This window comes from Actinomadura sp. NPDC049382, from assembly GCF_040677125.1.
In the GTDB taxonomy this organism is placed as follows: domain Bacteria; phylum Actinomycetota; class Actinomycetes; order Streptosporangiales; family Streptosporangiaceae; genus Spirillospora; species Spirillospora geliboluensis.
This window is the reverse complement of sequence record NZ_JBFARO010000042.1, coordinates 1-57,671: the sequence shown is the minus strand read 5'-3', so window position 1 is coordinate 57,671 and position 57,671 is coordinate 1. Positions and strand designations below refer to the sequence as shown.

Annotated in this window: 35 protein-coding genes; 19 read left to right on the top strand and 16 right to left on the bottom strand. The window is 74.4% G+C overall.

What is annotated here, in order from left to right; all coding sequences use genetic code 11:
- The first annotated feature begins 6 nt into the window (after nt 1-6).
- The 7 genes from AB0K34_RS24180 (at nt 7) to AB0K34_RS24150 (ending at nt 12,307) form a co-directional block, all read left to right on the top strand.
- On the top strand, nt 7-1,068 hold the full coding sequence (locus AB0K34_RS24180) for an NAD(P)-dependent oxidoreductase (protein WP_138635700.1): 1,062 nt from the start codon (nt 7-9) through the stop codon (nt 1,066-1,068).
- Nucleotides 1,069-1,120: 52 nt separating this feature from the next.
- Nucleotides 1,121-2,533, top strand: coding sequence for an FGGY-family carbohydrate kinase (locus AB0K34_RS24175; RefSeq protein WP_301175274.1), 1,413 nt, complete (start codon nt 1,121-1,123; stop codon nt 2,531-2,533).
- A gap of 229 nt (nt 2,534-2,762) precedes the next feature.
- The gene (locus tag AB0K34_RS24170) at nt 2,763-5,555 is read left to right on the top strand and encodes an alpha-L-rhamnosidase (protein ID WP_301175273.1); all 2,793 of its coding nucleotides are present in this window, start codon (nt 2,763-2,765) and stop codon (nt 5,553-5,555) included.
- The gene (locus tag AB0K34_RS24165; RefSeq protein WP_301175272.1) at nt 5,552-6,820 is read left to right on the top strand and encodes an extracellular solute-binding protein; all 1,269 of its coding nucleotides are present in this window, start codon (nt 5,552-5,554) and stop codon (nt 6,818-6,820) included. Before AB0K34_RS24170 ends, AB0K34_RS24165 begins: the two co-directional genes overlap by 4 nt.
- 3 nt (nt 6,821-6,823) lie before the next feature.
- Complete coding sequence (locus tag AB0K34_RS24160; RefSeq protein WP_240807379.1) at nt 6,824-7,774, top strand: sugar ABC transporter permease; 951 nt, start codon at nt 6,824-6,826, stop codon at nt 7,772-7,774.
- Nucleotides 7,771-8,598 (top strand): carbohydrate ABC transporter permease, encoded by an 828-nt coding sequence (locus AB0K34_RS24155; protein ID WP_240807377.1) that lies wholly within the window; start codon nt 7,771-7,773, stop codon nt 8,596-8,598. Before AB0K34_RS24160 ends, AB0K34_RS24155 begins: the two co-directional genes overlap by 4 nt.
- A gap of 4 nt (nt 8,599-8,602) precedes the next feature.
- Nucleotides 8,603-12,307 carry a glycosyl hydrolase gene (locus tag AB0K34_RS24150; protein WP_301175271.1) on the top strand — a complete coding sequence of 1,235 codons (3,705 nt, stop codon included), beginning with the start codon at nt 8,603-8,605 and terminating at the stop codon, nt 12,305-12,307.
- Here the strand turns inward: AB0K34_RS24150 and AB0K34_RS24145 are convergent.
- Entirely contained in the window at nt 12,304-13,293 is a 990-nt protein-coding gene (locus tag AB0K34_RS24145; protein WP_138635695.1) for an ABC transporter ATP-binding protein, read from the bottom strand. The genes AB0K34_RS24150 and AB0K34_RS24145 overlap by 4 nt on opposite strands.
- 323 nt (nt 13,294-13,616) lie before the next feature.
- Here AB0K34_RS24145 and AB0K34_RS24140 point away from each other — a divergent pair, with 323 nt between their 5' ends.
- Nucleotides 13,617-14,675, top strand: coding sequence for a S1 family peptidase (locus AB0K34_RS24140; RefSeq protein ID WP_171068920.1), 1,059 nt, complete (start codon nt 13,617-13,619; stop codon nt 14,673-14,675).
- Nucleotides 14,676-14,765: 90 nt separating this feature from the next.
- Here AB0K34_RS24140 and AB0K34_RS24135 read toward each other — a convergent pair whose 3' ends face one another.
- The 7 genes from AB0K34_RS24135 to AB0K34_RS24105 all read right to left on the bottom strand — a co-directional run bounded on the left by AB0K34_RS24135 (nt 14,766) and on the right by AB0K34_RS24105 (nt 40,862).
- Complete coding sequence (locus AB0K34_RS24135) at nt 14,766-15,503, bottom strand: alpha/beta fold hydrolase (protein ID WP_364550962.1); 738 nt, start codon at nt 15,501-15,503, stop codon at nt 14,766-14,768.
- Complete coding sequence (locus AB0K34_RS24130) at nt 15,500-16,159, bottom strand: GNAT family N-acetyltransferase (protein ID WP_364550960.1); 660 nt, start codon at nt 16,157-16,159, stop codon at nt 15,500-15,502. Before AB0K34_RS24130 ends, AB0K34_RS24135 begins: the two co-directional genes overlap by 4 nt.
- Nucleotides 16,152-16,361 carry an MbtH family protein gene (locus AB0K34_RS24125; RefSeq protein WP_138635693.1) on the bottom strand — a complete coding sequence of 70 codons (210 nt, stop codon included), beginning with the start codon at nt 16,359-16,361 and terminating at the stop codon, nt 16,152-16,154. The genes AB0K34_RS24130 and AB0K34_RS24125 overlap by 8 nt, the downstream gene beginning before the upstream one ends.
- Before the next feature lie 11 nt (nt 16,362-16,372).
- Nucleotides 16,373-20,272: an amino acid adenylation domain-containing protein gene (locus AB0K34_RS24120; protein ID WP_364550958.1), complete on the bottom strand. Its 3,900-nt coding sequence runs from the start codon at nt 20,270-20,272 to the stop codon at nt 16,373-16,375.
- Nucleotides 20,269-27,966, bottom strand: a complete 7,698-nt coding sequence (locus AB0K34_RS24115; RefSeq protein ID WP_364550956.1) for an amino acid adenylation domain-containing protein — start codon at nt 27,964-27,966, stop codon at nt 20,269-20,271. Before AB0K34_RS24115 ends, AB0K34_RS24120 begins: the two co-directional genes overlap by 4 nt.
- Nucleotides 27,963-38,906: an amino acid adenylation domain-containing protein gene (locus tag AB0K34_RS24110; protein ID WP_364550954.1), complete on the bottom strand. Its 10,944-nt coding sequence runs from the start codon at nt 38,904-38,906 to the stop codon at nt 27,963-27,965. Before AB0K34_RS24110 ends, AB0K34_RS24115 begins: the two co-directional genes overlap by 4 nt.
- Nucleotides 38,907-39,356: 450 nt before the next feature.
- Entirely contained in the window at nt 39,357-40,862 is a 1,506-nt protein-coding gene (locus tag AB0K34_RS24105; protein ID WP_301175267.1) for an amino acid adenylation domain-containing protein, read from the bottom strand.
- A gap of 236 nt (nt 40,863-41,098) precedes the next feature.
- Here AB0K34_RS24105 and sbnA point away from each other — a divergent pair, with 236 nt between their 5' ends.
- Complete coding sequence (gene sbnA, locus AB0K34_RS24100) at nt 41,099-42,076, top strand: 2,3-diaminopropionate biosynthesis protein SbnA (RefSeq protein WP_138638138.1); 978 nt, start codon at nt 41,099-41,101, stop codon at nt 42,074-42,076.
- A 28-nt stretch (nt 42,077-42,104) separates the two neighbouring features.
- Nucleotides 42,105-43,130: a 2,3-diaminopropionate biosynthesis protein SbnB gene (sbnB, locus tag AB0K34_RS24095; protein ID WP_301175266.1), complete on the top strand. Its 1,026-nt coding sequence runs from the start codon at nt 42,105-42,107 to the stop codon at nt 43,128-43,130.
- Nucleotides 43,131-43,201: 71 nt separating this feature from the next.
- Here sbnB and AB0K34_RS24090 read toward each other — a convergent pair whose 3' ends face one another.
- Nucleotides 43,202-43,636 carry an NUDIX hydrolase gene (locus tag AB0K34_RS24090; protein WP_301175265.1) on the bottom strand — a complete coding sequence of 145 codons (435 nt, stop codon included), beginning with the start codon at nt 43,634-43,636 and terminating at the stop codon, nt 43,202-43,204.
- Between the two features lie 140 nt (nt 43,637-43,776).
- Here AB0K34_RS24090 and AB0K34_RS24085 point away from each other — a divergent pair, with 140 nt between their 5' ends.
- Nucleotides 43,777-44,862 carry an epoxide hydrolase family protein gene (locus AB0K34_RS24085; protein ID WP_301175264.1) on the top strand — a complete coding sequence of 362 codons (1,086 nt, stop codon included), beginning with the start codon at nt 43,777-43,779 and terminating at the stop codon, nt 44,860-44,862.
- Nucleotides 44,863-44,907: 45 nt separating this feature from the next.
- On the opposite strand, the gene AB0K34_RS24080 is transcribed toward AB0K34_RS24085, so the two are convergent.
- The gene (locus AB0K34_RS24080) at nt 44,908-45,828 is read right to left on the bottom strand and encodes an NADP-dependent oxidoreductase (protein WP_138638142.1); all 921 of its coding nucleotides are present in this window, start codon (nt 45,826-45,828) and stop codon (nt 44,908-44,910) included.
- A gap of 110 nt (nt 45,829-45,938) precedes the next feature.
- On the opposite strand from AB0K34_RS24080, the gene AB0K34_RS24075 reads away from it, so the two are divergent.
- A complete protein-coding gene (locus AB0K34_RS24075) occupies nt 45,939-46,181 on the top strand; it encodes a hypothetical protein (RefSeq protein WP_138638143.1) in 243 nt (80 codons plus the stop codon).
- 12 nt (nt 46,182-46,193) lie between these two features.
- Nucleotides 46,194-47,372: an acyl-CoA dehydrogenase family protein gene (locus AB0K34_RS24070; protein ID WP_301175263.1), complete on the top strand. Its 1,179-nt coding sequence runs from the start codon at nt 46,194-46,196 to the stop codon at nt 47,370-47,372.
- Here AB0K34_RS24070 and AB0K34_RS24065 read toward each other — a convergent pair.
- Nucleotides 47,347-47,757: a DUF2000 domain-containing protein gene (locus AB0K34_RS24065; protein WP_138638144.1), complete on the bottom strand. Its 411-nt coding sequence runs from the start codon at nt 47,755-47,757 to the stop codon at nt 47,347-47,349. The two genes, AB0K34_RS24070 and AB0K34_RS24065, sit on opposite strands and share 26 nt — an antisense overlap.
- A 64-nt stretch (nt 47,758-47,821) precedes the next feature.
- Between AB0K34_RS24065 and AB0K34_RS24060 the strand changes: the two genes are divergently transcribed.
- Nucleotides 47,822-48,622, top strand: coding sequence for an AraC family transcriptional regulator (locus AB0K34_RS24060; RefSeq protein WP_301175262.1), 801 nt, complete (start codon nt 47,822-47,824; stop codon nt 48,620-48,622).
- Between the two features lie 25 nt (nt 48,623-48,647).
- Nucleotides 48,648-49,646, top strand: a complete 999-nt coding sequence (locus AB0K34_RS24055; RefSeq protein ID WP_301175261.1) for an ADP-ribosylglycohydrolase family protein — start codon at nt 48,648-48,650, stop codon at nt 49,644-49,646.
- A gap of 15 nt (nt 49,647-49,661) precedes the next feature.
- Here the strand turns inward: AB0K34_RS24055 and AB0K34_RS24050 are convergent, their stop codons facing one another.
- Genes AB0K34_RS24050 through AB0K34_RS24040 form a run of 3 tightly spaced genes read right to left on the bottom strand, consistent with a single transcriptional unit; the run spans nt 49,662 to nt 51,601 of the window.
- The gene (locus tag AB0K34_RS24050; protein ID WP_301175260.1) at nt 49,662-50,081 is read right to left on the bottom strand and encodes a TIGR03668 family PPOX class F420-dependent oxidoreductase; all 420 of its coding nucleotides are present in this window, start codon (nt 50,079-50,081) and stop codon (nt 49,662-49,664) included.
- Nucleotides 50,082-50,118: 37 nt separating this feature from the next.
- On the bottom strand, nt 50,119-50,922 hold the full coding sequence (locus AB0K34_RS24045) for an enoyl-CoA hydratase (protein WP_301175259.1): 804 nt from the start codon (nt 50,920-50,922) through the stop codon (nt 50,119-50,121).
- Between the two features lie 31 nt (nt 50,923-50,953).
- Nucleotides 50,954-51,601, bottom strand: a complete 648-nt coding sequence (locus tag AB0K34_RS24040; protein ID WP_301175258.1) for a class II aldolase/adducin family protein — start codon at nt 51,599-51,601, stop codon at nt 50,954-50,956.
- Nucleotides 51,602-51,671: 70 nt separating this feature from the next.
- Here AB0K34_RS24040 and AB0K34_RS24035 point away from each other — a divergent pair, with 70 nt between their 5' ends.
- Nucleotides 51,672-52,589, top strand: a complete 918-nt coding sequence (locus AB0K34_RS24035; protein ID WP_138638148.1) for a PfkB family carbohydrate kinase — start codon at nt 51,672-51,674, stop codon at nt 52,587-52,589.
- Between the two features lie 4 nt (nt 52,590-52,593).
- Here the strand turns inward: AB0K34_RS24035 and AB0K34_RS24030 are convergent, their stop codons facing one another.
- A complete protein-coding gene (locus tag AB0K34_RS24030) occupies nt 52,594-54,144 on the bottom strand; it encodes an AMP-binding protein (RefSeq protein WP_301175257.1) in 1,551 nt (516 codons plus the stop codon).
- 69 nt (nt 54,145-54,213) lie between these two features.
- On the bottom strand, nt 54,214-54,858 hold the full coding sequence (locus AB0K34_RS24025; protein WP_301175280.1) for an ACT domain-containing protein: 645 nt from the start codon (nt 54,856-54,858) through the stop codon (nt 54,214-54,216).
- 240 nt (nt 54,859-55,098) lie between these two features.
- On the opposite strand from AB0K34_RS24025, the gene grpE reads away from it, so the two are divergent.
- The 3 genes from grpE to AB0K34_RS24010 are packed head-to-tail and all read left to right on the top strand — an operon-like array spanning nt 55,099 to nt 57,587.
- Nucleotides 55,099-55,830 carry a nucleotide exchange factor GrpE gene (grpE, locus tag AB0K34_RS24020; RefSeq protein ID WP_301175256.1) on the top strand — a complete coding sequence of 244 codons (732 nt, stop codon included), beginning with the start codon at nt 55,099-55,101 and terminating at the stop codon, nt 55,828-55,830.
- Between the two features lie 7 nt (nt 55,831-55,837).
- On the top strand, nt 55,838-57,421 hold the full coding sequence (locus AB0K34_RS24015; RefSeq protein ID WP_138638150.1) for an Hsp70 family protein: 1,584 nt from the start codon (nt 55,838-55,840) through the stop codon (nt 57,419-57,421).
- Between the two features lie 28 nt (nt 57,422-57,449).
- Nucleotides 57,450-57,587, top strand: coding sequence for a hypothetical protein (locus tag AB0K34_RS24010; RefSeq protein WP_364550949.1), 138 nt, complete (start codon nt 57,450-57,452; stop codon nt 57,585-57,587).
- The last annotated feature ends 84 nt before the right edge of the window (nt 57,588-57,671 follow it).

Genomic DNA, 57,671 nt, shown 5'->3' with positions numbered 1-57,671 from the left:
GACGCGATGAGAGTCCTTGCCGCGGGAGACCGCTTCGTCCTGCCGGACCTGCTGGCCGGCGCGCTGGACGCCGAGCTCGGCGGGGCCGCCGAGGTCCGCCGGCTGGAACTGCCGTGGCCGGAGGTGCCGTTCGGCCCGGTGGCCGAGGTGGACGAGGCGTCCGGCGACGAGGACACCATGATCGGCGCGCTGGCCGGCATGGAGGCGTGCGTCACCCAGATGGCCCCCGTCACCGCCAAGGTCCTCGGCAACGCCCCCGGCCTGCGCCTCGTGGCCGTCGCGCGGGGCGGGCCCGTCAACGTCGACCTGGAGGCGGCGACCGCGCACGGCGTGCGGGTCTGCTACGCGCCGGGCCGCAACGCGACCGCGACCGCCGAGTACACCGTCGGGCTGATGCTCTCCGTGCTGCGCCGCATCCCCGAGACCCACGCCGCGCTGGCGGGACGCCGCGAGTGGGGCGGGCGCTACTACACCTACGAGGCGACCGGCCTGGAGCTGGAGGGGACGCCCGTCGGGCTGGTCGGCGGCGGCGCCGTCGGCGGCCGGGTGGCCCGCATCCTGGAGGGCTTCGGCGCCGACGTCCAGATCTACGACCCGTACCTGCCGGGCGGCGCCGACATGAGCGGCGTTCCCCGAGGGGGGCCGACACCCCACACCCCCCGGAGCGGCTTCGCCGCGAGTCTGGACGACCTGCTGCGCCGCTCCCGCGTCGTCTCCCTGCACGCGCGTCTCACGCCGGAGAACCGCGGCATGATCGGCGCCCGCGAGCTGGCGCTGATGCCGCCCGGCTCGGTGCTGGTGAACTGCGCCCGGGGCCCGCTGGTGGACGAGGACGCGCTGTGCGACGCGCTGGAGTCGGGCCACCTGATGGGCGCCGGCCTGGACACCTTCGCCGTCGAGCCCCCGCCCGCCGGCTCGCGCCTGTTCGGGCTGCCGGGCGTCGTGATGACCCCGCACCTGGGCGGCGCGTCCCGCGCGGTGGCCGAGCGGGCGGCCCGCATCGTCGCCGCCGAGGTCGGCCGCCTGCACCGGGGCGAACCGCTGGCGCACTGCCTCAACCCGGGCTGACCCGGCCCCGCCGGGGAGCGGTCCCCGCTCCGAGCAGACGAGGAGGTCGACGATGTACGTCGGGATCGACGTCGGCACGTCCGTGGTGAAGGCCGCGGCGTTCGACGAGGACGGCCGCGCCCTGGCCGTCGAGTCGCGCCCGGCCCGCACGCTGCGCGGCGACGCCCGGGTCGAGCAGGACACCGAGGAGGTCGTCGCGGCCGCCCTGGAGGTGCTCGGCGCGCTCACCGCGCGCCGGCGGCCGCGGACCGCCGGCGTGACCGGCCAGGGCGACGGCGTGTGGCTGGTCGACGGGCGGGCCCGGCCCGTCCGCCCCGCGATCTCCTGGATGGACGGCCGCGCCGCCGCGATCGTCACCGAGTGGACGGCGAGCGGCGTCGCGGCGGAGGTCTTCGCGCGCACCGGCAACGCGCTGTTCCCCGGCTGCCCGGCGCCGCTGCTCGCCTGGCTGGACCGGCACGAGCCCGCCGCGCTCGACGCCGCCGCGACCGCGGCCTACTGCAAGGACGTCGTGTTCCAGCGGCTCACCGGGGTGCGCGCCACCGACGCGAGCGACGCCTCGGTGCCGTTCCTCGATCCCCGCAGGCGCGACTACGATCCCGGCGCCCTCGCGGCCTGCGGGCTGTCGCACCGGGCGGACCTGCTCGCGCCGGTCGCCGCGCCGCTGCCGCGGGGCGTCCCCCTCGACGGGGTCCCGCTGCCGGCCGGCACGCCGGTCACGTCCGGCCCCTTCGACGTGCCCGCCTGCGCCCTCGGGGCGGGGGTGACCGAGCCCGGCGACGGGCTGCTGATCATCGGGACGACGCTGGCCTGCCTGGCCGTCGTGGACGAGCCCGCGCTGGACGGGCCGCCGACCGGGTTCCACTTCGCCACCGGGCACCCGGACCGGTGGCTGCGCGGCATGCCCGCGATGGTCGGCACGGCGGCGCTGGAATGGGTGCTGGCGCGGGTGGGCGCGTCCCACCGCGACCTGGACGCGCTGCTGGCCGCCTCGCCCCCGGGGGCGCGCGGCGTGCGGGTGCTGCCGTTCTTCTCCCCCTCGGGGGAGCGCGCGCCGTTCGTCGAGCCGGCGGCGCGGGCGGAGATCACCGGCGTGAGCCTGGAGACCACCACCGCCGACCTGGTGCGGGCGACCTGCGAGGGCATCGCCTACGCGGCGCGGCACTGCCTGGACGCCGCCGGGCTGCGCGGCGCCCTCTCGGTGGCGGGCGGCGGCACCCGCAGCGCGCGCTGGCTGGAGCTGTTCGCCGACGTCCTCGGCCGCCCGCTGCGGGTCGCCGCCGAGGAGGCCGGGGCCCGGGGCGCGGTGCTCGCGGGCGGCCACGGGCTGGACGCGGCGGCGTGGACGCGCCCCGCGTCGGTGCGCGACCCGGACGCGGCGCGGGCCGCCTTCCACGACGCGGAGTACCGGGACTACCTGGCGCGCGTGGAGACCGCCCGCGAGCGCTGGCGCGCCGGTTTATAACACTCGTTCACGTTGTTATCGCACCCTGATCTACCGCGCTCACGCGCGGGCGCACCTGCCTGAACATCCCCTGTCGCAGGCGGTGTGACCGTGGCAGATGCCGGAAACACCGGGATGCGCCAATGTGATCTACCTGACATCTTGACACCCAATCTCGGTATCTCTACGCTCCATCTCACATCGATAAGTGTTAAAACCGCATGACAACGAAACGAACGGAGGCGGAGGCATGAGCGGCGACCGCACCGCGGCACTGGCGCCCTACGGCCTTCGCTGCGCGCACCTGACCGAGCCGCTGGGCATCGACGAGCCCGCCCCGCTGCTGGCGTGGCGGCTCTCCTCCCCCCGGCGCGGCGACGCGCAGGCCCGGTACCGGGTGCGCGTCTGGGCCGTCCCCACCGGCGCCCCCGAGGCCGAGGCCGGGACGCAGGTCTGGGACACCGGCGAGGTCGCCGACCCGGACGCGGTGTCCGTCCGCTACGCGGGCGCGCCGCTGCGCCCCCGCACCCGCTACCGCTGGGAGGTCGCCGTCACCGCCGGGGACGGCGCGACCGCCGCCGCGGCCTCCTGGTTCGAGACCGGGCTGCTCGGCCCCGCGGCGTGGCGGGCGTCCTGGATCACCCACGACACCGGCGACCTCGACGTGGTGGACGCGCCCGAAGAGGGCGAGCTGGCCCTCGCCGACCACGGCCTGCAGCCCGCGATCCGGCTGCGGCGCGCGTTCCACGCCGACGCCGCGCCCGTCCGCGCGCGCCTGTACGTCACCGCCCGCGGCCTGTACGAGATGCGGCTGAACGGCCGCCGCGCCGGCGACGCCGAACTCGCGCCCGGCTGGACCGACTACCGCGACCGCGTCGACTACCAGGTCCACGACGTGACCGCGCTCGTCGCCGCCGGCGAGAACGTGCTCGCCTGCACGCTCGCCGACGGCTGGTGGAGCGGCTTCGTCGGCTTCGACCCGCGCCGCCTCGGCGCCCACTATGGAGCGTTCCCGGAGCTGCTGGCGGAGCTGCACCTCGACCACGCCGACGGCCGCCACGAGGTCATCGCCACCGGCGGGGACTGGCTCACCCGCCGCTCCCCCGTCCGGTACGCCGACCTGCTGAAGGGCGAGTGCCACGACCTGCGCCGCGAGACCCCCGGCTGGGACCGGCCCGCGTTCGGCGGCGCCGGCGGCTGGCGGCCCGCGCAGGTCACCGGCGCCGACCACGGCCTGCTCACCGCGTCGGTGGCGCCGCCGGTCCGCGCCGTGGAGGAACTGCCCGCCCGCACCGTCACCCGCACCGGCGGCGACCGGCACCTGGTGGACTTCGGCCAGAACTTCGCCGGCCGCGTCCGCCTGCGCGCCCGTGGCCTGACACCGGGCGCGCGCGTGGTGGTCCGGCACGCCGAGGCCCTGGACGGCGACGGCGCCCTCTACACCGACAACCTGCGCACCGCCGACGCGACGGACGTGCTCATCGCGGGCGACGACGCCGAGGCGGTGTTCGAGCCGCGCTTCACCTACCACGGGTTCCGCTACGCGGAGGTCACGGGCCTCGCCGAGCTGGACGCCGCCGACATCACCGGCGTCGTCCTGCACAACGACACCCCGTGGACGGGCGAGTTCGCCTGCTCCGACCCGGACGTCGAGCGCCTCTACCGGGCCATCCGCTGGGGGCAGCGCTCCAACTTCGTCAGCGTCCCCACCGACTGCCCGCAGCGCGACGAGCGGCTCGGCTGGCTCGCCGACGCGCAGGTGTTCCTGCCGACCGCCTGCCTCAACGCCGACGTCGCCGCCTTCTTCGACGGCTGGCTGCGGGAGGTCCGCGGCGCCCAGTCGCCCGGCGGCGCGTTCACGAACGTGGCGCCGCGCCTCGCCGGCGTCGCCGACGAGGGCGCGCCCGGCTGGGGCGACGCCGGGGTGATCGTCCCCTGGCACCTGTACCGCGTGTACGGGGACGAGCGCTTCCTGGAGAGCAACCTCGACGCCATGTGCGCCTGGGTCGACCACGTCCACCGGCACAACCCCGACCTGGTGTGGCGGTACCGCGTCGGGCCGCACTTCGCCGACTGGCTCGCCCCCGAGCCGACGCCGCGCGAGGTCGTCGCCACCGCCTACTTCGCCCGCAGCGCCGACCTCACCGCCCGCGCCGCCGAGGTCCTCGGCCGGCGCGACGCCGCGGAGCGGTACGGCGCGCTCGCGGCACGCGTCCGCACGGCGTTCGCCGAGCACTTCGTCGCGCCGGACGGCCGGGTCTCCGGCGACACCCAGACCGGCTACCTGCTCGCCCTGGCGTTCGGGCTGCTGCCGGACGGCCTCGTCCGGCCCGCCGCCGACCGGCTCGCCGAACTGGTCGAGGCGGCGGGGCCCGGCACCACCACCGGCTTCCTCGGCGTGGGGCTGCTCGCCCCGGTGCTGGACGAGTGCGGGCGGCCCGACCTCGCGCACGCGCTGCTGCGCAGGACCGACCCGCCGTCCTGGCTGCACCCGCTGCGGCACGGCGCGACCACGATCTGGGAGCGCTGGGACGGCTACACCGAGGAGCGCGGCTTCCAGGCCGCGGCGATGAACTCCTTCAACCACTACGCGCTCGGCTCGATCGGCGAATGGCTCTACCAGGGCGTCGCCGGGCTGGGCCAGGCGGCCGGCTCCGCCGGCTACCGCGAGCTGCTGGTCCGCCCCCGGCCCGGCGGGCTGGACTGGGCGCGCGCCGCCTACGAGTCGGTGCGCGGCACCGTCCGGACCGCGTGGTCGCGGGCGGACGGCGAACTGCGGCTGGAGGTCGGCGTGCCGCCGGGGGCCACCGCGATCGTGCACGTGCCCGCCGGCGATCCCGGCGGCGTGCGCGAGAGCGGGGTCCCGGTGGCCGACGCCGCCGGGATCGACGTCCTCGGCGCCGAGCACGGAACGCTCCGCTGCCGGGTGTCCTCGGGGGACTACCGCTTCACCGCGCCGGATCCGGGGGCCGCGCTCACACCGGCGGCCCCGGCCGCGCACAGCCATCGCGGCGCAGGGCCGCGATTCGAGGAGGACTCATGACATCGTCTACGGGGCTCAGCCGCCGCGGCTTCCTGGGGCTGACCGGCGGCGTCGCCGCCATGGGAGCGCTGGCGGCCTGCGGCGGGACGTCCGGTTCGGGCGGCGGCGGCGGTTCGCTGCGGCTGGTCGGGGTCGCCGACCAGCAGAAGCCGCTCGACCTGCTGATCAAGGAGTACACCAAGAGCAAGTTCAACGCGTCCTACGCGCCCACCGACCAGGTGCAGACCTCGGTGCGCACGCAGCTCGGCGCGGGCAACGCCCCCGACGTGCACGTGGTGTACCCGGGCAACGGCTCGGCGATGAGCATGGCGCAGATCTCCCAGGCGGGCCTGCTCGCCGACCTGAGCGACCAGGCGTGGGCGAAGCGGATCCCGGCCGGGCTGAAGCCGGCGTTCCAGAACGGCGGCAAGACCTACATCTACTCCGCCGGGTCCAGCGTCATCGGCGCCGTCTACAACAAGAAGGTCTTCCAGGAGGCCGGGGTCGAGCCGCCCACCACGTGGTCGGGGTTCCTGGAGGTCTGCGAGAAGATCAAGAAGAAGGGCAAGGTGCCGATCGCGCTGGGCGCGCAGACCCAGTGGGTCACCCAGCTGATCACCTACGCGCTCGTCCCGTCCACGGTCTACGCCAAGAACCCGAAGTTCGACGAGCAGATGCAGGCGGGGTCGGCGAGCTTCGCCGGCTCGGGCTGGGCGGACGCCTTCGAGATGTACCTGGAGCTGCAGAAGCGCGGGTACTTCAACGACAACCCGAACGGCACGACGTTCGAGCAGCAGACCGCGATGGTCGCCACCGGCAAGGCCGCGATGGCGATCCAGGTGTCGGCCGTGCTGCCCGACTTCCGCAAGTCCGCCGCCGACCCCGCCGACCTCGGCATGTTCCCGGTGCCCGGGGCCGACGACGCGGGCCAGGTGTGGATCCCGGCGGGCGTCGTCGTCGGCCTCGGGGTCAGCGCGCGCGGCAAGAACGTGGACGACGCCAAGGCGTTCATCGAGTTCCTCGGCGAGCAGCGGAACATGAACCGGTGGGCGGAGACCGTCGCCTGCGTGCCGCTCAGCCGTGACTCCACGTCCAAGATCGACCCGGTGCTGGAGCCGTTCCTGCCGTTCATCGACGGCAACAAGGCCGTGCCGTTCATGGACCAGGCGTGGCCGAACGCCGAGGTCCAGCCCGCCCACTTCGCGGTGGTCCAGGAGCTGCTGGGCGGCAAGACGTCGGTGAACGCGGCGCTGAAGAAGCTGGACGAGACCTACCGGAAGAACTGACCCGTGACCTCGACCACTCGCCCCGCCCCGGTGAAGTCCGCCGCGCCGCCGGGCGCGCCGGGCCGCCGCCGGCGGCGGGGCGCCCGCTTCCTGTCCCCGCCGTGGTGGTTCGCGGCGCCCGCCCTCGCCGTCTACGCGCTGGTGGTGCTCTACCCGAGCATCAGCGGCGTCGTGTACGCCTTCACCGACTGGAACGGCCTCGGCGAGCGCGGCTTCAACGGGCTGGACAACTTCACCCGGCTGTTCCGCGACGAGGCCGCGCGCGGCTCCCTGGTCAACACGCTGCTGCTGACCGTGGCGATCGTGTTCGTCCAGAACGGGATCGGGCTGCTGCTGGCGCTCGGCGTGCACGCCAAGATCAAGTCGCGGACCGTGCTGCGCGTGGTGTTCTTCGCCCCGGCCGTGGTCAGCCCGGTGATGGTCGCGTTCCTGTGGAAGTACATCTACAACCCGGCGCCCGGCGCGGGGCTGAACGGCGTCCTCGGCGCGGTCGGCCTCGGCGCGCTGCGGCAGGACTGGCTGGGCGACCCGTCGCTGGCGCTGTGGTCGGTCGCGGGCATGGTGATCTGGCAGTTCGCCGGGTACTCCATGGTGATCTTCCTGGCCGGGCTGGAGGGCGTGCCCGCCGAGCTGCACGAGGCCGCGATGATCGACGGCGCCGGCCGCTTCCAGCGGTTCCGGAACGTGACGTGGCCGATGCTGGCGCCCGCCGTCACGATCAACCTGATGCTGTCGACGATCGGCGGCCTCAAGCTGTTCGACCAGGTCTACGCCGCCACCAGCGGAGGGCCGGGGCACGCCAGCGAGACGCTGTCGACCGTCCTGTACAAGCAGGCGTTCGTCTTCGGCAACTACGGCTACAGCACCTCGATCGCGCTGGTGCTGGCGCTGTTCGTCGCGGCGGTGTCGATGGTGCAGATCCACTACCTGAGGGGCCGGGAGGTGAGCGCGTGAACGTGCGGTACGGGCTGCGGACGTTCGGGCTGGAACTGGTGATGATCGCGGTCGCCGTCGCCTTCCTGTTCCCCGTGTACGCCCTCGTCACGCTGTCGCTCAAGGACCAGCGGGCGGTCGCCGAGTCGCCGCTGGCCCTGCCGTCGGACCCGGCGCTGGACAACTACTCCGCGGCCTGGACGCGCGCGGAGCTCGGCCCGGCGCTGTTCAACAGCACGGTGATCACGGTGGTGAGCCTGCTTGCGCTGATCGCGATCGGCTCGTTCGCCGCGTACTTCCTGTCGCGGCAGGCGTCCCGGCTGGGCTACGGCCTGTACGTGCTGTTCCTGCTCGGCATCGTGCTGCCGTTCCAGCTCGGCATGATCCCGCTGTTCAAGCTGGTGGACGGGGCCGGGCTGCTCGGCTCCTACCCGGCGATGATCATCTTCTACACCGGGATCCAGCTGCCCTTCACGATCTTCCTCTACACGGGGTTCATCCGGGCGCTGCCGGCCGACTACGCGCACGCCGCGCTGATCGACGGCGCGGGCCACGTCAAGGCGTTCACCCGGGTGGTGTTCCCGCTGCTGCGGCCGATCACCGGCACCGTGCTGATCCTCAACGCGGTGTTCATCTGGAACGACTTCTTCACGCCGCTGCTGTACCTCGGCGGCTCGACCCGCGAGACGGTCCCGGTGAAGATCTTCTCCTTCGTCGGCCAGTACGTCTCGGACAACGGGCTCGTGTTCGCCGGGCTGGTGCTGGCCTCGCTGCCGATCCTGGCGGTGTTCCTGGTGCTGCAGCGCTACGTCATCAAGGGCTTCGCAAGCGGGCTGAAGGGATGAGTCGGTGATTCCGGAGCGGCTCCGGGCGGTGCTGGACGCGCCGCCCCGCGCGTACTCCCCCGCGCCCATCTGGTGGTGGAGCGGCGAGCGGCTCGACCGGCGGCGGCTGCGCGACCAGCTGGAGCGCTTCGCCGCGGGCGGCGTGCACAACCTGGTGATCCTCAACCTGGCGCCGTCCGGCCCGATGTTCGGCTCCGACGCCGACGACCCGGCGTTCTTCACCGACGCCTGGTGGGAGCTGCTCGACGGGGTGTGCGAGGACGCCGCCCGGCTCGGGACGTCGCTGTGGTTCTACGACCAGCTCGGCTTCTCCGGCGCCGACCTCCAGGCGCGGCTGGTGCGCGACGTCCCCGGGTTCGCCGGGCAGTGGCTGGAGCCGGACGGGAGCACGTCGGCGCGCGGCTTCGACTACCTGTCGGCGGCGGCGTGCGCGGAGCTGCTCGACCGCGTCCACGGCGAGTTCGAGCGGCGGCTCGGGCACCGCTTCGGCAGCGTGATCGCCGGGTCCTTCCAGGACGAGCTGCCCGCGCTGCCGACCTGGACGGAGGGGTTCGCGGCGGAGTTCGCCGCCCGCCGCGGCTACGACCCGACCCCGCACCTGCCGGCCCTGTGGAAGGACGGGGGCGGCGCGGAGGCGGGCGAGGTGCGCCGCGACTACCACCTCACCCGCGCGGAACTGGCCGAGGAGGCGTTCTTCCGGCCGCTGGCCGAATGGCACGAGCGGCACGGGCTGCTGCACGGCTGCGACCAGCAGGACCCGGCCCGCGCCGGTCACCCGGTGGACGGCGTGCGCCTGTACGCCGACTACGCCCGCACCCACCGCTGGTTCGGCGCGCCCGGCTCCGACCACCACGGCGACGCCCGGATCCACGCGTCCTTGGCCCACCTGTACGGCCGGGACCGGGTGTGGATCGAGGCGTTCCACTCCAGCGGGTGGGGCGGGACGCTGGAGGAGACCTTCGACTGGCTGCTGCCGTGGCTGCGCGCCGGCGCGACCCTCTACAACCCGCACGCGGTCTACTACTCGACCAAGGCGGGCTGGTGGGAGTGGGCGCCGCCCTCGACCGACTGGCGGCAGCCCTACTGGCCGCACCACCGGGTCTTCGCCGACGCGGTCGCGCGGCTGTGCGCGGCCCTGTCGCTCGGTCGGCATGTCTGCGACACGGCCGTGCTGTTCCCGACCGCGACCGCCCAGGCGGGCACGCGGCTGGACGGCGTGGACGCCTCCGCCGCCCTCGCCCAGGAGACGTACCGGGCGCTGACCGGCGACATGGCGTGGTTCCAGATGGTGCCCGGCGCCCTCGACCGGCTCCGCGTGGACGCCGACGTCATCGACGACGGCTCCGTCCAGCGCGCCGCGGTCGCGGACGGCCGGCTGAACGTCGCGGACGAGTCCTACGGGACGGTCCTGCTTCCCGCCTGCACTGTCCTGGAAGGGGAGACGGCCCGGCGGCTGGTCGCGCTGATCGAGGCGGGCGGCCGGGTGGTGGCCGTCGGCCCGCCGCCCCGGCACGGCGTCGGCGACCCGGGCGCCGGCGAGGCCGTCGCCCGGCTGGCCGGACTCCTGGAGACGGTGCCGGACGCCGCCGCGCTCGGCCCGGTGCTGGAGTCGGCGCGGCGGGTCGAGGCGCCGGTTCCGGCCCTGGTCCGCGAGGTGGACGGCGCGACGGTGGTGTTCGTGACGGCGGCCGAGTCGATGGCGTCGCGCGTGTCGGTCGGCCGCCCCGACGAGCGCGGCATCGACCTCGGCTGGCTGGACGTGACCTACGACTTCGACCCCGGCCGCTACCACCGCGACATGCCGGTCCGGGTCCGCGGTGTGACGGGCCCGGCGTACCTGGTGAGCCCGTTCGGCGGCCCGCCCCGGGAACTGCCCGCGACCACGGCGGGCCCGGACACGGAGGTCGTCGTGCCGTTCGACGACGGCCCCGCCGCGCTGCTGGTGTTCCCCGGCACGGGCTCCGGCATGGACACGGCCCGTCCGGAGGAGGCGGCGGCGCCCGTCCCGCGCCGCCCCGCGACCGAACTCGACCTCGGCTCCACCTGGGACCTGGAACTGGTGCCGACGCTCGACAACACCTGGGGCGACTTCGCCCGCCCCGCCGGTGAGATGGCGCCGGTGGAGCGCTGGCAGCTCTGGCACCGGGCGGACGACGACCTTGAGTGGACCCCGGTCTACGCGACGTTCGGCCCGCACGGGCGCTGGTCCGCCGGGGGCGAGTGGCAGCCCGTCGTCTACTCCGACACCTGCGGCATCCGCAAGGACCCCGTCCACCGGCAGGTGCTCGGCCCGAAGGGGCACGTGCCCGAGGAGTTCCTCGACTTCGGCGACGTCGCGGCCGGTCAGGCGGTGGTTCTGCGCACCCGCGTGACCGTGCCCGCTCCCGGCGGCTTCCCCGTTCTCGGCTTCGCCGCCGCCAAGACGCTCCTGGTGGACGGAACCGAGGTCGCGCTCGACGACCGCGGCTACCTCGCGGTGGCCGGGGAGCCGCTCTCACCGGGCGGGCACCTGCTGGAGATCCGCCTGGTCCCCGACGAGGACGTGCGGCTGCGCGGGCACGTGTCCGTCGCGACCGACCCGGCGCGCTGCGTCCGGCCCGAGTGGATCACCGCGGGCGGGGCCCCGCGCCCCGGCGCGCACGTCGCCTTCACCGCCGGGCTGCCGGACGGCACCGGCCCGTCCGTCCTGCAGGTGGCGTCCGCGTCCCCGTGCCGCGTGCTGCTCGACGGGGCGGAGATCGGCCGGCAGGGCGGTTTCGACCCCTACGCCGAACAGGCGGCGCCCCGCGTCGGCCGCTACGACCTGCCGGACGCGCCCGGCGCCCGCCTCACCCTCGTCCTCACCGAGGGCGCGAGCGCGGCGGCGGTGCTGGTGGACGGCCCGGTCGTGTCCGGCGCGGGCTGGACCGCGACCCGCGACGACGCCGCGGCGCCCGTCGTGCCCCGGCGGGCGCAGACCGGCGACCCTGCCGCCCTCCACCTGCGGCGCCGCCCGCACCCGCTGCCCGGCGCGCACTGGCTGGAGGACGCCCCGGGCGACGGCGCCGTCCTGCCCGCGGCCTTCGCCGACCCCGGCGCCCCGCCCGGGGCCGAGCGGCTGCGCTTCGCGGTGCCGCCGGGTGCGGCGCGGATGCGCTTCACCGCGCGGGCCGAGGTCACCGCCGTCCTCCTCGACGGCGTCCCGCTCCCCGCCGCGCACGACGGCGCCGGGCGCTTCGACCTCGAACTCCCCGGCGGCGCGCGGCCGGCCGCGACCGCCGAACTGCGGCTGCGGACCCGTCCGGAGCACCGCGGGGGCGCGGCGCTCGCGGGGCCGGTCGCGTTCACCGCCGGCGCGGGCACGATCGAGCTCGGCGACTGGGAGGACGCGGGGCTCGCCGGATACAGCGGCGGCGTCCGCTACCGGCGCGTCCTGGACCTGCCGGCGGCTCCCGGCGCGGCCGAACTCGACCTCGGCCGCGTCCGCGGCACCGCCGAGGTGGCGGTGAACGGGCGCCCGGCGGGCGTGCGGATCTGCTCCCCGTACGCCTTCGACCTCGGCCCCGCCCTGCGCGCCGGCCGCAACGAGATCGAGGTCACCGTCTACGGCACCCTCGCCCCCCACCTCGACGACACGAGCCCCACCCACTTCGTCTTCGCGGGCCAGCGGACCTCCGGCCTGCTCGGCCCGGTCGTCCTCAGGACCTTCCCGGAGCGGCCCGCCCGCTAGGGGCGCCACTGGCGCTGCGCCGCCAGGGCGTCCCAGTCGTTGAGCCAGTCGCGGCCCTGCTCGTCGACGAACGAGCCGGGCGGCGGGGTGATGCCGTGCTCGCGCAGCCACGCGCCGGGGCGCCGCATCGCGGGGCGCATCCGGCCGTCGCTCGGCATGAGCTGCGGCTGGATCGGCGCGGGCATCGGCGGGGTGCGCGGCTCGGCGGCGGTGTCGGCGGCGTCCCGCTCCTCGGCCATCCCGATGGGGCCCTCGCGGCGCGCGTTGAAGAACTGGTGCACCGCCGGGTGCGTGCTCGACAGCACCATCTCACGCGGCCCGAACATGACCAGGCCGCGGCGGAACAGCAGGCCGAGGTTGTCCGGCAGGACGCGGGCGGTGCCGATGTCGTGGGTGACGATGAGGAAGGTGGCGCCGAGCTCGGTGTTGAGGTCGACGAACAGCTGGTTGAGGTAGGCGGTGCGGACGGGGTCGAGGCCGGAGTCCGGCTCGTCGGCCAGGATGATCTGCGGGTCCAGGACGAGGGCGCGGGCGAGCCCGGCCCGCTTCTTCATCCCGCCGGAGATCTCGCCGGGCAGCTTGTCCTCCGACCCGCTGAGGCCCACCATGTCCATCTTCTCCAGCACGATGCGCCGGATCTCCGACTCGCCCTTCTTGGTGTGCTCGCGCAGCGGAAAGGCGATGTTGTCGTAGATGTTCATGGAGCCGAACAGGGCGCCGTCCTGGAACAGCACGCCGAACTGGCGGCGCATCTCGTAGAGCTCGTGCTCGCGCAGCCGCGGGACGTCGCCGCCGCCGACGTAGACGTGGCCGCGGTCGGGGCGCAGCAGCCCGACGAGGTTCTTCAGGAACACCGACTTGCCGGTGCCGGACGGCCCGAGCAGCGCGGAGATCTCGCCCGCCGGGATCGTGAGCGACACGTCCTCCCAGATGACCTGCCGCCCGAACGACTTCCGCAGCCCTTCCACCCGGATCTCGACACCCATGGGGCACTCCCGTGCCGGGGAACCGGGGGGCGGGGGGATCCGCGTCGTCGGCCCGATCCCCCGTCCTCCCGACTGTACGTGCGGAACGCCGCGCCGGGGAGGCCCAGTGGCCGCCCGGCCCATCCCGAAACATAATCGCGTTCGGTTTCCCGGGGTGCGGGCGGACGCGGCCCGACTGACCACGCGCACGCCCCCAGGGTGACAACGCGCGCGGTCGTAATTAGTCACCTTCTGCGTCTTTCGTCCGCCTTGCCGGTCTTACACCATGTCCAAGACCTCCGGCGCACCACAAGGGTGCGCCAATCCCCCCGCTGGAGGCACAAGTGAACAACCGTCACAGGCGCGTCGCCGCCGCCGCCGTCACCACGGCCGCGGCCGGTCTCGTGGCCGCCACCCTCGCGGCCGCTCCCGCCGCGTCCGCCAGCCCCGCCGCGCCCGCAGCTCCCGCGGCGCCCGGCACGCTGGCCACCTCGCTCGCGCACCAGCTCGGCTCCCAGTCCGCCGGCTCCTACCTCAAGGGCGGACAGCTGGTCGTCACGGTCACCGGCGCGCAGGCCGCGCAGGCGGTCCGCGCCGCCGGCGCGGTGCCGCAGACCGTGTCGCGCAGCGGCGCCGACCTCGACAAGGTCATGGCGGCGCTGAAGCGCGAGGCGACCGTCCCGGGCACCGCCTGGGCCGTCGACCCGGCGTCCAACCAGGTCGTGCTCAGCATGGACAGCACGGTCACGGGCGCCAAGCTCACCAAGGTGAAGGCCGCCGCCGCCAAGCAGGGCGCGGCCGTCCGCACCGAGCGGGTCGCCGGGAAGTTCCAGAAGTTCACCCGCGGCGGCGAGGCCATCTACACCGGCGGCGCGCGCTGCTCGCTGGGCTTCAACGTCCGGTCCGGCAGCACGTACTACTTCGTGACCGCCGGGCACTGCACCAACATCGGCACGACCTGGACCGACAGCTCGGGCCGGACGCTGGGCCGCACCGTGGCCAGCAGCTTCCCCGGCAACGACTACGGGGTCGTGCAGTACAGCTCGACGCCCACCGACACGCAGGGCAGCGTCAGCCTGTACGGGTCCGGCACTCGCGACATCACGAGCGCCGGGAACGCCGCGGTCGGGCAGACCGTGTACCGCAGCGGCAGCACCACCGGCCTGCACAACGGCCGGGTCACCGCGCTCAACCAGACGGTGAACTACCAGGAGGGCAGCGTCAGCGGCCTCATCCGGACCACCGTGTGCGCCGAGCCCGGCGACAGCGGCGGCTCCCTGTTCGCCGGGTCCACCGCGCTCGGCCTGACCTCCGGCGGCAGCGGCAACTGCTCCTCCGGCGGGACGACCTTCTTCCAGCCGGTCACCGAGCCGCTCAGCCGCTACGGCCTGAGCGTCTACTGATGCCGCCGCTCCCCGAGCGGACGGCACCGTGAAAGGGCGGGCCGTCCCCACCCGGACTCCGTGGGGGCGGCCCGTCCGCCGTGCCGGGGGTCAGCCGGCGGGCACCTCCAGGGTGCGCAGCACCTCGGCGATGACCTCCGACTGCTGATCGGCGAGGTAGAAGTGGCCGCCGGGCAGCACCTTCAGCGCGAACCGCCCGTCGGTGGCCCGCGCCCAGCCCCGCGCCTGCTCCGGCGACACGTGCGCGTCGGAGTCCCCGACGATCGCCGTGATCGGGACCGTGAGCCGCGTCCCCGCCCGGTGCGCGTAGTCCTCGATCAGCGCGAAGTCGTTGCGCACGTACGGCAGGACGAGCTCGCGCAGCTCCGGCTCCCGCAACGCCTCCGCGTCGGTGCCGCCCAGCTCGACCATCTCGGCGACCACGCCGTCGTCGTCGAGGTCGGAGACGCGGCGGTCGCCGCCGCGGTCGTCCGGCGGCCGCGTCCCGGACGCGAACAGGTGCACCGGGGCGCTGCCGCGCTCCTGCAGCAGCCGCGCCACCTCGTAGGCGAGGACGGCGCCCATGCTGTGCCCGAACAGCGCGGCGGGACGGTCCATCAGCGGCGCCATCGCGCCGGCGATCAGCCGGGCGAGCTGGTGCGCGTCGGTGACGAGCGCGTCCCCCATCCGGTCGGCGCGGCCCGGGTACTGGACGGCGTGCACCTCCACGGCCGGGCTGATCTCCTTGGCCCACGGCCGGTAGAACACCGCCGACCCGCCCGCGTGCGGCAGGCAGAACAGCCGCATCGAGGCCCACGGCCGCGTCTCGGCGCAGCGGAACCAGGTCACGTGATCAACTCCTCCTCCTCGTGCCGCCGGGACGCCGTCCGGGGGTCGTGGGGCAGCGGCCACGGCGCGACCCGCGGATCCGGCACGAGCTTGGGCGCGGTCGTCTCCGCCGCCACCTTAAAGCCCCGGCGCCGGTAGTTCGCGATCGCGTTCGGGTGGTCGAGGCTGCTGGTGCGCAGCCACACCCGCGACGCGGGGCCCGCGTCCGGCGCCCACAGCTCGCCGCGCTGCCAGGCGCGGCGGGTGCACTGCTCCACGAGGTAGCCGCCGTAGCCGCGGCCGACGAACGCGGGCGTGAGGCCGAGCAGGTGGATCTCGGTGTCCCCGTCCGGCTGCGCCTCGATCTCGAAGAAGCCCGCGACGGTGCCCTCGGCCATCGCGATCCAGGTGGACAGCTCGGGGCGCTCGACCCAGGACAGCCACCGCTCGTAGGACCACGGGAAGCGGTCCGTCCAGCACACGCGGGCGCCGACCGCCGCGTACAGGGCGCGGTTGACGTCGGCGGACGGCAGCGCGGCGAGGGTGAACGTCATCTCGACGCCGGGCAGCGGCGCGGGGCGCAGGTCGGCCGCGTCCCGCATCTCCATCGTCCACTCGGTGACCGCGGCGATCTCCAGCTCGGCGCCCGGGGGCGGTCCCCAGCCCCCCTCACTCACCCATGGCCTCGATCAGGCTCTTCGGCCGCATGTCCGTCCAGTTCTCGGTGATGTGGTCGAGGCACGCCTGCCGGGTGTCCGCGTCCTTGGCCACGGTCCAGCCGGCGGGGACGTCGGCGAAGGACGGCCACAGCGAGTGCTGGCCCTCGCCGTTGACGAGCACGAGGTAGGTGCCGTCCGGGTCCTCGAAGGGGTTCGACATGGGGGTTCCTTTCAGTGGTCCCGCGTTCCGCTGTGCAGTTTGTCGAGCTTGGCGGCCAGGACGGCGCCCATCTCGGCGGCCGGCTCCGGCTCCAGGAGCAGGTGGTGCTCGATGTCGACCGGGTAGTCCTCGATCTCGCCCTCGACGAGCGGGCCCCAGTTGGCGCGCCCGGTCGGCGACTGCGCGGTGCGGCCCTGGAGCGCGGTGAAGAACACGACGTCGCCGCGGAACCGGCCCGGCCGGTACTCCTCGGCCTGCCGGAGCCCGTTCTCGTAGTTGCGGTAGACGTTGACGAGGTCGTCCTCGGCGAGGGTGGCGAGGGCGTCGTCGCGGTCGGCGAGGATCGCCATGATCTGCTTCATGTCGGGGTTGCCGTCCGGCGCGAGGGCCGTCGCGTCCACGCCGATGCCCTGCAGCAGCTCGTGCAGGATCTCCCGCTCGTCGCCGACGAGGTCCTGGCCGTGGTAGGAGTCGATCAGCGCGAGCAGCCCGACGTCCTCGCCGGCGGCCTGGAGCCGGACGGCCATCTCGTAGGCGACGAGCCCGCCGAGCGACCAGCCCACCAGGTGATAGGGGCCGGTCGGGCGCACGGACCGGATCTGCTCCAGGTAGTCCGCGGCCATCTCCGCGACGGAGCCGGGCAGGTCCGACCGCGTGAACGCGCGGGCCTGCAGGCCGTAGGCGGGCTGGTCGGGGCCGAGGTGCCGCTGGAACTGCAGGTAGGGCCAGGCGAGGCCGCCGGCGGGGTGGACGAAGAAGACCGGCGGGCGGGACCCGGACGTCCGGATCGGGAGGAGCACCTCGAAGCCGATCCGGTCGTCGGGGTCGCCCGCCTTCACGAGCGCCTCGACGGTCTGGTGGGTGAACACGTCGCGGGGCGTCAGCTCGACGCCGGCCTGCCGGGCGCGGGTGACGAGCTTCAGCGCGGCGATGCTGTCGCCGCCGAGGTCGAAGAAGCTGGCGTCGGCGGCGACCCGGTCGAGGCCGAGCACCTCGGCGACGACCGCGCACAGCCGCTCCTCGTCCGGGGTGCGCGGATCGCGGCCGGCGGCGGCACCGGAGTAGTCGGGGGCGGGCAGCGCCCGCCGGTCGAGCTTGCCGGTCGGGCCGACCGGGAAGGTGTCCATCCGGACGAACGCGGCGGGCACCATGTACTCCGGCAGGCGTTCCTTGACGAACTCGCGGAGGCCGTCGGTGGTGGGCGCGATGACGTAGGCGACCAGGGCCTTGTGGCCGGGGGCCTCCTCGCGGGCGATGACGGCGACGTTGGCGACGCCGGGGTGCGCGGCGATCGCCGCCTCCACCTCGCCCAGCTCGATCCGGAACCCGCGGACCTTGACCTGGAAGTCGGCGCGGTCGACGTACTCCAGGTCCCCGCCGGGCCGCCACCGGACGAGGTCGCCGGTGCGGTACATGCGGTCGCCGGGCGCGCCGAACGGGTCGGGCACGAACCGCTCGGCGGTGAGCGCGGGCCGCCGCAGGTAGCCGCGGGCGACGCCGGACCCGGCGATGTACGCCTCCCCGACGACGCCGGGCGGGACGGGACGCAGCCCCTGGTCCAGCACGTACACGCGCATGTCGTCGTAGGGGCGGCCGAGCACGGGCGTCCGCTCGGCCGGGTCGGCGAGGGGCGCGCGCTGCGGCGCGGCGGTCGCGTACGTGGTGGCCTCGGTGGGCCCGTACATGTGGACGACCTCGGTGTCCGGGCAGGCGGCGAGGACCTTGCGCATCGCGGCGGGCGACCCGGCCTCCCCGCCGGTCAGCACCTCGCGGAGCCGGGCGAAGGCGTGCGGGCGCTCCTCGGCGACGAGGTTGAACAGGGTGGTGGTGAGGAAGGCGGCGGTGAGGTCCTCGGTGCGGATGATCTCTTCGAGGGCGGCGCCGTCCAGCGGGCCGGGGGGCGCGAAGACGGCGGTGCCGCCGCGCAGCAGCGGCGTCCACAGCTCGTAGGTGGACGCGTCGAAGGCGTGCGAGGAGTGGACGAGGACGCGGTCGTGGGCGCCGCCGCGGAGCCGGCCGTCGGTGGCGAGGCCGACGGCGTCGCGGTGCGTGATCATCACGCCCTTCGGCAGGCCGGTGGAGCCGGAGGTGAAGAACACGCAGGCGAGCTGGTCCGGGTGGCACGGCACGGCCGGGTCGGTGTCCGGGGCGGCGGCGGTCTCCGGGTCGTCCACGGCGACGACGCGGGCGGCGGTGCCGAGGGCGGCGGCGCGGTCGCGCATCGCGCCGTCGACGATCAGCACGGGCGCGCCGACCTCTCCGACCGCCCACGCGATCCGGTCGGCGGGCTGGCCGGGGTGGAGGGGCGCGTAGGCGCCGCCGGCCTTGAGGATCGCCAGGGACGCGACGGCGACGTCCGCGGACCGTTCGAGCAGGACCGCGACGCGCGACTCCCGGCGGACGCCCAGCTCGATCAGCCGGTGCGCGAGCCGGTTCGCTCGGGCGTCCAGTTCCGCGTAGCTGAGGGACGCGCCGGCGGCGCGGACGGCGGTCGCGTCCGGGGTCTTCGCGCGCTGCTCGGCGAAGCGGCCGGTAAGGGTGCCGGGCACGCGGCCGGTCCGGCGGCCCTGCCAGTTCTCCAGGACGTCGGCGCGCTCCCCGTCGTCGAGGACGGAGACGCGGCCGAGGGGCAGGTCCGGCTTGTGCGCGATCGCGTCGAGGACGCGCAGGAGGCGCCGCATCAGCCGCTCGGCGTCCTCGCCGGTGAACAGGTCGGGGCGGTGGTCGATGCGCAGCGACAGGCCGCGGCCGGGGACGGCGGCGAACGTCAGCGGGTAGTGGGTGGCGTCGTAGCCGTCCACGTCGCGGAGGGTGAGACCGCCGAGGTCGGCGCCGGCGGCGTCCGCGTCGAACGGGTAGTTCTCCAGGACGGTCATCGTGTCGAACAGCGTCCCGGCGCCGGTGAGCCGCTGGATGTCGGCGAGGCCGAGGTGGTGGTGCGGCATCAGCGCGGCCTGCTCGTCCTGGAGGCGGGCGAGGGCCTCGGCGACGGTGTCGGCGGGCCGGACGCGGACGCGGATCGGCAGCGTGTTGATGAACAGGCCGATCATCTGCTCGACGCCGGGCAGTTCGGGCGGGCGGCCGGACACCGCGGCGCCGAACACGACGTCGCTGGATCCGGTGAGGGTGCTGAGCAGCGTGCCCCAGGCGAGCTGCAAGACCGTGTTGAGGGTGACGCCCTGGGCGCGGGCGCGCGCGCTGAGCGCGGTGGTGAGTTCCTCGGTGAGCTGAGTCCGGACACGGCCGGGCGCGCCGGTGCCGGGCTCGGGTGCACCGGGCGCGACCAGGGTGGGTTCGTGGACGCCCTGGAGGGAGGTGCGCCAGGCGTCCTCGGCGGCGGCCCGGTCCTGGGCGGCGAGCCACGCCAGGTAGTTCTTGTAGGGGGCGACGCGCGGCATGCCGGTGTCGTCGCCCTTGGCGAGGTACAGCGCGAACAGCTCGGTCTGCAGGACGGGCGTGGACCAGCCGTCCAGCAGGATGTGGTGGTTGGTGAACACCATGCGGTGCAGGTCGTCCGCCATCTTGATGAGCATGAACCGCAGCAGCGGCGGCTTCGCCATGTCGAACGGCCGGGCGCGTTCGGCGTCGGCCAGCTCGCGGGCCCTGGCCTCCCGGCCGGGCTCGGGCAGCGCGGACAGGTCCTCGTCCCGCCAGGGCAGCCGCACCGCGCGGTGGACGACCTGGACCGGCGACCCCTCCTTGCGCTGCCGGAACCCGGCCCGCAGGTTCGCGTGCCGGCGCAGCAGCGTCTGCGCGGCGGCCTTCAGCGCGGCGGCGTCGAGCGGGCCGCGCAGGTCGAGCACGATCTGCGCGGTGTAGACGTCGTGGCCGGAGTCGTAGAGGGCGTGGAAGAACAGGCCCTGCTGCAACGGGGACAGCGGGAGGATGTCCTCTAGCTGCGACTTGCTCAATCCAGCTCCCATTCACCGTCGAGCTCGGCGGCGAGCTCGTCGATCTCGTCCTGGCTGACGTCCACCAGGGACAGGTCGGACGGGGTGAACCCGCCGACGGGCCCGCCGGCGGTGCCGCCGACGACGTGCGCGACGAGGCCGCGCAGCGCCGCGTACCAGCGGCCGGCGAGGTCCTCGACCGCGGCGGCGTCGAACAGGTCCCCGGCCCACGTCCACGTCGCGGACAGCTCGGGCCCGCCCGGCAGGTCGCGGGTGTGCGCGTTGACCTCGATCGCGTGGACGAGGCCGAGCGCGGCGTCCTGCCCGGTGCCGAGGGCGTCGCTCTCGGCCGGTCCGGCCGGTGCCCAGTCGGTGGCCTCGGGCGCGGCGGTCCGGCCGAGGTAGTTGAACGCGAGTTGCGGGTGCGCGCAGCGCAGCCGCTCGCCGGTCGCGGGGTTGAGGTGGCGCAGCAGCCCGTACCCGATGCCGTTGTCGGGGATCTCGCGGAGCTGCTCCTTGACCCGCTTGAGGGCGGTGCCGACGGCCTGGCCGCCCTCGCGGACGTCGGCGGGCTCGACCCACCCGGCGTCCAGGCGCACCGGGTAGAGGGAGGTGAACCAGCCGGCGGTGCGGGACAGGTCGACGCCGGGGACGACCTCCTCGCGGCCGTGCCCTTCGAGGTCGATGAGGACGGCCGTCTCGTCGCAGGTGCCGCGCTCGCGCCGCCACTCGGCGACGGCGAGGGCGAGGCCGGTGAGCAGCACGTCGTTGACGCGCCCGTGGAACGCGGCGGGGACCTCGGTGAGGAGGGGGCCGGTCACGTCGGCGGGCAGGCCGAGGGTGAGGTGCCGCGCCGTCCCGAACGTGTCGGCGGCCGGGTCGAGCGGCCGGGCGCCGAGGACCGGGTCGGGGGTGGCGAGGACGTCCTCCCAGAGCGGAAGCTCCGCGGTGCGGGCGGGGTCGGACGCCTCGGCGGCGAGGCGCTGCGCCCAGCGGCGGAACGAGGTCGGGACGGGGTCGAGGTCTCCCCCGGCCCACGCGGTGACGAGGTCGGGCAGCAGGATCCGCCACGACACCCCGTCCACGACGAGGTGGTGGAGGGTGAGCAGGAGGCGCCCGGAGGCGCCGGGGCCGGCGTCGAACCAGACGAGCTGCGCCATCGTCCCGGCGGCGGGGTCGAGGCGGCGGCGCGCCCCCTCCGCCTCGTCGGCGAGGACCGCGCGGAGCGCCTCGGCGTCCAGGCCCGCGACGTCCACGCGGCGGACGAGCGGCGCGGCGTCGACCGTGCCGGGCTCGGCGACCTCGAACTCGCCGCCGTCCACGCGGAGGCGGAGCATGTCGTGGTGGTCGAGGAGCGTCTGGAGCGCCCGGGCCAGCTCGTCCAGGCCGAGGCCCGGCGGGACCTGGAGGAGCATCCGCTGGCTGTAGCCGTCGACGGGGCCGTTCAGCTCCTGGAACCAGCGCATGATCGGGGTCGCGGGGACGCGTCCGATGCCCGCGCCGGGCGCCTCGGCCTCGACCTCCTCGCCCTCGCCGGTGGGTCGGGCGACGGCGGCGAGTTCCTCGACGGTCTGGTGCTGGAACACGTCGCGGGGCGTGATGACCAGGCCGGACTGGCGGGCGCGGGAGACGAGCTGGATCGCGATGATCGAGTCGCCGCCCAGGTCGAAGAAGCCGTCATCTATCCCGACCCGCTCCAGGCCCAGCACCTCGGCGAACAGCCGAGAGAGCGTCTCCTCCTCCGGAGTGCGCGGAGTGCGGGACGACACCTTCGCGGCGAAGTCGGGCGCGGGCAGCGCCCTGCGGTCGAGCTTCCCGTTGGACGTCAGCGGGAGGGCGTCCAGCTCGACGACGGCCGCCGGGACCATGTAGTCGGGCAGGTCCCGGCCCGCGAAGCGGCGCAGGTCGGCGGCGTCGATCCCGTCGGCGACGACGTAGGCGACCAGGCGGTCGTCGCGGACGACCACGGCCGCATCCTTGACCGCGTCATGCCTGGTCAGGACGGCCTGCACCTCGCCCAGCTCGATCCGGAAGCCGCGCAGCTGCACCTGCTGGTCGGCGCGGCCGAGGTATTCGAGGGCGCCGTCGCGACGCCAGCGGCCGAGGTCGCCCGTCCGGTACATGCGGGTGCCGGGCGCACCGTGCGGGTCGGCGACGAACCGCTCCGCCGACAGGCCGGGCCGGTTCAGGTAGCCGCGGGCGAGGCCCGCGCCCGCGACGTACAGCTCCCCGACGACGCCCGCCGGGACGGGCTGGAGGCGGTGGTCGAGGACGTAGACGCGCAGGTCCGGGATGCCGACGCCGATGATGCTGCCGGGCGCGGTCGCGGCGTGGACGCGGTCGAGCGCGATGTACGAGACGTGCACCGTGGTCTCGGTGATGCCGTACATGTTGACCAGCGTGGGCGCGTTCTCGGGATGCCGGGAGTACCAGTCCTCCAGGCGGCCGAGGTCGAGGGCTTCACCGCCGAACACGATGTAGCGGAGCGCCAGGTCGGTGCCTGGGTTGTCCCGGTCGGCGGCCATGAGCTGGTAGAACGCCGACGGGGTCTGGTTGAGGACGGTCACTCGCTCCGCCGCCAGCAGGGCGAGGAAGTCTTCGGGCGACCGGGAGGTCAGGTAGGGGACGACGACGAGCCGTCCGCCGTACAGCAGCGGGCCCCACAGCTCCCAGACCGAGAAGTCGAAGGCGTAGGAGTGGAACAGCGTCCAGACGTCGTCCGGGCCGAAGTCGAACCACTCCTCCGTCGAACGCAGCAACCGCACCACATTCTGGTGCGGGATCACCACGCCCTTCGGACGGCCCGTCGAACCCGACGTGTAGATGACGTACGCCGGGTGGTCGGGGTCGATGGCGACGCCGGGGTCGCTGTCGGGCCGTCCGGTGGCGTCGAGGTCATCAGGGCCGAGGGTGAGGAGGGGGCGCGCGTCCTCGACCATGTACGCGATCCGGTCTTCCGGGTAATCGGGGTCGATCGGCACATACGCCGCGCCCGCCTTCAACACCGCCAGGATCGCCACGACAAGGTCGGCCGAGCGCGGGAGCGCCAACGCCACGAACTGCTCAGGCCCGACACCCCGCTCGATGAGCCGGTGCGCCAGACGGTTCGCCCTCGCGTTCACCTCGGCATACGTCCACGACACACCCTCGAACGTCACCGCCGCAGCGTCCGGACGGGCCGCCGCCTGCGCCTCGAACAGCGCCGGGATCGTCGCCCATTCGACGTCGCCGCCCTTCCCGCCGGCCCAGCGGCGCAGCAGGGTGCGGCGCTCGCTCCGGTCGAGGATCTCGGCGGTGGTGACGGGCGCGCCGGGGTCGGCGACCAGCTCGCGGAGCAGGCGCTCGAAGCGGTCCGCGATGGACACGGCCGTGGCGGGGTCGAAGAGGTCGAGGGCGTATTCGAGCCCGGCGTCGATGCCGCCGGGCGCGCCGCCGTCGCCGTGCCGCTCCTCCAGGTAGAGGGACAGGTCGTACTTGGCGGCGCCCGAGCCGAGGGGTTCGGGGCCGCCGGTGAGCCCGTCCATCTCCAGCCGCGCCTCCGGGTTGTTCTGGAACGACAGGGCGACCTGGAACAGCGGGTGCCGGGCCATCGACCGCGCCGGGTTGAGCACCTCGACGAGCCGCTCGAACGGCAGGTCCTGGTGCGCGTAGGCGGCGAGGTCGGTCTCCTTGACCCGCCCGATGAGCTCCCGGAACGAGGGATCCCCGGAAGTGTCGGTGCGCAGGACGAGCATGTTCACGAACATGCCGACCAGGTCGTCCAGCGCCTCGTCCGTACGGCCCGCGATCGGCGAACCGATCGGCACGTCCGTCCCCGCGCCGAGCCGGGTCAGCAGCGCGGCGTAGGCGGCCTGCATGACCATGAACAGCGTCGCGCCGTTCTCGCGGGCGAGGGCCAGGAGCGCGGCGTGCAGGTCGGCGTCCAGCTCGAAGGCGTGCGTCCCGCCCCGGTAGGACGCCTCCGCCGGGCGCGGCCGGTCGGTCGGGAGCGACAGCTCCTCCGGCAGCCCGGCCAGGGCGTCCCGCCAGTAGGCGATCTGCCGCGAGATCAGGCTGCCGGGGTCGTCCTCGGACCCGAACAGCTCGCGCTGCCAGAGCGTGTAGTCGGCGTACTGGACGGGCAGCGGCGCCCACTGCGGCGCCCGCCCCTCCGCGCGGGCGGCGTAGGCGAGGATCACGTCGCGGGCGAGCGGCGCCATCGACCATCCGTCCGACGCGATGTGGTGCAGGACGAGCATCAGGACGTGCACATCGCCGCCGAGGGCGAACAGGCGGGCGCGCAGCGGCGGCTCCACCGACAGGTCGAAGCCGCGCCCGACCTCGGCGGCCAGCGCCGCCGGCAGCGCCGCCTCGACGGTCTCGGTGACGTCGAGCCGGGGGCGCGCGGCGGCCGGTTCGAGGATGAGCTGCCGGGCGGTCCCGGACCCGTCCGGGAAGATCGTGCGGAGCGGTTCGTGCCGCTCCGCCACGTCGGCGAGCGCGGCGCGCAGCGCGTCGAGGTCGAGGTCGCCGTCGAGGCGCAGCGCGACCGGCATGTTGAACGTCGCGGACGGCCCCTCGAACCGGTTGAGGAACCAGAGCCGCTGCTGCGCGTACGACAGCGGCACGACGTCGGGCCGCTCGGCCCGCGCCAGCGGCGGCCGCACCCCGCCGGCGTCGGCGTCCGCGAGGCGCTCGGCGAGGCCGGCGGGTGTCGGCGCCTCGAACAGCGCCCGGACGGGCAGCTCGGCGCCGAGCGCGGACCGGATCCTGCTGGCCAGCCGGGTCGCGGTGAGCGAGTCGCCGCCGAGGTCGAAGAACCCGTCGTCCACCCCGACCCGCGGCACGCCGAGGACCTCGGCGAACAGCCCGCAGAGGATCTCCTCGCGCGGGGTGCGCGGGGCGCGGCTCGCGGCGGCGGCGGCGTCCGGTGCGGGCAGCGCGGCGCGGTCGAGCTTGCCGTTCACGGTCAGCGGCAGCGCGTCCAGGACGGTGAACGACGGGACCATGTAGTCGGGCAGCCGCTCGGCCGCGTACCGGCGGACGGCGGCGACGTCGACGTCCGGGCCGACGAGGTAGGCGGCGAGGCGCCGGTCGCCGGGCCGGTCCTCGCGGACGACCACGGCGGCGTGCGCGACGCCCCCGCACCCGGCGAGGACGTTCTCGATCTCGCCGGGCTCCACCCGGAACCCGCGGATCTTCACCTGGTCGTCGGCGCGGCCGAGGTATTCGATGGTGCCGTCCGGGCGCCACCGGGCGAGGTCGCCGGTCCGGTACATGCGGTCGCCGGGCGCGCCGAACGGGTCGGCGACGAACCGCTCCGCCGACAGGCCGGGCCGGTCGAGGTAGCCGCGCGCGAGCTGGACCCCCGCCAGGTACAGCTCGCCGGGGACGCCGGCCGGGGCGGGCTGGAGCGCGGCGTCCAGCACGTAGGCGCGGGTGTTGCGGTAGGGGCCGCCGATCGACGGGTGCTCGCTGCGCGCGACCACCTGGTTCATGGTGTCGATGGTCGACTCGGTGGGCCCGTAGAAGTTGCGGGCGGTGACGCCGGGGATCGCGCGGAGTTCTGCCCACAGGTTCTCGCCGACGGCCTCGCCGCCGAGGAGGAGGTGCGAGGGCAGGTGGCGCCCGTCGGCGTCCAGCAGCCCGGCCTCGCGGAGCGAGGTGAAGTGCGACGGGGTGGTGTTTACCAGGTCGATCTGCGCGCGCGCCACGTAGTCGGTGTACGCCTCGACGTCGCGGCGGGTGTCGTCGTCGATGAGGTGCAGCTCGTGGCCGTACATCATCCAGAGCAGGCCCATCCAGGACGTGTCGAACGAGAACGACGCCAGGTGCGCGAACCGCATCCGGCGCCCGCCCGCGGCCCGGATCGCCGGGTCGATGAACGCGTCCCGGTGCGCCTCGAAGTAGTTGAGCACGCCCACGTGCGGGACGACCACGCCCTTGGGCCGCCCGGTGGACCCCGACGTGTAGATGACGTAGGCGGCGTTGTCCGGGCGCAGCGCCCGCACCCGCTCGCCGTCGGACGGGTCGTGCGCGGGCCGCCCGCTCGTGTCCGGGAAGTCCCCGGCGGTGATCGTCAGGGCGGGGCGGGCGTCGGACAGCATGTAGGCGATGCGGTCGGACGGGTACTCGGGGTCGATCGGGACGTAGGCGGCGCCCGCCTTCAGCACGCCGAGGATCGCCACGACGATCTCGGGCGTGCGCGGCAGGACGAGCGCGACGCGGTCCTCGGGGCCGATCCCCCGCGCGATCAGCTCGTGGGCGAGCCGGTTGGCGCGCTCGTTCAGCTCCGCGTAGGTCACCCGCGCGTCGCCGCAGACGAGCGCCACGTCGGCCGGGGTACGCGCGGCCTGCGGCTCGAAGAGGGCCGGGAGGGTGCCGGACGGGATGGCGCCCGCCGTGTCGTTCCAGCGCGCCAGCCGGGACCGCTCGTCCTCCCCCGCGAGGTCCACGGCGCCGATCAGGCGGCCGGAGTCCTCGGCGAACGCCTCCAGGACGCGGCGGATCCGGGCGAGGATCGCCTCCACGGCCTCCTGCTCGAACACGTCCGGCCGGTAGTGCAGGCGCAGCGACAACGCCTCGCCGGGCAGGGCGACGAACGACAAGGGGAAGTGGGTCGCGTCGTAGGAGTCGACGGCGGCGACGCGGACGCCGTTGAGGGAGCCGTCCATCGAGGACGGGTCGAAGGGGTAGTTCTCCAGCACCGTCATCGTGTCGAACAGGGCGCCGCCGCCGTGGCCCGCCGCGCGCTGGATGTCGGTGAGGCCGAGGTGGTGGTGGGCGAGGAGTTCGGTCTGCTCCTCCTGGAGGCGCTCCATGAGGGCGCCGAGCGGCTCGTCCATCCGGTACCGGACGCGGACGGGCAGCGTGTTGATGAACAGGCCGATCATCTGCTCGACGCCGGGCAGCTCCGGCGGGCGGCCGGACACGGTCGAGCCGAACACCACGTCGTCGCGGCCGAGCAGGCGGCCGAGGACCAGGCCCCAGGCGCCCTGCAGGACGGTGCTCAGCGTGACGCCGTGGCGGCGGGCCGCGCGGGTGAGGCGCCGGGTCGTCCGCTCGTCGAGGCCGGTGACGGTCGGCCGCGGCGGCTCCGGCGCGCGGCCGGCGGCCTCCGGCGCGACGAGGCTGGGCTCGTCCACCCCGGCGAGGGCGCGGCGCCACGCCTCCTCGGCGGCGGCGCGGTCCTGCTTCGCGAGCCACGCCAGGTAGTTCTTGTACGGGGTGACGCGCGGCATCCCCGTGTCGTGGCCGCCCTGCACGTAGAGCAGGAACAGCTCGGTCGCGAGGACCGGCGTGGACCACCCGTCCAACAGGATGTGGTGGTTCGTCAGGATCAGCCGGGACCGCTCGGGCCCCATCCGGACGAGCACGAACCGCAGCAGCGGCGGCGCGGTCATGTCGAAGCCCCGCGCCCGCTCCCGCGCCACGACGGCGTCGGCGTCCGCACCGGACGCGGTGACCTCCTCCCACGGCAGCTCGACCGTGCGCGGGATCACCTGGACGGGCCGCGACAGGTCCTCGTGCCAGAACGCGGCGCGCAGGTTCGCGTGCCGGCGCAGCAGCGTCCCGGCGGCGGTGCGCAGCGCCCCCGCGTCCAGCGGCCCCTCCAGGTCGAGGACGAGCTGCGCCGTGTAGACGTCCGCGTCACCCGCGTCGAAGAGCGCGTGGAAGAAGAAACCCTGCTGCAGGGGCGACAGGGGCAGGATGTCCTCAAGGTCACCCCGGTTCACGATTTCTGCCTCCATGCGGTCTGCAGCTTGTCGATCTCGCTCTGGTCCAGGTCGACGAGCAGGTCGGACGGGGTGAAGCCGGCCGCGTCGCCGGCGGCGGCGTCCGCGGCGAGGGCGCGCAGCGCGGTGAACCAGCCCTCGGCCAGTTCCCGGACGTCGGGCGCCTCCAGCAGGCCGCCCGGCCACGTCCACCTCGCCGACAGCACCGGACCGCCGGGCAGGTCGCGGGTGACGGCGTTGATCTCCAGGACGTGCGCCATCGGCATCGCCGGGTCCTCGCCGGCGGGGAGTTCCTCGGCGGCGAGCGTCCAGTCGCCGCCCGCGTCCCCGGCGTCGACCCGGCCGAGGTAGTTGAAGGCGATCTGCGGGGGCGGGACGGCCGCCAGCTCCTCGGCGGCCTCGCCGCCGCCGTAGCGGAGCAGGCCGTAGCCGATGCCGCCGTCCGGGACGGCCCGGAGCTGCTCCTTCACCGTCTTGAGCGCGGCGGCGCCGGTCGCGCCGCCCGCGTCCAGCCGGACCGGGTGGATGGAGGTGAACCAGCCGGCGGTGCGGGAGACGTCGGCGCCGGGGACGACGTCCTCGCGGCCGTGCCCTTCGAGGTCGACGAGGACGCCGGTGCCGCGCCCGCCCCGGTGCCGCCGCCACCGCGCGACGGCGAGCGCGAGGCCGGTGAGCAGCACGTCGTTGACCCGGCCGTGGACCGCCGCCGGGACGTCGGTGAGCAGCGGCCCGGTGACGTCGGCGGGCAGGTCGAGGGTGACCGAGCGGGCGCGGGCCGCGATGTCCACGCGGGGGTCGAGCGTCCGCTTCGCGAGGTTCTGCGGGGGGCCGTCGACGATGTCGAGCCAGTCCTCCAGCTCGTCCTCGTCCCGCTCGGCGGCGGTGAGCTTCTGCGCCCAGCGGCGGAACGAGGTCGGGACGGGGTCGAGGGTCCCGCCGGCCCACGCGGCGACGAGGTCGGGCAGCAGGATCCGCCACGACACCCCGTCCACGACCAGGTGGTGCAGGACGAGGAGGAGCCGGCCCTGCTCGCGGCCCGCGTCGAACCAGACGAGCTGCGCCACCGTCCCGGCGGCCGGGTCGAGCCGGTCGCGGGCGGCGGTGGCCTGCTCGGTGATGACGGACTGGAGCTTGTCGGCGTCCATGCCCGCGACGTCCACCCGGGTGACCAGGGCGGCCGCGTCGCACGAGCCGGGCGGCCGGACGATCGGCTGCCAGTCGTCCAGGCGGAGGCGGAGCATGTCGTGGTGGTCGAGAAGCGTCTGGAGCGCGGCGGTCAGCCGTTCGGCGCCGAGGTCCGGCGGGGTGCGCAGCAGCGTCGACTGGTGGAAGCCGCTGATCAGCGCGGTGTCGCCGCCGACCCGTTCGCGCAGCCACGCCACGATCGGGGTGACCGGGACGGGGCCGATGCCGGTGCCGGGGGCTTCGGCCTCGATCTCCTCGCCCTCGCCCGTGGGTCGGGCGACGGCGGCGAGTTCCTCGACGGTCTGGTGCTGGAACACGTCGCGCGGGGTGATGACCAGGCCGGACTGGCGGGCGCGGGAGACGAGCTGGATCGCGATGATCGAGTCGCCGCCCAGGTCGAAGAACCCGTCATCGATCCCGACCCGTTCCAAGCCGAGCACCTCGGCGAACAGCCGGGAGAGCGTCTCCTCCTCCGGAGTGCGCGCGGTGCGCGACGACACCTTCGCGGCGAAGTCGGGCGCGGGCAGCGCCTTGCGGTCGAGCTTGCCGTTGACGGTGAGCGGGAGGGCGTCCAGCTCGACGATCACGGCCGGGACCATGTAGTCGGGCAGGTCCTTGCCCACGAAGCGGCGCAGGTCGGACGAGTCGACGTCCGTGCCCGCGACGTAGGCGACGAGGCGCTCGTCCCGGACGACCACGGCGACGTCGGAGACGGCGTCGTGGCGGGCGAGGGCCGACTCGATCTCGCCCAGCTCGATCCGGAAGCCGCGCAGCTGCACCTGCTGGTCGCTGCGGCCGAGGTATTCGAGGCGGCCGCCGTCCAGCCACCGCCCGACGTCGCCCGTCCGGTACATGCGGGTGCCGGGCGCACCGTAGGGGTCGGCGACGAACCGCTCCGCCGACAGCCCCGGACGGTTCAGGTAGCCGCGCGCCAGGCCCGCACCCGCGACGTACAGTTCGCCGACCACACCCGGCGCGACGGGCTGGAGGCGGTCATCGAGGACGTAGACGCGCAGGTCGGGGATGCCGACGCCGATCACGCTGCCGGGCGCGGTCGCCGCATAGGCGCGATCGAGGGCGATGTACGAGACGTGCACCGTCGTTTCGGTGATGCCGTACATGTTGACCAGCGTCGGGGCGTTCTCGGGGTGCCGGGAGTACCAGTCCTCCAGACGTCCCAGTTCCAGTGCCTCGCCGCCGAACACGATGTAGCGCAGCGCCAGGTCGGTGCCGGGGTTGTCCCGGTCGGCGGCCATGAGCTGGTAGAACGCCGACGGAGTCTGGTTGAGGACGGTCACCTTCTCGGCGGCCAGGAGAGACAGGAACTCTTCCGGCGACCGGGAGGTCAGGTACGGGACGACGACGAGCCGGCCGCCATAGAGCAGCGGGCCCCACAACTCCCAGACGGAGAAGTCGAAGGCGTAGGAGTGGAACAGCGTCCAGACGTCGTCCGGGCCGAAGTCGAACCACTCCTCCGTCGAACGCAGCAACCGCACCACATTCTGGTGCGGGATCACCACACCCTTCGGGCGGCCCGTCGAACCCGACGTGTAGATGACGTACGCCGGGTGGTCCGGTGAGACCGCCACATCGAGGTTCGCTTCGTCGTAGCCCTCGGCGTCCAGGTCGTCCGGGCGGAGGGTGAGGACGGGTCGTGCGTCCTCGACCATGTACGCGATCCGGTCTTCCGGATAGTCCGGGTCGATCGGCACATACGCCGCGCCCGCCTTCAACACCGCCAGGATCGCCACGACGAGGTCGGCCGAACGCGGCAGCGCCAACGCCACGAACTGCTCAGGCCCAACACCCTGCTCGACCAGCTTGTGCGCCAGCCGGTTCGCCCTCGCGTTCACCTCGGCATACGTCCACGACACACCCTCGAACGTCACCGCAAGCGCGTCCGGACGGGCCGCCGCCTGGGCCTCGAACAGCGCGGGAATCGTCGCCCGCTCCGCCGCATCGGCGCCGCCCCCGGCCCATTCGCCGAGGATCAGCGACCGCTCCTGCGGCGCGAGGACGTCGGCGCGGCCGATGGGCGCGTCCGGGTCGGCGAGCAGCGCGGACAGGTACCGCTCGAACCGCTCGACGAGCCGCCGCGCGGTGGCCGGATCGTACAGGTCGAGGGCGTACTCCAGCTCGCCGTCGAACCCGTCCCCCCGCTCGGTGAGGATCATCAGCAGGTCGAAGCGGGACGCTCCGGCGGCGAGGGGCTCCAGCTCGGCGGTGAAGCCGGGCATCTCCAGCCGCGCCTCCGGGTTGTTCTGGAACGTCAGCCCGACCTGGAACAGCGGGTGCCGGGCCAGGTGGCGCGGCGGGTTCAGCACCTCGACGAGCCGCTCGAACGGGACGTCCTGGTGCGCGTAGGCGGCGAGGTCGGTCTCCTTGACCCGCCCGATGAGCTCCCGGAACGAGGGGTCCCCGGAGGTGTCGGTGCGGAAGACGAGCATGTTCACGAACATGCCGACCAGGTCGTCCAGCGCCTCGTCCGTACGGCCCGCGATGGGTGAGCCGATCGGCACGTCCGTCCCGGCACCGAGGCGGGTGAGCAGGGCGGCGAACGCGGCCTGGGCGACCATGAACGGGCTCGCGCCGGTCTCCCGCGCGATGCCGAGGAGTGCGGCGTGGACGTCGTCGCCGAGCCGGAACCGTTCCGTCGCGCCCCGGTAGGACGCCTCCGCCGGGCGCGGCCGGTCGGTCGGGAGCGACAGCTCCTCCGGCAGCCCGGCCAGCGCGTCCCGCCAGTAGGCGATCTGCCGCGAGACCAGGCTGTCCGGATCGTCCTCGGAGCCGAGCAGTTCCTGCTGCCAGACCGTGTAGTCGGCGTACTGGACAGGCAGCGGCGCCCACTCCGGCGCCGTGCCGCCGGCGCGGGCCGCGTAGGCGGTGATGAAGTCGCGGGCGAGCGGCGCCATCGACCAGCCGTCGCCGCCGACGTGGTGCAGGAGGAGCAGCGCGACGTGCTCGTCCGGGGCGACCCGGAACAGGTGGGTGCGCAGCGGCGGTTCGGCGGTGATGTCGAACGCGTATCCGGCGGCCATGGCGAGCCGGGCCGGGAGCTCCGCGCCGGTGGTCTCGGCGACCTCCAGCTCGGGGCGGGCGGCGGCCGGGTCCAGGACGGTCTGGCGCGCCACTCCCCCGGCGTCCGGCAGGACGGTGCGGAGCGTCTCGTGCCGTTCCACCAGGTCGCCGATCGCGGCGCGGAGCGCGTCCGCGTCGAGGGGGCCGCGGATGCGCAGCGCGACCGGCATGTTGTAGGTCGCGGACGGCCCCTCGAACTTGGTGAGGAACCACTGCCGCTGCTGCGCGTACGAGAGCGGGACGACGGCGGGCCGCTCGCGGGGCTCCAGCGGCGGGCGCCCGGACGCCGCGCCCTCCAGCTCCGCGACGCGCGCGGCGAGGCCGGCGACGGTGGGCGCCTCGAACAGGGCCCGGACGGGCAGCTCCACGCCGAGGGCGCGGCGGATCCGGGTCGCGACGCGCATGGCGACGAGCGAGTCCCCGCCCAGTTCGAAGAAGTCGTCGTCGATGCCGGGCGCGTCGATCCCGAGCAGGTCGGCGACGATGCCGGCGACGGCGGCCTCGCGGGCGTCGCGCGGGGCCCGGTAGGCGGTGCCGGGGCCGGTCAGCTCCGGTTTGGGCAGCGCCTTGGTGTCGACCTTCCCGTTGGGGGTGAGCGGCAGCTCGTCCAGGACGACCACGACGGCGGGCACCATCGACTCGGGCAGGTTCTCCCGGACGTGGGCGCGCAGTTCCTCGGGGTCGAGGTCGGCGCCGGGGGCGGCGACGACATAGGCGACGAGGCGGCTGCCGCCGGGCATGGCCCCCCGCCGGGCGGCGGGCGCGCCGCCGCCGAGCGCGGCCAGCACGTCGCGCACGCCGGCCGCGCCGGGCAGCGCGATCTCGGCGACCGGGCGGTCCGGGTCGGTGACGAGGGTCCGGACGAGGTCGTCCAGCAGCCCGGTCACCCGCTCGGCGGTGGCGCGGTCGAGGACGTCGGGCCGGTACTCCAGCCGGAGCCGGAGCCGCTCGCCCGGCACGGCGAGCAGGGTCAGCGGGTAGTGGGTGGCGTCGACCAGGTCGGCGCCCGCCAGCCGGACCCCGTCGAACGCCGCCTCCAGCAGCGCGGCGTCGAGCGGGTAGTTCTCGAACACCGTCATGGTGTCGAAGAGCGGGCCGGTGCCCGCGGCCCGCTGGATCTCGCCGAGGCCGAGGTGGTGGTGGGCGAACAGCCGGGACTGCTCGTCCTGGAGGCGGCCGAGGCTCTCCATCAGGGTCTCGGCGCCGTCGAGGCGGACCCGGACGGGCAGCGTGTTGATGAACAGCCCGATCATCTGCTCGGAGCCGGGCAGCTCGGGCGGCCGTCCGGAGACGGTGGCGCCGAACACCACGTCGTCGCGGCCGGTGAGCCGCGCCAGCAGCAGCCCCCACAGCCCCTGCACGACGGTGTTGGGGGTCAGGCCGTGGCTCCGCGCCCGCGCGGACAGGCCGTCCGACAGGTCGGCGGGCAGGTCGAGGACGACGTGCTCGGGCAGGACGGGCGGCCGGTCGGCGGCGGCCGGGGCCAGCACCGTCGGTTCGGCGAGGCCCTCCAGGGCCGTGCGCCACGCGTCGCGGGCGGCGTCGCCGTCCTGGGCGTCCAGCCAGGCGAGGTGCTCCTTGTAGGGGGCGGTGCGCGGCGGCTGCTCGCCGGTGTAGAGGGCGAGGAGTTCCCCGGCCAGCACCGGGATGGACCAGCCGTCCAGCACGATGTGGTGGGCGGTGAGCAGGAGCCGGTGGCGGCCGGGGCCGAGCCGGAGCAGCGCGAAGCGCAGCAGCGGCGGGCGTTCGAGGTCGAACGGGCGGGCCCGCTCGGCGGTCATGGCCGCCTGGATCGCGGCTTCCGGCGCGCCGCCGAGGTCGGTCTCCGCCCAGGGCGCCTCGGCCGCGCCGAGGACGATCTGCACCGGGGTGCCGTCGCCGGTCTGCGCGAACGCGGCCCGCAGGCCGGGGTGCCGGTCGACGAGTCCCTGCCCGGCCGCGCGCAGGGCGGCGGTGTCGAGGGGCCCCTCGAAGTCGAGGACGAGCTGGGCGGTGTAGACGTCGGAGCCGGAGTCGAGCAGCGCGTGGAAGAAGAAGCCCTGCTGGAGCGGCGAGAGCGGCCAGAGGTCGGCCAGCCCCGGATGGGCGGCGGCGACCTCGGCGACCTCGGTCCGGGTCAGCGGGATCAGCGGGAAGTCGGACGGGGTGTGCCCGCCGCCGCCCGCCGCGACGTGCGCGGCGATGCCCCGCAGCGCCTCGAACCAGGCGTCGGCCAGCTCGCGGACGTCCGCGGCGTCGAGGATCTTCGCGGCCCACGTCCAGGTCGCGGACAGCCGGGGCCCGGCGGCCGAGTCGCGGGCGACCGCGTCGATCTCCACGGTGTGGGCGAGCGGCATGGCGGCGTCGCCGCCGCCGTCCAGGGCGCCCGCCTCGGCGGCGATGCTCCAGTCGCCGCCGGCGTCCTCGACCCGGCCGAGATAGTTGACGACGATCTGCGGCGCGGGCCGGGCGGCGAGTTCCGGCCCGGTGTCCTCGTTCAGGTGGCGGAGGAGGCCGTAGCCGAGGCCGTTGTCCGGCAGCGTCCGCAGCCGCTCCTTGGCGTTGCGGACGGCTTCGCCCGCCGCCGGCCCGCCCACGCGGACCTCGTCCCATGCCGCGTCGCCCGCGTCGATCCGGACGGGGAACATGCTGGTGAACCAGCCGACCGTGCGCGACAGGTCGAGGGCGGCGGCGCCCGGCGCCGCGGGCAGGTCCTCGCGGCCGTGGCCCTCCAGGTCCACCAGGACGGCGGAGTCGCGGAGGGCGACGCCGCGGCGGCGGCGCCATTCGGTCACGGCGAGGGCCAGCCCGGCGAGCAGGACGTCGTTGACGCGGCCGTGGAACGCGGCGGGCACGCCGGTGAGCAGCGCCGAGGTGGTGGCCTCGTCCAGTTCCAGGGTGAGGCTGTCGGCGGTGGCCCGGGTGTCCTGGGCGGGGTCGAGGGGGCGGTCGCCGAGGAGGGGGTCCTCGGTCCGCAGCATCTCGGTCCACAGGCCGAGTTCGGCGGTCCGCCGCTCGGTGACGGCGTCCTCGGCGAGCCGGTGCGCCCAGCGGCGGAACGACGTGCCGGCGGGGTCGAGCCGGACGGGTTCGCCGGTGGTGCTCGCCGCCCAAGCGGTGACGAGGTCGGGCAGCAGGATCCGCCAGGACACGCCGTCCACGACCAGGTGGTGCAGCACGACCAGCAGCCGGCCGGGCGCCTGCGGGCCCGCGTCCAGCCACACGAGCTGCGCCATCGTCCCGGACCCGGGGTCCAGGCGGCCGCGCGCGAGGTCGGCCTGCGCCGCGACGGTCTCCGCCAGGGACGCGTCGTCCGCTCCGGCGACGTCGACCCGGTGGACGCACGCGGCGGCGTCGACGGTGCCCGGCGCGGTGATCCGCGGGTCGCCGCCGGCGGGGACGCTCATCCGGAGGGCGTCGTGGTGGTCGAGGACGGCCTGCAGCGCGCGGGTCAGGTGGTCGGTGCCCAGGCCGGGCGGGGTGCGGAGCAGGACGCTCTGGCTGAAGCCGCCGGTCGGGCCGCCGAGGTCCCGCAGCCACCGCATGATCGGGGTGGCGGGGAACTCGCCCACGCCCGATTCCTCGGCGGTGCCGTCCGCCTCGGCGGCGTCCGCGCTGCGCGCCACCTGGGCGAGGGCCTCCACGGTCGGGTACCGGAACACCTCCCGCGGCGACAGCAGCAGACCGGCCCGCCGCGCCCGCGACACCAGCCGCATCGCGATGATCGAGTCGCCGCCGAGGTCGAAGAAGCCGTCGTCGATGCCGACCCGGGCGACGCCCAGCACCTCGGCGAACAGGTCCGCCAGCAGGGTCTCGGCGGGGGTGCGCGGCGCGCGGCCCGACGCCCGCGCCGCGAAGTCGGGGGCGGGCAGCGCCGCCCGGTCGAGCTTGCCGCTCGGGTTCAGCGGCAGCGCGTCCAGCGGCACCACCGCCGCCGGGACCATGTACGCGGGCAGCGTCTCGGCGGCGAACCGGCGCAGCTCGTCGGAGTCGACGGGACCGGCCGGGACGACGTACGCGATCAGCCGGGGAGTGCCCGGCTGGTCCTCCCGGGGCACCACGACCGCCTGGCCCACCGCGGGGTGCCGGCTGAGCGCGGCCTCGATCTCGCCCAGCTCGATGCGGAAGCCGCGGATCTTGACCTGGTGGTCGAGGCGGCCCAGGTACTCGATCTGCCCGGCGGCGTTCCAGCGGGCGAGGTCGCCGGTGCGGTACATCCGCTCGCCGGGTTCCCCGAACGGGCAGGCGACGAACCGCTCCGCGGTCAGCGCGGACCGGTCCAGGTAGCCGCGGGCCAGGCCCGCGCCAGCGAGATACAGCTCGCCGGGCACGCCGGCGGGGACGGGCCGGAGCGAGGCGTCCAGCACGTAGGCGCGGGTGTTGGCGATCGGGCCGCCGATCGGGGCGCGGCCGGCGGCGTTGCCGTCGTCGAACCAGGCCGTCGCGTAGACCGTCGCCTCGGTGGGGCCGTAGATGTTGGCGATGCGGGCGTCCGGCAGGAGGGCCCGCAGGTCGTGGACGAGCTTCGCGGGCAGCGCCTCGCCGGCGAGGACGACGTCGCCCGCCTCCAGCGCCGGGGCGCCCGCCGCGAGCAGCGCCGACATCGCCGACGGCACGCCGCTGACCAGCGTCCCGGACCAGCCGCCGCGCTCGCCGACCTCCAGCAGGTCCCGGACGACCTCGATGTGGCCGCCCATCGTGAGCGGCGTCAGCCACTCGAACACCGACACGTCGAAGTTCAGCGACGTGGAGAACAGTACGCGGGCGAGCCGCTCCGGGCCGAAGTCCTTCTCCGCCCACGCGCACAGGTCGGCGGCGCCGGCGTGGGAGACGACGACGCCCTTCGGACGTCCCGTGGAGCCGGAGGTGTAGATGACGTAGGCGGCGTCGGCCGGGTGGAGCGGCCGGACCCGGTCCGCGTCGGTCACGGCCGCGGCGGCGGTGTCTCCGCCGGGCGGGGCGGCGAGGGAGGACGGGTCGAGCTCCAGGCGCGGCGTCGCGCCGGGCAGGTCGGCGCCCGGGGCCGTGATGACGCAGGCCGGGGACGCGTCGTCCAGCATGAACGCGATGCGGTCCGCCGGGTAGGCGAGGTCGATCGGCTGGTAGGCCGCGCCCGACTTCAGCACGGCGAGCGCCGCGACGACCAGGTTCTCGTCGCGCGGCAGGGCGAGCGCGACGAAGTCGCCGGGGCCGGCGCCGCGGGCGATCAGCCGGCGGGCGAGGCGGCCGGCGCGCTCGTCCAGCTCCCGGTAGGTGAGGGTCGTGCCGGCGTGCGTGACGGCGGGCGCGTCCGGGGTGCGGGCGGCCTGCGCCTCGAACAGCTCCGGGACGACGGCGGGCGCGACCGGCAGCGCCGTGTCGTTCCACTCGTGCAGGACGCGGGACCGCTCGGCGTCGTCCAGCAGCTCCACGTCGCGGAGCGGCGTCGCCGGGTCCACGTCCCCGAGGGTGCGTATGAACCGGACGTAGCGGTGCAGGTGCGCGGCGACCTCGTCCTCGCTGTAGAGGTCCGGGTGCGCCTCGAAGTCGACGCGCAGCCCGGCGCCGTCGAAGTTGTCGTAGACGTTGATGGACAGGTCGTCGACCGGCCCGGTCGTGACGGCGTGCATGCGCGCCGGCAGGCCCGCGAAGTCCAGCCGGTAGTCGAACGCCATGATGTTGATGACCGGCCCGTACAGCCGGTGCCGTTCGCCCAGCAGCTTCAGGTCGCGGACCAGGTCGTCGCGGCGGTAGCGCTGGTGCCGCAGCGCCCGCGCGGTCGCCCGGGTCGCGGCGCGCACCAGGTCGTCGACCGTCATGTCCGGGCCGACGCGGACCCGCAGCGGCAGGATCGTCGACATCATCGCCGGCGTCTCCATCGCCAGCCGGGTGGTGCGGCCGGTGACGGCGAGGCCGAGGATCACGTCCTCGGCGCCGGTCATCCGCGCCACGTACGCGGCGGTCGCGGCGATCGCGAGGCCCGGCGTCGCGGTGCGCAGCCGGCGGGCCCCGGCCGCGAGCGCGGCGCTCTCCGCGGGCGGGACGAGGCTGATCATGCTCCGGTAGTCGGCGGTGGGCTCGGCGGTCCCGTCGGCCAGCGACACCGCCGCCGGGCGGTCGGCGAACCGCTCGGTCCAGTAGGCGCGGTCCCGCTCGAACTTCTCCGACGCCCGGTACGCCTCCTCCTCGGCGAGCAGCGCCCGGTAGTCGCCGAGCTCGGCCGGGACGTACGCGCCGCCGGCGGACAGCGAGGTGTAGACCTCGGCGGCGCGGCGGCTGATCATCGGGCCGCTGAAGCCGTCCTGGATGATGTGGTGCGCGCGGATGAACCAGCGGTGCAGGTCCGGCGCGAGCCGCAGCAGCGCCGTGCTGAACAGCCGCCCGCCGTCCAGCGGCAGCGGCTCGGCCAGCCGCGCGCGCATCCACGCGCGCGCGGCGGCGTCCGGGTCGGGCTCGCCGGACAGGTCCACGAGCGGGATCGACACGGAGGCGTCCGGGTCGAGGACCTGGCGGACGGCCCCGTCCGCCTCCACGAGCCGCGCGTTCATCGCGAGCACCTCGTGCGCGCCGAGCCGCGCGACGCGGTCGAACAGCGCGTGGTCGAGCGGTCCCTCGATCTCGATGTACTGCGCGATGTGAATCGGCGTTTCCGGCGCCAGCTGCTGCGCGTACCAGACGCTCTGCTGAGCGGCCGAAAGGGGAACGTACTCGGTGGGCATCAAGCAGCACTTTCCCGGTCGAAGGGGATTTCCTTTACGCCCGGCATCGGAACCGGCAGGGCACCGGCGGGCAGAAATTCAAAAAGCATGACCACAGAACTGATCGGGCTTGCCCCGTCCCCTTTCACCCCGAGCCTGCGCCGGGAACGCGATCGGCCCGCACTTTCCCGGAGTCAACGCCCTGTGTTCCCGCCAATACAGAGCGCCGCCGCTTTCCGCGCTCGACCGGAACCGCCCTCGACCCGTGTTCTACTCAGGAGTAGCGAGGTCACAGTCAACCAGCCTGTCACATGCCTCGCAATCCCCTCATAAGTAGAAGTTGGCCGGTCGCATTGCTAACGGGAGTGACAAAACGGCGGGCCCGCGCCGCGGGTCACCGCCGCCGCGACGCTCATCGGATGACAAAGGTTGACAACCGGATCGGCCCACACCGGTCACGCAGTGTGATCGTCAGCGGGCGGGGTACTCGTGCACGACCACCGCGGCGGCGCGCACCCCGGGGTGCCGCTGCAGCACCGCCTCGATCTCGCCCAGCTCCATCCGCACCCCGGCGATCTTGACCTGCCGGTCGACGCGGCCGAGGTACTGCAGGGTGGGCCGGTCCTCGCCGCCCGCGCCCGCCGGGAGCAGCTTCACCGCGTCGCCCGTCCGGTACAGGCGGCCCGTCGGGGACGCCGGGTCGAACGGGTCGCGGTAGAACGCCTCGCGGGTCCGCTCGTCGTTGCCGAGGTAGCCGCGCCCGACGACGACGCCGCCGACGAACAGCTCGCCGGTCTCGCCGACGTCGCAGGCGGACCAGGCCCCCTCGTCCTCGCGCAGCACGTACAGGCGCGCGTTGACGATGGGCGTGCCGATCGGGAGCCGCAGGAGCTCCAGGTCGCCGGCCGTCACGGTGTGGTGGGTGACGTCGTCGGAGCACTCGGTGGGGCCGTAGGCGTTGAGGAGCCGGGCGTGCGGCATCGCCTCCAGCCAGCGGCGGGACAGTTCGGCGGGGAGTTCCTCGCCGGTGGCGATCATCCAGCGCAGGCCGGTCAGCGAGCCGGGGGCGAGGTCGTCCAGCAGGTGCCTGACCATGGTGGGGACGAGCTCGACGACCGTGATGCCGCGGTCGTCCACGGCGCGGGCGAACGCGGCCGGGTCGTGCCCGACCTCGTCGCCGATCACGTCGATCCGGCCGCCGATCAGGAGCGGGCAGAGCATCTGCCAGATCGAGATGTCGAAGCCGAGCGGGGCGGTGAACGCGACGGTGTCCGCGCCGGTCAGCTCCAGGTCGATGATCTTCGCCCAGAGGTGGTTGAGCATGCCCTGGTGCTCGACGACCGCGCCCTTCGGACGGCCGGTCGAGCCCGAGGTGAACAGCACGTACCGGGGCTGGTCGGGGGCGGTCGGGCGGGGCTCGCCGGGCCAGGGCGCCAGGCCGCGCGCCGCGGCCGCGTCGACGACCCGGCAGCCGGCCTCCGCCGCGCCCGCCAGCAGGGCCGGGGCGGTGCGCGGGGCGTCCACCGCGACCAGCACGGACGCGCCCGCCTGGGCGAGGACGTCGCGGACGCGCCCGGCGGGCCACGTCTCGTCCGCCGGCACGTACAGGGCCCCGACCAGCTCGATCGCCAGGAACGCGGCGATGACCTCGGCGCGGCGGCCGCCGCCGACGCCGACGACGGTGCCGGGCTCGACGCCCTCCGCCGCCAGCAGCGCGGCGAGCCGGCGGGCCTCGGCGGCGAGCTCGGCATAGGAGAGCGTGCGGGGCCCGTCGGCGACCGCCGGCCGGTCCCGCTCGGCGGCGAACCGCTCCACCCGCGTGATGACCGGGTCGCCGAGGTCGACCTCCCGCTCGCGGAGCATCCCGTGCCGGGCGGCCAGCTCCCGGGCCCGCTCCACCTCGGCCGCGGGCACGTCCAGGGCGGGCAGCCCGGCCGTGGGCAGCAGCCGGTCCGCGGCGGGTCCGCGAGCAGTCATCATTACTCTCCGTGATGTAGAACCACTCCGCTGTAACAGCAATACAAGCGGAGCCATAGCTTATGTCCGGCACCTGCCAGAAGCATCTCGCATTCCAACCTACCAACGAGTAATCAGGGGGTTGCGACGGCAACTTGCTCGCGGGTACGGTGAGGCTCCGCATGGCTCTGGCGTGAAGCCCGGCGGCGAACTCGGGGGAAGATGAGGGAATTGTTTCTTCATTTGAGGGTGGACGCGTGCCGATAATCACCTCGCCGCAGGAATTCAATGTCGACGACCTTTACGTCGATCTGCGGCCCGTTATAAAACGGCCGCTCTACCTGAAATGCGAGGGCTTTAATTTCGCCGGCTCGGTCAAGCTGAAGGCGGCCGCCGCGATGGTCGAGGCGGCCGAGCGCGACGGCGCGCTCACCGCCGGCTCGGTGATCGTCGAGTCGTCGTCCGGCAACCTCGGGATCGCGCTCAGCCTCATCGCCGCGAGCCGCGGCCTGCGGTTCGTCTGCGTCACCGACCCGCGCTGCAACCCCGCGTCGATGCGGGTCATGCGGGCGCTCGGCGCCGAGGTCCGGGTCGTCTCCGACCGGGACGCCAACGGCGGGTACCTCGGCGGCCGGATCGCCTACGTCCGGAGCCTGTGCGAGTCCGACGAGCGGTACGTGTGGCTGAACCAGTACGCCAACCGCAACAACTGGATGGCGCACTACCGCGGGACCGCGCCGGCGATCGACCGCGAGTTCCCCGACCTGGAGGTTCTCTTCGTCGGCGCGGGCACCACGGGCACCCTGATGGGCTGCGCCCGCTACTTCCGCGAGCACCGGCGCCCGGTCACGATCGTGGCGGTCGACGCGGTCGGCTCCGTCACCTTCGGCGGCATCCCCGAGCGGCGCATGGTGCCGGGCCTCGGCACCAGCAGCAAGCCCGCCCTGGTGGACGAGTCGTTCATCGACGACGTCGTGCACGTCGCCGAGCCCGACACCATCCGGACCGTGCACGCCCTCGCCGCCCGCGGGTTCCTGTTCGGCGGCTCCACCGGCACCGTCGTGTCCGGCGCGTCCCGCTGGCTGGACGCCAAGTACCCCGGCGAGGACCCGGTCGCCGTGGCGATCGCCCCCGACCTCGGGGAGCGCTACCTGGACTCCATCTACGCGGAGGGCTGGGTGCGCGAGCACTTCGGCGACCTGCTCGCAGACCCCGCCGGTATCCTCGGCGACTGATCATCGAGAAAAGACGGAGTTTTCCACCATGACGCAGGTTCCGGCATTCGCCGTGGTCTCCGGCGCGCAGGTCCACGAGGCCGTCGCCGGGCGCGAGGAGCAGGTCACCCGGATGGTCGAGGCGGCCTACCGGCTGCACGGCGAGGGGCTGACCGTCAACCCCGACTCCTACTTCCTGCGGTTCCCGGACCGCCCGTCCGACCGGATCATCGCCCTGCCCGCCTCGGTCAAGGGCGACGTCGGCGTGCACGGGATCAAGTGGATCTCCAGCTTCCCCGGCAACGTCGCGGGCGGCATCCCGCGCGCCTCGGCCGTGCTGATCCTCAACGACGCCGACACCGGCTACCCGTTCGCGTGCCTGGAGAGCTCGATCATCTCCGCGGCCCGCACCGCCGCCTCCGCCGCCCTCGCCGCCGCCGCCCTCGCCGACGCCCGCGGCGACCGCCCCCGCCGCGTCGGCTTCATCGGCGTCGGCCTCATCGCCCGCTACATCCACACCTACCTGGCGGGCAACGGCTTCGCGTTCGACGAGCTGGGCGTCCACGACCTCTCCCGCGAGCACGCCGAGGGGTTCCAGGAGTACCTGGAGCGCTCGGAGAAGGGCGAGATCACGATCCACGACTCGGCGGAGTCGCTGATCCGCGCGTCCGACCTGATCGTCTTCGCCACCGTCGCCGGCGAGCCGCACGTCCACGACCCGGCCTGGTTCGCGCACGCCCCGCTCGTCCTGAACGTGTCGCTGCGCGACCTCTCCCCCGAGATCATCCTGTCGGCCTACAACGTGGTGGACGACGTCGAGCACTGCATGAAGGCCAACACGTCCCCGCACCTGGCCGAGCAGAAGGCCGGCAACCGCGACTTCGTCGCCGGCACGCTCTACGACGTCCTCACCGGGGCGACGACCCCGCCCGCCGGCAAGCCGGTGGTCTTCTCCCCCTTCGGGCTGGGCGTCCTCGACCTGGCCGTCGCGAAGTACGTCTACGACCAGGTCAAGTCGTCGGGCGCTCTGCACACGGTCCCCGACTTCTTCTACGAACTGAAGCGCTACGGCTGACGCCCGGTGGCGGCGAGCGAGTCGAGCAGGGCGAGCGCCTCGCCGTGGACGGCGGCTGGACCGCCCAGTGATCAGAGCCCGATGTTGCTCTTGGCGCCCATGTAGGAGCCCGCGCCGGGCCACCCGGCGCGGGCCAGTTCCGCGAACCGGTCGCCGAACCCCAGCGCCGCCAGGTCGCCGAGCGGCACGAACCTCACCCCGCGGATCTCCCTGGTGTCGCCGCCGGCGACGTCCCCGGCCGTCCCGCCGAGGCGGCGGGCCTCGAAGGTGATGTGCAGGACGTGGGCGCCTCCGTCCGGCAGGTGGTCGCAGACGTAGAGCAGCCTGCCGGGCTCGACGTCCAGGCCGGTCTCCTCGCGCATCTCCCTGACCAGGGCGTCCGCCAGGGGCTCGCCCTCCTCGACCTTCCCGCCGGGCAGCGACCACGACCGCCCGGTATCGGTGTCCTGGTCGAGCAGGAGGACGCGCTCGTCCTCGACGACGATTCCGGTGACCCGAACCAGCATCCCCGCAACCTACCGAAGCGGCCGGCGGCGAGCACCGTCCCGAGTCAATCGTTGGCCCGGCCAACGAGTTGTGTTAGCGTTGGCGCTACCAACATTGGTTCGGCCAACGCTTGGCCGTCCGCATCCGGGGAGTCGCGATCATGATCAAGCCGTTCCGCATCGACGTTCCGCAGGCCGACCTCGACGATCTGGCCGACCGGCTCGCCCGCACCCGCTGGCCCAACGAGGTCGAGGGCGCCGGGTGGGACTACGGCTTCCCGCTGGCGCGGCTCAAGGAACTGGCCGAGTATTGGCGCACCGGCTACGACTGGCGCGAGCACGAGGCGGAGCTCAACGAGCTGCCGCACTTCACCACCGAGATCGACGGGCAGAACATCCACTTCGTGCACGTGCGGTCGGCGAAGCCGGACGCGCTCGCGCTGATCCTCACGCACGGCTGGCCCGGGTCGTTCCTGGAGTTCCTCGGCGTGATCGAGCCGCTGTCGCGGGACTTCCACCTGGTGATCCCGTCCATTCCGGGCTACGGGTTCTCCGGGCCGACCCACGAGCGCGACTGGGGCGTCCCCCGGATCGCGCGGGCCTGGGCGGAGCTCATGCACCGGCTCGGGTACGAGCGCTACGGCGCGCAGGGCGGCGACTTCGGGTCCGGCATCTCGCTGGCGCTCGGCGCGGCGGCGCCCGAGCGGGTCGTCGGGGTGCACGTCAACTACCTGCCGACCCGTCCGGACCCGGACGCCGGCGTCACGCTGACCGAGGCCGACGAGGCCCGGCTGGACACGGTCCGGAAGCTGATGGCGAACCGCCCGCCCTACCAGGCGCTGCAGGCCCTCACCCCGCAGACCATCGGCTACGCGCTGACCGACTCGCCGGTCGGCCAGCTGGCCTGGATCGCCGAGCGGTTCGCGCAGTGGACCGACCCGGCCACACCGGTCGACGACGACCGGATGCTGACCGACGTCTCGCTGTACTGGCTGACCGCCACCGCGGCCTCCTCGGCGCGGCTGCACCACGACGCGCCGCGGGGGCAGGCCGCGCCGTGCCGGGTGCCGGTCGGCGTGGCGGTGTTCGCGCACGACATCACGCAGTCGGTGCGGCCGCTGGCCGAGCGGCTCTACGACATCGGGCACTGGTCGGAGTTCGACCGCGGCGGCCACTTCGCCGCGATGGAGGTGCCGGAGCTGCTCTCCGCGGACGTCCGGGACTTCTTCCTCAAGCGGGACGCCTGAGAGGGGCGGGCCGGCCGCGCGTCGCTGCTCGCGGCCGGCCGCGCGTCAGACCTCGATGACCACCTTGCCGGGGACGCCCCGCTGCTTGGCCTCGAACGCCTCGCGGGTCTCGGCCAGCGGGTACACGGCGCCGACATGGGCGCGGAGCCGGCCGGCCTCCGCCCGCTCGGCGAGCTCGGCGAGCTGGCCGCGGTCGGGTTCGACGATGAAGAAGACGGCGCGCCCGTCCGGCGGCTCGACCGGCGGCGGGGCCGTGATCGAGACCAGCGCGCCGCCCGGCCTGATCCGGCTCGCGGAGCGGGCGAGCAGGTCGCCGCCGATGGTGTCGAAGATGACGTCGACGGGCTCGACGGCGTCCTCGAAGCGCTCGCTCTCCACGTCGACGAAGGCGTGCGCGCCCATCCGCAGCGCGACCTCGGCGGCGCGGGCCCGGCCGGTGGCGATGACGTGCGCGCCCGCGTCGCGGGCCAGCTGGACGGCCAGGCTGCCGGTGCCGCCTCCCCCGCCGTGCACGACGACGGTCTGCCCCGCGCGCAGCCCGCCGTGGACGAACAGCGCCTGCCAGCACGTCAGGCCGGCGAGCGGCAGGGCGGCCGCCTCGGTGAACGACAGCGACGCGGGCATCGGCGCGAGGTTGCGCGCCTCGACGGCGACGTACTCGGCCGCCGCGCCGTCGCGGTGCCAGTCGGTCAGGCCGAACACGCGGTCGCCCACGGCGAACCCGGCGGTGCCGTAGGCGACGTCGGCGACCACGCCGGCGACGTCGTGGCCGGGGACCGACGGCGTCCGGTCCCGCCCGGCCCGGTCGACCCACGTGCCGGGCCAGTCGAGTTCGTCGGGGACGAACCCCGCCGCGCGCACCTGCACGACGACGTCGCCGGTGGCCGCGTAGGGGCGCGGCGCGTCCTCCAGGACCAGGCCCTCGCCGTCGCCGTCGGGGCTCTTGTGTATGCGTACAGCTCTCATGAATGACCTCCCGGAGATGGCTTCCCCAGGAAGACGGCGATGCACCGGGCCGCGTGACAGAGGTGCCGCTCCGGGCCCATAGAACGAGTCCCAGTGGGCACGTTTTGTCTATGGATGAGCGAGATGTCGGACGTGGGGACGTCCAGGAGCTGTCGGACTTCGAGCTGATCGTGTACGAGACCGTGGCGGAGATCGACAAGGAGCGCGGCGCGGCGGACTTCGAGACGATCGGGGCGCTGGTCGAGGCGCCCGAGGAGGATCTGTGGGCCGCGCTCGGCCATCTGGTGTCGATCAACCACCTGCACTCGACCAGCGAGGGCTACGTGCTCGGGCCGCACGACTGGGCGCCCTGACCGTCCCGCTGGATGGGAACCCCAGTGAACCGGGCCGGCGGCGCGCGGCACCATGGCCCGGTACGACTGGGACGCGTGTGGGAGGCCGCCGGAATGAAGCTCGTCGTCACCGAGGAACAGCGGGAGCTGCGCGACGCGCTGCGGCGCTTCTTCGCCGACCGGTCCCCCGCCGCCGAGGTGCGGCGGCTGATGGAGACGGCCGCGGGCTACGACCCGAAGGTCTGGGCGCAGATGGCCGAGCAGCTCGGGCTGCAGGGCCTCGCGATCGCCGAGGAGCACGGCGGCGCCGGGTTCGGGGTGCGGGAGCTGGCCGTCGTGTTCGAGGAGATGGGGCGGGCGGTCGTGTGCGCCCCCTTCCTCGCGACGATCACCGCGGCGGCGGCGCTGGAGGCCGGTGAGGGCGGGCACGACCTGCTGCCCGGCATCGCGGACGGCTCCGCCATCGCGACGCTGGCGGTGGCCGAGGACGGCGGGTCCTGGGACCCGGGCGACGTGGCGGCCGTGTTCGAGGACGGCGCGGTCAGCGGCACCAAGAACTTCGTCCTGGACGGCCACATCGCCGACGTGGTCCTGGTCGCGGCGCGCGGCGCCGACGGCGTCGGCCTCTATGCCGTGGAGGACGTCCCGCGCCTCGTCCGGACGCCCGTCGTGACGCTCGACCAGACGCGCAAGCTGGCCCGGATCGAGTTCGACGGCGTCCCGGCGCGGAGGGTCGGCGGGCGCGACGCCCTGCTCAGGGCGCTGGACGTCGCGGCGGTCGCGCTGGCCGCCGAGCAGCTCGGCGGCGCGCAGCGGACCCTGGACATGACGGTCGAGTACGCGAAGGTCCGGCACCAGTTCGGCCGCCCGATCGGGTCGTTCCAGGCGATCAAGCACCGGTGCGCGGACATGTTCGTGCTGGTGGAGTCGGCGCGGTCGGCGGTGCTGAACGCGGCGGCCGCCGCCGACGAGGCCCCGGAGGAGCTGCCGGCCGCGGCCGCGCTGGCGAAGGCGTACTGCTCGGACGCCTACTTCCACACGGCGGGCGAGGCGATCCAGCTGCACGGCGGCATCGGCTTCACCTGGGAGCACGACGCGCACCTGTACTTCAAGCGCGCCCAGGGGTCGCGGCAGCTGTTCGGCGCGCCGGACCGGCACCGCGAGCGGCTCGCCGCCCTCGCCGGGCTCACGGGTGCAGCCGCAACCCCTTGAGCACCTTGTCCACGCCGTTCTTCGGCCCGTGCACGGCGAACCCGACCAGGGGCATCTCGCCGGCGGTGACGGCGCGGACGGTCGCGCGGTTCGCCTCGTCGTGGCCGGTCTTGAACATGTCCTCGATGTAGACGGCGATGTCCATCCCCCGGGCGAGGGCGCGCGCGTGGGTCTGCGCGATCGCGGCGGTGTCCGCCTCGTAGACCAGCACGGGCTGCCGGAACATCGCCAGGTACCGGTTGCCGGACGCGTCCTCGTACGGCTCGCCGATCACGCCGGGGACGCCGCCCGCCACCGCGCCGGCGAGGAACGCGGTCACGTTGAGCCGCTGCCACGCGGCCAGGTCGTCCCGGACCACGATCCCGATCTTGGTGTCGAAACGCATGCCGGACAGGGTGCCCCGGCGGGCGGCGGCCCGTCTTGAACGCTCGTGCGCGACACTGGGACACGTGGACTGGAGCCGGTACTGGCGGTCGCCCGACCGCCCCCTGGAGGCGATGCACGCCCACTTCGAGCGGCACGTGTACCACCGGCACAGCCACGAGACGTACTCGTTCGGCGTGACCGAGGACGGCTACCAGGCGTTCCGCTGCCGGGGCGGCGCGCACACCAGCGCGGCCGGGATGGTCATCGCGTTCAACCCCGACGACCCGCACGACGGCCACGCCGCCGACGAGCTGGGCTTCACCTACCGGATCGTCCACATCGGCCCCGAGCTGGTCGCGGACGTGCTGGCCGACATCGCGGGACGGGCGGCCGGGCTCCCGCTGTTCGGCTCCCCCGTCGTCGAGGATCCCGTGCTGGCGCGGAACCTGCGCGGCCTGCACGCGGCGCTCCTCGGCGGCGCGACGGCGCTGCGGCGGGACGAGCTGCTGACCGCGACGGTCGGCGCGATGGTCGCCCGGGCCGCCACCCGGCGCTCGCGCGTGTCGGAGGCCGGCGGCGTCGCCGAGCGGGCCAGGCGGCGCCTGGAGGAGGCGTACCTGGACGACGTCGGCGCCGACGAGCTGGCCGCGGCGGCGGGCTGCAGCCGGTTCGCGCTGTACCGGGCGTTCCGGCGGGAGTACGGGATGGCGCCGAGCGACTACCAGCGGCAGCTCCGGCTGCGCGCCGCGCGCCGCCTCCTCGCCCGGGGCGACGCCGCCGGGGACGTCGCGGCCCGCACGGGCTTCGCCGACCAGAGCCATCTGACGCGCTGGTTCGTCCGCTGCTACGGCATGACGCCGGGCCGCTTCCAGCGTGCCGGTTGAACCCGGTTGAGGAAGAATGCCCGCCATGAGACGGGCGAGCGGGGCGATGTTCGGGCTGGCGTACGGCGACTCCCTGGGGGCGCCGACCGAGTTCCTCACCATGAAGCAGATCCGCCGGCGCTTCGGCGACCACGGGCCCACGCAGCTCAACGGCGACCCGGCGCTCGTCACCGACGACACGCAGATGGCGATCGCGGTCGGCCTGGCCCTCCTCGACGCCCTGGCGAACCCGCCGTTCACCCCCGACCTGATCATCCCGATGTGGCGGCGCCGGTTCGTCGACTGGCTCAACAGCCCCGACAACAACCGCGCGCCCGGCAACACGTGCCTGCGCGCCTGCCGCAACCTGGAGGCCGGGCGGCCCTGGGTGAAGGCCACGGTGGCGGGCTCCAAGGGCTGCGGCGCCAACATGCGCGTCGCGCCGGTGGGCCTCGCGCCCGGCCTGACCGACGAGACCCGCGCCGCGGCGTCCCAGCTCCAGGCCGCCCTCACCCACGGCCATCCGACCGGGCTGGCGGCGAGCGAGCTGACCGCGTTCGCCGTCCGGTGGCTGGCCGACGGCATGGCCCCCGCCGACCTGCCCGCGGCGCTCCGCGCCCGCTGCCACGAGCAGCGCACGACGTACCACGGGCGCTGGCTCGGCGACCTGTGGAAGCAGCCGGGGATGGACGCCCCCGAGACGTTCATCGCGCGCGGCTGGGACGAGTGCCTGGCCGTCCTCGACCGGCTGGACGAGGCCGTCGCCCGCGGCGACCGGGCGTCCGACCCCTGCGAGGTCACCGGCGCGGGCTGGATCGCGGAGGAGGCGCTCGCGACCGGGCTGCTGTGCTTCCTGCTGTTCCCGGACGAGCCGGTCGAGGCGATCCGGCGCGGCGCCGCCAGCTCCGGCGACTCCGACTCGATCGCGTGCCTGGCCGGCTCCTTCGCGGGCGCGCACCTCGGCATGGACGCCTGGCCGGACGAGTGGCGCGCCCGCATCGAGTACGCCTCCGACCTGGCGAAGATCGGCGAAGCCTGGGACTGACCCCGCCGGGCCGGCTCAGGACGCGGACCAGCCCGTCCAGGCGTCGATCGTGACGGCGATGACCGGGCCCTCGGGCGGGCGGTCGCGGTACTGGGCGTAGCGGTCCGCGAGGAGCGCGACGGGCTCGGCCATGCGCGCGGGGTCGTCGACGACGGCCGCGCGGCCGTCCACGCGGACCCACCACAGGCGGTCCCAGTCGTCCTCGTAGTGGTCGGCCAGCAGCGCCACGCGCGGGTTGGCGCGGATGTTGGCGAGCCGCCGCAGGTCGCGGCTGCTCTTCGGCTTGTGGTCGACGGCCGTGTAGACCGAGCCCCGGTGCACGGCGAAGGTCACCGGCACGAGGTGCGGGCGCGCGTCCTCGCCCACGGTCGCCAGGCGCGCGACGGGGGCGGTCGCCAGCAGCCGGCGCGCCTCGTCCGGTGGAAGCTTCGGCACCCCCTCACCCTGCCATGTCCAGTCCCGGAAGTCCGCTTCAGTCCTGGAAGTCCGGCGGGCGGTGCTCCTTGCGGGCCTTGATCGCCTCTTCGAAGTTGCGGGTGGTGAGGCGGACGTAGAGCTGGGCGAGGCCCTCCTGGCCCATGTGCGCGTCGAGGCTCGCGGCGTCCAGGCTCGACCACAGCATCCGCTTCGTCAGTTCCACGCCGGGGCGGCTGAACCCGGCGATCCGCTCGGCGAGGTCGTAGCAGGAGTCGAGGAGCTTGTCGCCGGGGACGACGCGGGACAGCAGCCCGATGCGCTCGGCCTCGGCGGCGTCGACGTCCCGGCCGGACAGCATCAGCTCGAAGGCGCGGGACGAGCCGATCGCGCGCGGCAGCAGGTAGCTGAGGCCGAGCTCGCTCGCGGTGAGGCCGTTGTTGATCCCGGCGGCGCGGAACAGCGCGGTGTCGGAGCCGAGCCGGATGTCGGCGGCCAGCGCCAGGCAGAGCCCGCCGCCGATCGCCGGGCCGTTGACGGCCGCGATCACCGGCTGGTGGACGCGGCGCATCGCCCGGACCACGTCGTCCAGCAGCTCCATGGAGCGCAGCGCGATGGTCGGCAGCGTCAGCCCGTCGATGCCGGGGATGTCGCCGGGGTTCTCCAGGTCGGCGCCCGAGCAGAAGCCGCGCCCGGCGCCGGTGACGACGACGGCGCGGGTGTCGTTGTCGCGGCTCACCTCTTCGAGGGCCTCGCGGAACGGGACCATCACGTCGAAGGCCATCGCGTTCATGCGCTCGGGCCGGTCGAGGGTGATGAGGGTGATGTGCGGGCGCGGCTTGTCGATCAGGACGAAGGGCAAAGCGGGCCTCCCGGAGACAACCTAACAAGCGTTAGGTTACACGCGGGAACTCCGGCGGGGTGAGGCCGCGCTCGACCACCTTCGCCAGCTCCTCCTCGGTCAGGATCCGCGGCTCCCCGATCGTCCTGGCCCGCACGTAGACGCCGCACAGCCATTCGAGGAGCCGCGCGTTCTCGAACGCCTCGTCCAGATCACGGCCGATGGTGACGCCGCCGTGGTTGGCCATCAGCGCCGCGCGCTTGCCGCCCGCCATGGCCTTCCGGACGTTCTCCGCCAGCTCCGGCGTCCCGTAGGTGGCGTACTCGGCGACCTTCACCACACCGCCCAGCAGCAGGGTGTTGTAGTGGATCGGCGGCAGCTCGGACATGGTCGTCGCGACCACGGCGCCGTAGGTCGAGTGGGTGTGCACGATCGCCGCGGCGGGAGTCGCCTCGTAGAGCGCGAGGTGCATGGGCGTCTCGGACGACGGCGCCCGCTCCCCCTCGACGAGCCGGCCGGACAGGGTCACCACCGGGCAGTCGGCGGGCTCCATCCGGTCGAGCATCATCCCGCCGGGCGTGACCGCGACGAGGTCGCCCGAGCGGACGCTGATGTTGCCCGACGCGCCCGTCACGAGGCCGGTCCCGGCGAGCCGCCGGCCGATGGCGCACAGCTCGCGCCGTTCATCGTTCAACAACATGCGAATACCTCTCACGTTCCCCGGCCGCATTGCGTACGCTACGGCCCTGACGATCATTAAGGGGCCTGTCATGACCGTTGTCACACTCGGCGCGCACATCCTGGACGTGCTCGCCCGCCCCGTCGAGGGCATCCCGGACGGGCAGGACACCGTCGTCGTGGAGCAGATCCGCGCCACCGCCGCGGGCGCCGCCGCCGGGACCGCCGTCGCGCTCGCCCGGCTCGGCAACGACGTCATCTCGGTCGGCGCGATCGGCGACGACGACCTCGGCGACCTGCTCGTGGCGATCATGACACGGAACGGGGTGGACGCGACCGGGCTCGTCCGGCGGACGGCCGACCAGACCAGCGCGTCGATCCTGCCGATCCGGCCGGACGGCGGGCGGCCGAGCTTCCACGTCCCCGGCGCGAACCTCACCCTCACCACCGGCGCGGTCGGCCCCGGGCTGCTCGGCGCGGCGGGCTTCGTGCACCTCGGCGGGCCGGACGTCACGTTCGGGCTCAACGACCCGGCCTTCTTCGAGATGCTCGGCGCCGCCCGCCGCACCGGCACCGTCGTCACGATGGACCTGCTGTCCAACCTGCCCGACCTGCTGGCCGGCGCCGCCGCCTTCCTCCCGCACGTCGACCACTTCCTGCCGAACGAGGAGCAGGCCGCCGCGATGACCGGGGAGAGCGACCCGGAGAAGGCCGCCGCCGCGCTGCTCGGCCAGGGCCCGCGCACGGTCGTCGTCACGCTCGGCGCGGAGGGCAGCCTCGTCGCGACCGCCGGCGGCGTGCACCGGCTGCCCGCCCTGCCGGTCGAGGTCGTCGACACGACCGGCTGCGGCGACGCGTACTGCGCCGGGTTCATCACCGGGCTCGCGCACGGGAAGGACGTCCCGGAGGCGGCGCGCTGGGGCACGGCCGCGGCGGCGACCGTCGCCCAGGGGCTCGGCTCCGACGCGTGCCTCACCGGCCTGGACGCGGTCCTCGCGCTGCTGGACTGACCGGTCAGATCTTCTGCTCCCGGCCCGCCCAGTACGGGTCGCGGAGCAGCCGCTTGTAGAGCTTGCCGGTCGGGGTCCTCGGCATCTCCTCGACGAAGTCGACCGAGCGGGGCGCCTTGTACCCGGCGAGCGACGCGCGCACGTGCTCGATCAGCTCCCCGGCGAGCGCCTCGGACGGCGCGGCGCCGCCGGAGAGCTCGACGGCGGCCTTCACCTGCTCGCCGAACTCCTCGTCCGGGACGCCGAACACCGCCACGTCCCGGACGGCCGGATGGGTGATCAGCACCCCCTCGATCTCGGCCGGGTAGATGTTCACCCCGCCGCTGATGATCATGTCGATGGCGCGGTCGGCGAGGAACAGGTAGCCGTCCTCGTCGAGGTAGCCGACGTCGCCGGTGGTGAACAGGCCGTCGGCGCGGTGCACCGAGCGGGTCTTCTCCTCGTCGCCCCAGTACTCGACGTCGTCGCCGCTGGTGTAGCGGAAGTAGATCCGGCCGCGCTCGCCGGGCGCGGCCGGCGCGCCGTCCTCGCGCAGGACGTGGACCTCCGTCGTCGGCAGCGGCAGGCCGACGCTCCCGGGCTTCTTCAGCCACTCCTCGGCGGTGATGACGCTGTTCACCGACGCCTCGGTGGACCCGTAGTACTCGTGCACGACCGGCCCCAGCCAGTCGATCATCTGCCGCTTCACCTCGGGCGAGCAGGGCGCGGCGCCGTGCCAGACCGCCGCGAGGCTCGACCCGTCGAAGGCCGCGCGGACCTCCTCGTCCAGCCGCAGCAGCCGGACGAACTGGGTCGGGACGAGGTGCACGTTCGTGACGGCGTGCTCGTCGATGAGCCGCAGCGCCGCGGCCGGGTCGAAGTCGCGCCGCATCACCACCGGCCGGCCCCGGAGCAGGAACACCAGCGACCACAGCCACTGCGCCGAGTGGTACACCGGGCCGACGAGCAGCGACCGGCCGTCCGGCGGGATCCGGAGCACCTCGGCGAACACGTCGCCGATGAGGCTCGCCGTCTCGATCGGGGCGCCCGCGCCGAGCTGCTTGCGGTTCACGCCCTTCGGGCGGCCCGTGGTGCCCGAGGTGTAGAACATCGGGAAGCCCATCACCGGGTCGGCGATCTCCTCACGCTCCCCGGTCGCGAGGAACTCCTCGTAGGGGGTGAAGCCCTCGACGGCGCCGCCGAACGCGACGCGGGCCCCGAGGTCGAGGCCCGCGGACGCCTCGCGGGCCGTCCCGCCGAACGCGTCCTCGGAGAACAGGGCGCGGGCGCCGGAGTCGGTCAGGACGTAGCGCAGCTCGTCGGCCGTCCAGTGCCAGTTCACCATGACGTACCGGAGCCCGATGTGGCCGGCGGCGCACATCAGCTCGAAGTACTCGCGCCGGTTCCCCGAGTGGATCGCGATCGCGTCGCCGGCGGCCAGGCCCAGCCCGCGCAGCGCGTCCGCCAGCCGGCCGGTCCTGGCGTCCAGCTCCCGCCACGTGGTGCTTCCGTGCTCGTCGGTGAGGGCGGGTTCGTCCGGCTTGGCGTCGGCGTACGGGCGGAGCAGCGCGGCCATGGGCCACCTCCTGGAGCGCGGCAGGATCCTGTTCTGCGACTCTAGGACCGCTTCGCCCGAAAGGCCAGGTCAGGACGCGGACTGCCCGGCGGGCGCCCCGTACAGCACGGCGTCGGCGGCGCCCGCGAGCTGCTCCAGCCGGAACACCTCGGTGCGGTGGAACGGCGGCGCGCCCGTCCGGGCGGCGACCAGCGCGACCGCGCCCAGGGCGAGCGGGCAGACCGCGTACTGGGTGCCGTCCGGCGCGGTGAACGCGCGCGGCCGCAGCGGCTCCAGGTCCGGCAGGGCCGCGCCCGGCACGCCGCCGACGCTGGCGTGCACGAGCAGCATCGCGCCCTCCCCGGCGGGCTCGGCGAGCCCGGCCCAGTCGGCGCTGAGCAGGGCCGGGACGGCGTCGGCGAGGATCTCCATGCCGCGCTCGGGGACCGCCGCGACCTGCCCGATCACGGCCGCGTCCGGGAAGGCGCCCTGCGGCTCCAGCGTCGGCCAGATCCCGACGACGTCCACCCCGGCGACCGAGCCGAGGCCCTCCACCAGCCGCTCGATGCCCGCTCCCGCGGGCCAGGCGACGGTGAAGTCGTCCATCGCCCGGCCGGCGCCGCGCTCCAGCACCGCCATCTGCACGACGTCGGCGCCCGCCGCGCCGAGGATGCGGGCCACCTGCCCGAGCGTCCCCGGCCGGTCCGGCAGCCGGACGCGTATCCGCAGCAACATCGCCACCTCCAGTCTCCCCGCGAGCGGTTCCCCGCGAGCCGTTTCCCCAGGAGCGGGGTCCGTCCGAGCCATCAGTCTGGGCGAGGGCCGTTTCCCCGGTGTTACCCCTACGTGTCGGCCAGAGAAAGAGAAGCGGCAAGAGTCGGTGCTGGAATGACGGGCACGCGTCAAACTAGAGTCCAGACAAGGTCATCGTCAGACCTGTCATACGCACGCCGTCCAGCATTAAGGTGACTGCACGTGTCGAGGGACGGGGAACCCCCAGTCAACGATGGCTCCGGGGCCGAGCCGGAGCAGGGCGCCGGCGGGGACGGGGACGAGGGCGCGGCGTTCCGCGCCGACGTCCGGGACGCCCTGGCCGGGCTCGCCGCGCGGCTCGACCGCGAGCACGAGCGGGCGGCGCACCGCGAGGCGGTGATCGACCGGCTGCACGAGGAGAACCAGCGGCTGCGGCGTGGGGAGCTGCAGCACCTGCTGGAGCCCGTCCGCACCGCGCTGTACCGGGTGCACGACCAGGCACGCCGCGAGTCCGGGCGGCTCGCCGCGCCGGGCGCCGCCGAGCCGCCCGACCCCGGCCAGACCGCGCTGCTGCTGGCGGCGCTCGCCGACGACGTCGCGGACGCGCTGGCGCGGCTCGGCGTCGAGCGGTTCACGGTCGAGCCCGGCGCCCCCTACGACGCCTCCCGGCACCGCCCGGTCGCGGTCACGCCCGTCGCCGACCCGCTCGCCGACGGCACCGTCACCGCCGTCCAGTCCGACGGCTTCGAGCAGGGCGGCAAGGTGCTGCGCAAGGCGGCGGTCAGCGTCGGCAAGCTCGACCGGGACGCCGGCGGCGCGGGCGCGAAGGACGGCGCGGGCGCGAAGGACCTGGAGCCCGCCGGCAGGGCCGCCCGGGGGAGCCGCGAGGGAGCGGGCCGCGACGGGGCGGAGCGCGGCGAGACGATGAACTCAGGACTCGGGACCGACAGGTGAGAGGGACATGGCTGTCTACGGGATCGACCTCGGAACCACGTACTCCTGCATTGCCTCGATCGACGACGTAGGGCGGCCCTCGGTCCTGCGGAACCTGGAGGGCACCGACACCACGCCGTCCGTCGTCTTCTTCGAGAGCGGCGAGAACGTCGTCGTCGGCGCCACCGCGAAGGACACCGCGGTCCTGGAGCCCGATAACGTCGTCAGCCTGGTCAAGCGGGACATGGGCCGCGACGTGACGCGGCCCGTCCACGGGATCGACTTCACGCCGGAGGAGGTGTCGGCGTTCATCCTGCTGAAGCTCGCGACGGACGCGCGCACCACCACCGGCGAGGACGCCCGCGACGTCGTCATCACCGTGCCCGCCTACTTCGGCGCGGCCGAGCGCGACGCGACCCGCAAGGCGGGCCGGATCGCCGGGCTGAACGTCATCGACATCGTGTCCGAGCCGATCGCCGCTGCGATCACCTACGGCGTGCTCAACCCCGAGCAGGACCGCACGATCCTGGTCTACGACCTCGGCGGCGGGACGTTCGACACCACCGTCATCACGCTGCGCGACGGACACATCGAGGTGGTGTGCACCGACGGCGACCACGAGCTCGGCGGCGCCGACTGGGACGCGCGGCTCGTGGAGCACCTCGCCGAGCGGTTCCGCGAGGAGCACCCCGACGCGGGCGACCCGCTCGACGACAAGCAGACCGAGCAGCAGCTCCGCCGCGACGCCGAGGACGCCAAGAAGGCCCTCACCACCCGCACGTCCCAGACGGTGCGGGTGATGCACGCCGGGCGGGTCGCGGCGGTCGAGGTGACGCGGGAGAAGCTGGAGGAGCTCACCAAGGACCTCCTCGACCGCACCGTGGAGATCACCGGCCGGACGCTGTCGACGGCCGCCGAGAAGGGCGTGGACGACTACGACGACCTCGTCCTCGTCGGCGGGTCCACGAAGATGCCGGTGGTCGCGGCGCGGCTGCAGACCGAGCTCGGCCTGTCCCCCCGCCTGCAGGACCCCGACCTCGCGGTCGCCAAGGGCGCCGCCCTGTACGCGTTCGAGGAGACCTACCGGCGGCTCGTCCGGGAGGGCGCCGCCGACCGCGCCGAGGAGATGGCGAGCCGGGCGGGCCTGTCCGCCGAGCAGCAGAAGCAGATCGCCGGGCGGCAGATCAAGACGGTCGCCTCGCACGCGTTCGGGATCGTCGTGGTCGACCGGGAGACCGGCGCCGAGACGGTGGCGCACCTCGTGCACGCCAACGACGCGCTGCCCGCCGCGAAGACCGAGGACTTCTTCACCGTCTACGACGACCAGGCGTCCGCCGACATCCGGGTGATGGAGCAGGCCGGCGTCGTCGAGTCCGCCGACCTGATCGACAACACCGAGATCGCGACCGGGGAGATCCGCGTCCCGCCGGGCAAGAAGGCGGGCTGGCCGATCGGCGTCACGTTCGCGCTCGACGCCTCCGGGCTGCTGAACGTCACGGCCGTGGAGAAGGAGACCGGCGAGCGGCTGGAGCTGAAGGTGGACGTCGGCGGCATGTCGGAGGAGGAGGTCGAGCGGTCCCGCAAGGCCCTCTCCCGGGTCCAGGTGAGCTGAGCGGCCGGCCGGCCGCCCGGAGGCGCCCGTGACGTTCGACGACGACTACCGGCGGGACGTGCTGGAGCCCGCCCGGGCGGCGGGCGACCAGCCGCCCGAGGACCTGCGCGTCCGCTACGCGCTGGACGCTCCGCTCGACGCACTCGCCGGGGCGGCGGCTGGGTGACGCCCGCCCAGATCAGCGCCCTCCGCCCGGACGGCCTGCAGATGCTCTACCGGTTCGACCGCGCGGGCGACGCGTCCGAGCTCC

Coding starts and splice junctions, on each gene's coding strand:
- AB0K34_RS24180 (WP_138635700.1), top strand. CDS start 7: ATGAGAGTCCTTGCCGCGGGAGACCGCTTCGTCCTGCCGGACCTGCTG.
- AB0K34_RS24175 (WP_301175274.1), top strand. CDS start 1,121: ATGTACGTCGGGATCGACGTCGGCACGTCCGTGGTGAAGGCCGCGGCG.
- AB0K34_RS24170 (WP_301175273.1), top strand. CDS start 2,763: ATGAGCGGCGACCGCACCGCGGCACTGGCGCCCTACGGCCTTCGCTGC.
- AB0K34_RS24165 (WP_301175272.1), top strand. CDS start 5,552: ATGACATCGTCTACGGGGCTCAGCCGCCGCGGCTTCCTGGGGCTGACC.
- AB0K34_RS24145 (WP_138635695.1), bottom strand. CDS start 13,293: ATGGGTGTCGAGATCCGGGTGGAAGGGCTGCGGAAGTCGTTCGGGCGG.
- AB0K34_RS24125 (WP_138635693.1), bottom strand. CDS start 16,361: ATGTCGAACCCCTTCGAGGACCCGGACGGCACCTACCTCGTGCTCGTC.
- AB0K34_RS24110 (WP_364550954.1), bottom strand. CDS start 38,906: ATGCCCACCGAGTACGTTCCCCTTTCGGCCGCTCAGCAGAGCGTCTGG.
- AB0K34_RS24105 (WP_301175267.1), bottom strand. CDS start 40,862: ATGACTGCTCGCGGACCCGCCGCGGACCGGCTGCTGCCCACGGCCGGG.
- sbnB (WP_301175266.1), top strand. CDS start 42,105: ATGACGCAGGTTCCGGCATTCGCCGTGGTCTCCGGCGCGCAGGTCCAC.
- AB0K34_RS24090 (WP_301175265.1), bottom strand. CDS start 43,636: ATGCTGGTTCGGGTCACCGGAATCGTCGTCGAGGACGAGCGCGTCCTC.
- AB0K34_RS24085 (WP_301175264.1), top strand. CDS start 43,777: ATGATCAAGCCGTTCCGCATCGACGTTCCGCAGGCCGACCTCGACGAT.
- AB0K34_RS24080 (WP_138638142.1), bottom strand. CDS start 45,828: ATGAGAGCTGTACGCATACACAAGAGCCCCGACGGCGACGGCGAGGGC.
- AB0K34_RS24075 (WP_138638143.1), top strand. CDS start 45,939: ATGGATGAGCGAGATGTCGGACGTGGGGACGTCCAGGAGCTGTCGGAC.
- AB0K34_RS24070 (WP_301175263.1), top strand. CDS start 46,194: ATGGGAACCCCAGTGAACCGGGCCGGCGGCGCGCGGCACCATGGCCCG.
- AB0K34_RS24065 (WP_138638144.1), bottom strand. CDS start 47,757: ATGCGTTTCGACACCAAGATCGGGATCGTGGTCCGGGACGACCTGGCC.
- AB0K34_RS24055 (WP_301175261.1), top strand. CDS start 48,648: ATGAGACGGGCGAGCGGGGCGATGTTCGGGCTGGCGTACGGCGACTCC.
- AB0K34_RS24040 (WP_301175258.1), bottom strand. CDS start 51,601: ATGTTGTTGAACGATGAACGGCGCGAGCTGTGCGCCATCGGCCGGCGG.
- AB0K34_RS24035 (WP_138638148.1), top strand. CDS start 51,672: ATGACCGTTGTCACACTCGGCGCGCACATCCTGGACGTGCTCGCCCGC.
- AB0K34_RS24030 (WP_301175257.1), bottom strand. CDS start 54,144: ATGGCCGCGCTGCTCCGCCCGTACGCCGACGCCAAGCCGGACGAACCC.
- AB0K34_RS24025 (WP_301175280.1), bottom strand. CDS start 54,858: ATGTTGCTGCGGATACGCGTCCGGCTGCCGGACCGGCCGGGGACGCTC.
- AB0K34_RS24015 (WP_138638150.1), top strand. CDS start 55,838: ATGGCTGTCTACGGGATCGACCTCGGAACCACGTACTCCTGCATTGCC.